Here is a 57,428-nt window from a genome sequence, read left to right on the forward strand (position 1 = left end):
TAGGGTTCCGCTCTGACAGCGGCTCACTTTTGAACAGCGCAAAAGTAAGCAAAACGCTCTTGCCCCACCACTCGGCACCTCGCTTAGGCTCGGTGTGCCCGTAATCCGCCAGTGATTTGGGGGGCCGCCGCCACGCGCCATCCATGGCGCGGGGCGGCTAAACCGGCATCCCTGCCGGTTTACCCCCCAAATCCCTGTCGAATTCCGGCCAGCGTGGTTTGACGGGGCGCTTGAGATCAAAAGCAGATCAAGAGCGGCTCGCTTCGCATCGTGGTTACCGTCTGCTGCTACAGCCTGCAAAGTTGTGTAGATACCGAGGCTGCGATGGCGGCGAATCAGTCAGTTTTTTCAGGGCTGGCACACCGCAATCGCAGGCAGGCCAGCTCCCACTTTTTTGCTCTGCGGCGCCTTCAAATTTTTCAATCATTCAAAAAGCTGAAAATTTATCTTGCGCACTAAACATTAGCGCTATACATTCATCTCACCAACTACTTAGCGCGCAAATGTTTAGCGCTAAAACACAGAGGAACGCCCCATGCAAACGCTCTACACCGCAGTAGCCACCGCCACTGGCGGCCGTGATGGTCGCGCCGTTTCCAGCGACAATATCCTCGACGTAAAACTGTCGACTCCAAAGGAGTTGGGCGGTGCCGGTGGCCAGGCCACTAACCCCGAGCAATTGTTTGCTGCCGGCTACTCTGCTTGCTTTATCGGCGCACTGAAATTTGTTGCAAGCCAGACCAAACGCAAGATCCCGGATGACGCATCGATCACCGCCCACGTGGGAATCGGCCAGATCCCTGGCGGCTTCGGCCTGGATATCGACCTGCATATCAGCCTGCCGGGTCTGGCCCAGGATGATGCGCAAAGCTTGGTCGATGCCGCGCACCAAGTCTGCCCTTACTCCAACGCCACCCGTGGCAACGTGGATGTGCGCTTGCATGTAACGGTCTGATAAACAGACGCCCACGAAAAAGCCCGACTCAAGGTCGGGCTTTTTTTCGTATCGCCGGGGCCAGAATTACTTCTTGGCGCGACCTTTGTACGAACCACCTTCACGGGTGTCGATCTCGATCAGGTCGTCGATTTCGATGAAATCGGCCACTTGCAGTTCGGTACCGTTGCTCAGCTTGGCAGGCTTCATCACCTTGCCGGAAGTATCGCCGCGAGCGGAGCCTTCGGTGTAAGCAACCTTACGCACGATGGTGGTCGGCAGCTCTACGGAAACCAGGCGCTCTTCGAAGAAGATAGCTTCGCAGACGTCTTCCATGCCTTCTTCAATGAATGGCAGAACGGCTTCGATATCTTCAGCGTTCAGCTCGTACATGGTGTAGTCAGTGGTGTCCATGAACGTGTAGGTGTCGCCGCTGATGAAGGACAGGGTCGCTTCTTTGCGGTCGAGGATTACATCGTCCAGTTTGTCATCGGCGCTGTAGACGATCTCGGTCTTGTAACCGGTCAGCAGGTTCTTCAGCTTGGTCTTCATGATTGCGCTGTTACGACCAGACTTGGTGAACTCAGCTTTCTGAACCAGCCAAGGGTCGTTTTCGAGACGGATCACTGTACCGGGTTTCAGTTCTTTACCAGTTTTCATTGCGTATATCCGAAATTTGGATGGGATTGACAAAAATCAAGGTGGCGTATCATATCCAACTTTCATAAAACTGTACCAGCGCCGTCGCAAGATCGGCCTGCAAGCCTTGTTCCAGACACCAGTTCTGCGCGTGCTGGCTGACCTCCGGCCAATGTTCCAGCAGCATTTTCCAGGACTGTGCCATATCGCCATCAGCGTTCCAGGCTTGCCAGAGCGTAACGACGGCAGCCTTGGCGGCCGGCGAAAGTGAGGCGGTGTACAGCTCCAGGAAGGCGTCGAGCTTGTCCAAGTGGATGTCTTCGTCCTGGCGGTAGATGTGCCACAGCAATGGCCTGCCCGCCCACTGGGCACGCACGAATGAGTCCTCGCCACGCACGGCGTTGAATTCGCAGCACCACAGCAAATGGTCATATTGCTCCTGACGCACGAATGCAATGACCTGTACGGTCAGCGCGCCGCGCACCTGGATGTCGCCTGCGGACAAGCTGTTCACGCCTAGCCAGCGTTGCACATCCCCCAGAATGCGCCCTTCCGGCACCAGCAAGTGCGTCCCACGCCCATCGGCTGCCAATACGTCCAGCCAGCCGGCCAAGCCGTCATTCTCATAGGCAAACAGCGACATCAAACGCGCTCCGGCCGTCGGAGCAACGCCCAGGCTTTGCAGGAACTGTCGCTGCGCGACGTCATCCTGCTGAAATGCCTGGCGGCGCTCCAACAAGCCAGCTTCACGCAGCAGGCCGCCGGTGCCAGGGCGAAAACCGGGGAAGAAAAAGTATTTCTGCACGCCCTTGTACTTCACCGAAGGCAAGCGATGACAGCCCACCACCCAGTCTTCGGCGCTGAGGTAATCGAGGTTCATCCACAATGGCGCACGCTCACACTCGGCCATGCGGTCCATGTATTCAGGCGGTAGCTGGCAGGCGAACGCGGCAATCACCACATCGGCCGGGTGTGCGCCTGGCCATTCGGCCGGCCAGTGGCGCACTTGCACGCCCTCTTGCCATTGCTGGCCCACCTGCACATCAATGTCCGGGCACATGCGTTCGAAGGCGCGCAGGTCGTCGACCCACAAACGCACATCACAGCCATGCTCCACCACCAACTGCCGGGCCAGGCGCCAGGTCACGCCGATGTCGCCGTAGTTGTCGACGACACTGCAAAAAATATCCCAGCGGGCTTTCATTCCGGGCTCCATCGATCAAAGGTCTGATTGTCCGCATAAATGCGTGGATGCAGAAGGCTTGATCGCGATTATTCTGCACGGAGGCTGTGCGACAATCACCGCCATGCCGTCAAAGCCTGCCAGGAGGCCCTTATGTCTGACCGTCCGCTGTCGCTGTTCAAGCTCTGCATTGCGATTGCCGCAGGCGTGTGGCTGGGGTTTATCGCCATTGCGCTGACCACTTGGCTGGCGTCTCGCTACCTGTTCCCCCAGAGCCTGGCGCCGGTGGCCCAGGCGGTCCAGCAATTGGGCAAGCCGGCCACGTTTGATGAGTCGCAACCACCGAACCGGCTGTTCGAACAGTACCAGCAGAACCTGCGAAAACAGGAACAACAACAGGCCTTGGACCAGGCACGAAGCAACGCGCGCAATCTGTCCAACCCCAAATGCCAGTTCTGGCTGCAACAAGACCAGAACGCCCCCAATGAAAAGACGCGGGCCAATGTCCTGCAATTCTGCGATTGATGCCAAATACCGCCATGAATAAACACGCCGTGCTCCAGTTGATCCTGGAAAAACTCACCGTCGACCTCGACATCGTCCAACGCGCCGCGCAGACCGCCTACGAAACCGCGACCCACGAAGAAAACATTGCCGAAAACAAATACGACACCCTTGGCCTGGAGGCTTCCTACCTGGCCACCGGACAGGCCCGGCGAGTGGAGGAGATCAAGCAATCGCTGATGCTGTGCCAGCAACTGCAACTACGTGCGTACGATGATCAACGCGGGATAGAGATCGGCACGCTGGTAGGCCTGGAAGACGAGGACGGTCGTCAGCAATGGCTGTTCCTGGCGCCGGATGCAGCGGGTTTGAAAGTGGATGTGGTCGGGCAACCGGTGACCGTCATCACGCCGCGCTCGCCCTTGGGCAAAGGCCTGTTGGGCAAGCGTATCGATGAAGAAGTGGAGATTTTGGTGGCCGGCGCTCGGCAGTACTTTACGGTGACCGAGGCCAGATAACCTACAGCCCCTGTAGGAGCGAGCTCGCTCGCGAAGAAACGCAAGGGCGCCGCATACAACCTGGCACCCCACGATCTTCGCGAGCAAGCTCGCTCCTACAGGGTAATCGTGTCAGTGGACGGGCAATTCGACGCCGTCGAACAGCTCTTCCAGCTCTTGCTTGTTGTGGCACTGGATCGCCTTGGCCATCACTTCGCGGGTCAGGTGCGGCGCGAATTTCTCGATGAAGTCGCACATGAAACCGCGCAGGAAAGTACCGCGGCGGAAACCGATCTTGGTCACGCTGGACTCGAACAATTCGCTGGCATCCAGCACCACCAGGTCTTTGTCCAGGTTGGTGTCGACCGCCATCTTGGCAACGATCCCAACGCCCAGGCCGAGGCGCACATAGGTCTTGATCACGTCGGCATCGGCAGCGGTGAACACCACCTTGGGCGTGAGGCCGCGATGGCTGAAGGCTTCGTCGAGCTTGGAACGGCCGGTAAAGCCGAACACATAGGTCACGATCGGGTATTCAGCCAAGGCTTCCAGGGTCAGCTTCGGCAGCTTGGCCAACGGGTGCCCCTGAGGCACAACCACGCAACGGTTCCAGCGGTAGCAGGGCATCATCACCAGGTCGCCGAACAATTCCAGGGCCTCGGTGGCGATGGCAAAATCGACGGTGCCGTCAGCGGCCATCTCGGCAATCTGCATCGGCGAACCCTGGTGCATGTGCAGCGCCACGTCCGGGTATTGCTTGATGAAATCGCGGATCACCGGCGGCAGTGCATAACGTGCCTGAGTGTGAGTGGTGGCGATCGACAAGGTGCCTTTCTTCTCGTTGGAGAATTCCTGGGCAATCTGCTTGATGCTTTCGACTTTACGCAGGATCTCGCCGGCGGTGGTGATGATGCGCTCGCCAGCCGGAGTGACGCGGGTCAGGTGTTTGCCACTGCGTGCGAAAACTTCGACGCCCAACTCGTCTTCGAGCAGGCGGATCTGCTTGCTGATACCAGGCTGCGAGGTGTAGAGGCTTTGAGCGGTAGCGGAAACGTTGAGGTCGTGGTGCGCCACTTCCCAGATGTAGCGCAGTTGTTGAAGCTTCATATCAATCCCTCAAAGCAGATAGACGCCACGGGTATCAGCGACGGTATATAACTATATTAAAGGTTTGGCGGATAAATCTAGAACTTTTTTATCGTTTTTACCGATCAACTGTCGTCACTGCGCCGACGCTGCAACGACGGCACCAGGTAAACCGGCACCGGGGACAACTGCAACACCCGTGCGGCGGTACGTCCAAGGGGGACGGCCACGCCGGTTGCCTGGCTATGACTGCCGACGACCAGCAAGTCGACGGACAGTTTGCGCAATTGGTCGAGAATCACCTCGCAAGGGTCCCCCTGGATCACCTTGACCGAGCGAATCCATTGCAGGTCCTGCTCCCCCTCCCCCCACTCCTCTCGAAAGCTGTCCAGCACGCGTTGTTCAATCGTCGCCATCACCGTGCTCAGCCCCTTGCTCTGCCATTCGCTCAAGGCGGCCTCATCAAGGTAGCTCTGCAACACCGATTCGGCGAACAAGCCGATGGGTTCGACCACGTGAATCACATACAGCTCGGCCTTGAACGTTCGCGCCAGCGCCAGTGCATGTTGCATCACATAGGGCGCATACAGACCGAGGTCCGTGGCAAACAGCATCGAACGAATCATAGAACCTCCTGGACTGCCAGGATGGCGGGGATTGAATGAGCTTAGCAGCTAGCGCTCGGTCTGGATTCTCAACTCATTGGGGCTTCCAGCCAGACGGCCTGGTAGAAAGGACATCGCCAGCACCCGCTTGTCACCCAACCCCTTCGCCATAGTGGCTCCCCCCAATCAGCGGTTGTGCCGATCAATAAAACTCAAGGCCTGGTAAAGCGCCTGCATGCGTGGCAGTTCGCAACCGGCCGCTTTGGCAGCGGCCAAGGGACGGGCGTAGATGGCCGCCAGTTCCAACGGCCGCTTGTGCAGGTGGTCGTGGTACATGCTGGGCAGGTAGTCGTCCATGGTTTCGGTCATGGCGAACATCTGCCCGGCGTAGCTGGCAGCAATTTCATGCCCGCACGCATGCGCGCCCTGCACCACCTCGGCCATCAGCGCCTGGATCAACTCGCGGCTGGACTCATCGGCCATCATGGCCGTGGTGCCTGTGCCCAGCAACACCGAGAGGCCGTTGAACGGCACGTTCCAGACCAGCTTGTGCCAACGCGCCAGATGCACATTGGCCATGGCCTGGGACTCGATACCGGCTTGATGAAACAGCCCGGCGCCGGCTTCGACAATCGCCTGTTGCCGCGCCTCATCGTTGGCCGCCGTGCCACTGTGATAGCCCAGGTTGACCCGGCCCAACGCCTGATGCTCGACCACACCGGGGGCCGAGCGGTGCACACCGATGTAGCACAGGCCGCCCAACAGATGCAGCGACGGCGGCAGGTGTTCACGCAGGCTGTCTTCCACATCGAGGCCGTTTTGCAGGAGCACCACTTTGGCGTCCGGCGCCGCCACCTGGGCGATGGTCGGCGCCAGGTCCACATTGCCGGTGGACTTGGTGCCCACCAATAGCCAGTCGCACGGCGGCATGTCGGCGGCGCTGGCATAGGCCTGCACCGGATGCAGGCGCAGTTGCCCATGCACCGTACTGTTGACGTGCAAGCCATGCTTGCTCACTGCGGCGTATTCGCTGCGCAACAGGAAATGCACGTCGAAGCCGGCACGCGCCAGCATCAGTCCGTAGTAACCACCAATGGCACCGGTGCCGATAATGCCAATGCGTGGCGACGGGGCTGCAACTGCTGTCATGGCAAATCCTCTGGTGTTCGGGTTAGCGCCTGGTTTACGCATTCGGCGAGGTCGGACGCTGTAAGACGTGTCTGTAATTGCCCAAGGAATTGACCCTCGCACACCAGGAACAACGCCGGCAAATGAAAGATCTGGTAGCGTTGCACCGCACCGCCGTTGTGCCCGGCATCCACCCAGCACACGCGGTCCACCGGCAATTGCCAGCCGGGCAATTGCTGGCGTGCCCAGCGGCAACTGGCACAACCGACACTGGTGAACACTACCAGCGAAATACCTGGCAATCCCAGCAATTGCTGGTCAATATCCAGGTCGGTCAATTCCAGTTCCTTCACTATACTGCTGCCATTGCCGTCAACTGGACGGCGCTCGGAGTCCGTGTACATGGGTCGTTTTTTACCTCACCCTGATGATGTCGCTGTCGAGTTGATCCAACGTCCCTCTCCCGCCCTTCCCCGCCAACGCCTGCACACTATCGGCCGTGGCGGCATCGCCTGCAATTGGCCGCGTGCCTGGCGCGCCGGCACGGCGGTTGACCTGCATATACCTTCCCTGGGGCCCAGCGCCCGTTATCCGGGCTATGTTGCCTGGTGCCGCAAGGTCGAACAGGGCTATCGCATCGGTATCTGCTTTACCGATGAACACGCCTTGTTCGGTGCGCGGATGGGCGAGCAAGTGTGCCAGATCGAGCGTTACTGCCGCCTGCACGACGATGCCGAGCCAACGCCTGCACAATTGGAAGCCATGGCCCGCGATTGGGTGTCGCGCCATGCCGGCGAGTTCTCCCATGAGGCGGTTGTGCAGCCAGCGCTGGATTAAACCGGGCTTTGCCCATTGTCGCGGGCCCGTGTTACGCGCTAAGGTTCCTCCCCCCTGCATTCAAATCATGCTGTGCCCGCCGCACGGGGATAGCTGGCGGCCGGCACCCGTGACCCTGGCGAGTAACACGATGGCTGATTTACCGATCAATGACCTTAACGTTGAATCCAACGAGACCCTGATCACCCCCGATCAGCTCAAGCGCGAAATCCCCCTGAGCGACGCTGCCCTGCAGACCGTCACCAAGGGCCGCGAAGTCATCCGTGACATTCTCGACGGCACCGACCACCGCCTCTTCGTGGTGATCGGGCCCTGCTCTATCCACGACCTCAAGGCCGCCCACGAATATGCCGAGCGCCTCAAGGTGCTGGCGGCTGAAGTGTCCGACACCTTGTACCTGGTCATGCGCGTGTATTTCGAGAAGCCGCGTACCACCGTCGGCTGGAAAGGCTTGATCAACGACCCGTACCTGGACGACTCCTTCAAGATCCAGGACGGCTTGCACATCGGTCGCAAGCTGCTGCTGGACCTGGCTGAAATGGGCCTGCCCACTGCCACCGAAGCCCTCGACCCGATCTCCCCGCAATACCTGCAGGACCTGATCAGCTGGTCGGCCATCGGCGCACGCACCACCGAATCCCAGACCCACCGCGAAATGGCGTCCGGCCTGTCCTCGGCCGTAGGCTTCAAGAACGGCACCGACGGCGGCCTGACCGTGGCGATCAATGCGCTGCAATCGGTCTCCAGCCCTCACCGTTTCCTGGGCATCAACCAGGAAGGCGGCGTGTCCATCGTGACCACCAAGGGCAACGCCTACGGTCACGTGGTGCTGCGTGGCGGCAATGGCAAGCCCAACTATGATTCGGTCAGCGTCGCCCTGTGCGAACAGGCGCTGAACAAGGCCAAGATCAAGCCAAACATCATGGTCGACTGCAGCCACGCCAACTCCAACAAAGACCCGGCGTTGCAGCCGTTGGTGATGGAGAACGTTGCCAACCAGATCCTGGAAGGTAACCAGTCGATCATCGGCTTGATGGTAGAGAGCCATTTGAACTGGGGTTGCCAGGCGATTCCAAAAGACCTGGCCGACTTGCAGTACGGCGTGTCGATCACCGACGCCTGTATCGACTGGTCCGCCACCGAAACCACCCTGCGCAGCATGCATGCCAAACTCAAGGACGTGTTGCCCCAGCGCAAACGCACCTGAGCCTGTACCTGTTTCGCGCACACAAAAACGCCGGGCTAAGCCCGGCGTTTTTTATTGGCAACTGGTCAGTTACAGCTTCGCGGCATGGCGCTGGTGGCGCTCCATGTAGCGTTCGACATAGGAGCACGACGGGATCACCGTGTAGCCGGCCTCTTCGGCAAACTTCAAGGCTTCCTCGGTCAACGCAGCCGCGATGCCTCGCCCCCGCAGTGCGTTGGGCACGAAGGTGCGATAGATATCCAGGGTCTGCTTCCCGAGGTCCATGTAGGTCAGGTAGGCACGATGACCGTCCACATTGGTCTCGAACTGATGACCAGCCTGGTCATGGTGGATGGACAACGCCTCGCTCATCACTACTCCTCGCGGGTCTGAATTAACGACCCTACCTTACCGATGTTTTTCCGGCGAAGGAACATCTACGCCACCCCGTGCCGGTTTCGACAGCGAGAAAACCGTGAGCGCTCACAACCAGCACATAGGGAATAGTAGGCACCAATCCTGAAATTGCTCAAGGCGCACTCGTCATTCCCCGCCGCTGGTGGATATAGAAAGGGCCTCGATCAATCGGTGACCGATAGCCTGAACATTGCCGGCAGTTGAACCTTGAGACGAACTGGCGCTCTTAAAGTCACCTCTAGATGCGCAAAAGATGCCTGGCGCAGTAAAGCCAAGGGCAACCAAAGTGCCCCGCTTCGTTATATAAAATTTCATCTATTTACAAGGCTTAACACATGCGGGCCGGCCCTTTCAGCCTGGATCCAATGTTCGTCGAGGCGCAAAAAATTGGACGGTTTTCATACAAACCGTCAAAAGATTAGCCAAAATAGATTCGGCACAAGAATTTTTTTTGCTTCTTGCGCAACGTCAGTTTACTTACTACAAGTAATGGGTAGTATGTACGCCGGCTATTAGCTCACTCTGAGAAAGTAGCCATTAAATTGAAAGTCCTTGAAGGGGAACACGATGAACAACGTTCTGAAATTCTCTGCTCTGGCTCTGGCCGCAGTTCTGGCTACCGGTTGCAGCAGCGTCTCCAAAGAAACCGAAGCTCGTCTGACTGCAACTGAAGACGCAGCAGCTCGCTCCCAGGCCCGTGCAGACGAAGCCTACCGTAAAGCTGATGAAGCTCTGGCTGCTGCTCAAAAAGCACAACAGACTGCTGACGAAGCTAACGAGCGCGCTCTGCGCATGCTTGAAAAAGCAAGCCGCAAGTAATAATCCTTCGGGGTTGTTATCAAGCCGATCCATTTATGGGTCGGCTTTTTTTTGCCTTTGATTTGGCACGCGCCACCTGTAGGAGCGAGCTTGCTCGCGAAGATGGTCAACGATGACGCGGGCGTCCTGAATGACAGCGGCGCCCTCAGGTTTTTCGCGAGCAAGCTCGCTCCTACAGCAGGTCGGCCGGCGTACTTGAGGCCACAGGCGCCGCGCCTGGCACACCAATTTCGGTCGGCAAGCCATCCTCGGCGGCGACCACATCACGTACCTGGTCCCAGTTGACCCGCAGGTTATTGGACAGGTCTTCGCGCTTGAGCAACGCATTGATAACTGCGGTGTGCTTGTCGACCACCGATGGCGTACCGTCATCATTCAACGGCGTGTGGGCCTCAAGGTAGACCTTGCCACCACTGCTGCCGAACTTGTACGCGTCGTTGATGATGCGCACTGACGTGCCCACCGGCACCATGCCCGCCATTTCCAACACGTTGTTATTGAACATGCGGAAGCAACCGTGGCTGGTACGCGTGCCAATGCCAAACTTCATGTTGGAGCCGTGGATCAGGTAACCCGGCGTGCCCAGGGTGAACTTGAACGGCCCCAGTGGGTTATCGGGGCCGGCAGGCACCACGTTGGGCAGCGGATCACCGTTGGCGGCGTGCTCGGCCTTGATCGAGGCCGGTGGCGTCCAGGTCGGGTTGGGCGTCTTGGCGATGATACTGGTATGAGCAATCGGCGAGCCCCAGCCTTCTCGGCCAATACCCAGCGGGAAGGTATAGACGACGTTTTGGCCTTTTGGATAGTAGTAAAGCCGGTATTCCGCCAGGTTGATCACAATGCCTTCCCGCGGCCCGGGCGGCAGGATAAAGCGTGTGGGCAGCACAATCTCGGTGCCCGCTCCCGGCAACCAGGCATCAACACCCGGGTTGGCCGCGACCATTTCCGAATAGCCCAGGTCGTAGGTAGTACCCAGGTCGGCAAAGGTGTCTTCGTACTTGGCCTTGATCACTTGGACCTGGCCGACAATGTCCTCACCGGGCGGTGGCAAGGGCAACTGCAAGGCCGCCGCCGAACCCGCCGCACAAAGCGCAGCAAGAGACAGGCAGCAGGTGACGACGGAAAGGCGCGACAACATCCGGAAAATCCTTCGCAAGACGACGGGTAGGGAAAAATTGATTGTATACGGCTTCGCAGCGCCAAGCTTCAAGCTGTTTATAGCTCGAAGCGCAGCTCCGGCCAGATCGGCGGCGTGCCGCGCTTTTGCGATTCGAGAATCGCCCGGCATAAAGGACAGAGTCGCTGGTCTTGGAAAATCGAGCGGTTGACCGATGACCAGCGTGGCTGTGCCGGCAATAAAGTGCCGCAGAGCGTGCGATCAATGGAGCCGCCCAGTTCCAATTGACGCGCCACCAAATGCACCCGCACTTCCTGGCAGGCGAACAGGTCCAGCTGCTCGTCCGGCTCGATCAGTTGGTAGTTAAACAGGGACCAGGCAGGGCGCGACATCGAGGGCTCCAAATCGGGGGGGCGCCACCTTAGCCGAAAGCCTGCCGGTAGAAAAGCGTCATAACAGCGGTTTTAGCGTTGGCCAGACATTTTCCAGCAACTTGTCCTGAGCGGCGACTGACGGATGCAGCCCGTCAGCCTGCATCAACTCCGGATGGCCGCCGACGCCTTCGAGGAAAAACGGCACCAACGGCACCTTTTTTTCCTCTGCGACATCACCGAACACCTTGGCAAAGGCTTCGACATAGCGCTTGCCGTAATTGGGCGGAATCTGCATCCCCAGCAGCAGCACCTTGGCACCACCGGCCTTGGACTGGTCAATCATCGACGCAAGATTTTGTTTCAATTGCGCGGGCGGCTGGCCGCGCAAGCCATCGTTGCCACCCAACTCGATCACCACTACATCCGGTTTATGCGCCGCAAGCGCCGCCGGCAGCCGCGCGAGGCCCCCTGCACTGGTGTCGCCACTGATGGAAGCATTGACGACTTTATCGTCAAAACCCTCCTGCTTGAGCCGTTGCTCCAGCAACGCGACCCACCCCTTGCGGGTATCCAGGCCGAAACCGGCACTGATACTATCGCCAACGATCAGGACTGTACCCGCCGCTGCGTTCTGGGCCATGCACATCAAGGCCAGGCCAGCACTCAAAAACCACACTCGCATCGGATTCTCCATGGGCGCAAGCATTCTCACCGCGCGAAACCTTAGCAAAGTGGTTCCCAGCGCGGAAGGTGAACTGACTATCCTGCACGAACTGAGCCTGGAACTGAACAAGGGCGATAGCCTGGCTATCGTCGGCAGCTCCGGTTCCGGCAAATCCACCCTACTGGGCCTGCTGGCCGGCCTCGACCTGCCCAGCAGCGGCGAAGTCACCCTGGCCGGGCAAGCCCTGAGCACCCTCGACGAAGACCAGCGCGCACGCATCCGTGCCGAGCATGTGGGCTTCGTATTCCAATCTTTCCAGTTGCTCGACAGCTTGAACGCGCTGGAAAACGTGATGCTGCCGCTGGAGCTGGACGGTCGCCAGGACGCCCGCGAGCGCGCCAAACACCTGCTGGAGCGCGTAGGCCTGGGCCAACGCCTGACCCACTCGCCTCGCCAGTTGTCCGGTGGCGAACAACAACGGGTGGCGATCGCCCGCGCGTTTGCCGCCGAACCGGACGTGCTGTTCGCCGACGAGCCCACCGGCAACCTCGACAGCCATACTGGCGAGCGCATCAGCGACCTGCTGTTCGAGTTGAATAAAGAGAGCGGCACGACCCTGGTACTGGTCACCCATGACGAGCGCCTGGCCCATCGTTGCCGACGCCTGATCCGCCTTGAAGCCGGCCTGATGGTCGCGCCCCTGGAGCCTTGATGGCACGTTTGCCGCTGTTGCGTCTGTTCAGCCTTGCCATGCGTCAGTTACTGCGCGATGCCCGCGCCGGTGAATTGCGCGTGTTGTTCTTTGCCCTGCTGGTGGCCGTGGCCGCCAGCACCGCCATCGGCTACTTTGGTGCACGTCTCAACGGCGCCATGCTGCTGCGTGCCACCGAGTTCCTCGGCGCCGACCTGGTGCTCGAAGGCAGCTCGCCGGCCCGTCCCGAGCAAATCAAATCAGGGACCGAACTGGGCCTGGATCACGCTCGCATCGTGGAGTTCTCCAGCGTTATCGCCACCGACAATGGCATCCAGCTTTCCAGCATCAAAGCGGTCAACGAGCAGTACCCGTTGCGTGGCGAGCTTAAAAGCAGCACCGAGCCCTTCGGCGCTGAAGTTCCGGGCGGTGGCCCAAAACCCGGCGAAGCCTGGGTGGAAGCACGATTGCTGACGGCGCTGGACCTGAAAGTCGGCGACAGCATTGATGTCGGCATGAAGACCCTGCGCTTGGCGCGCATCCTGACCTATGAGCCCGACCGCGCCGGCAACTTCTACAGCCTCACGCCCAGGGTCATGATCAACCTGGCGGACCTGGACGCCACCGGTGTCGTGCAGCCAGGCAGCCGGGTGAGCTACCGCGAACTATGGCGTGCGCCGCAAGGCAGCACTGCGCTGCAAACCTATCGCGACCTGGTCAAACCGGGCCTGGCCGCCAACCAGCGCCTGCAGGACTCCCGCGATGGCAACCAGCAAATCGGCGGCGCGCTGGGCAAGGCCGAACGCTACCTGAACATGGCCAGCCTGGTGGCCGTGCTGCTGGCTGGCGTGGCCGTGGCGCTGTCGGCCAACCGCTTCGCCAGCCGACGTTTCGATGCCAGCGCGTTGTTGCGGTGCCTGGGCCTGTCGCGCCGTGAAGCGATGTTGTTGTTCACCCTGCAACTGAGTGTGCTGGGCTTGCTGGCAAGCCTGGCCGGCGCCCTGCTCGGCTGGCTGGCGCAGTTTGGCCTGTTCTATTTCCTGCACGACCTGCTGCCCGCCGACGTACCGCCGGGCGGGCTGCTGCCGGCCGTCGCCGGGATCGGTACCGGGCTGGTCGCCCTCGCCGGCTTCGCCCTGCCGCCGCTGGCCGCACTGGGCCGGGTACCGCCGCTGCGGGTGTTGCGCCGCGATTTGCTGCCTATTCCTTCAAGCACTTGGATGGTCTACGGCGCGGCACTGTTTGCCTTGGGCCTGATCATGTGGCGCCTGAGCCTGGACCTGGTATTGACCTTCGCGTTACTCGGCGGCGGTGTGGTGGCTGCGTTGCTCCTGGGTGGCTTGCTGTTGCTGTTGTTACAAAGCCTGCGGCGGTTATTGGCTCGCGCCTCCCTGCCCTGGCGCCTGGGCCTGGGCCAGTTGTTGCGTCACCCGTTGGCGGCGGCAGGCCAGTCCCTGGCGTTTGGCTTGATCCTGCTCTCCATGGGGTTGATCGCGCTGTTGCGAGGCGAATTGCTCGACACTTGGCAAAACCAGTTGCCCAAGGATGCGCCCAACTACTTCGCCCTGAATATCCTGCCGGCCGACAAGGACGCCTTTGGCACCCGCCTGCTGGACGTCCAGGCGCAAGCGGCGCCGCTTTACCCGGTGGTGCCAGGGCGCTTGATCAGCATCAATGGCGAACCGGTGCAGGAGATTGTCAGCAAGGACTCCAGCGGCGACCGTGCCACTCAACGCGACCTGAGCCTGACCTGGGCAGCCGACTTGCCAGCGGGTAACGTCCTGACGGCAGGTAGCTGGTGGTCGGCGCAACCCACTGATGGGGTTCCTGGCGTGTCGGTGGAAGCCAAAGTGGCCGAGAGCCTGAAGCTCAAGCTCAACGACCATCTGGTGTTCACCATCGGAGGGGAAAACCGTGAGGCGCGGGTCACCAGCCTGCGGACCATCAACTGGGATAACTTCCAGCCCAACTTCTTCATGATTTTCCAACCGGGCACCCTGAAAGATCTGCCCGCGACCTACCTCACCAGCTTCTATCTGGCTCCCGGCCATGACCAACAGATCGTCGACCTGTCACGGGCCTTCCCGGCGGTCACTATCCTGCAGGTCGAGGCCCTGCTGGAGCAGTTGCGCAGCATCCTTGCCCAAGTGACCTTGGCCGTCGAATACGTGCTGTTGTTTGTACTCGCGGCGGGCATGGCGGTGTTGTTCTCTGGCCTGCAGGCCACCCTGGATGAACGAATCCGCCAGGGTGCATTGCTGCGCGCCCTAGGTGCCGAGCGTAAGTTGCTGGTCAAGGCCCGCCGCATCGAATTCGGCCTGTTGGGGGCGGTCAGCGGCTTGTTGGCGGCACTGGGCACCGAACTGGTGACCTGGGTGCTGTACCGCTATGCCTTTGACCTGGCGTGGCATCCCCACCCGTGGCTGTTGCTGCTGCCCGTGATCGGTGCTTTGTTGATTGGCGCTGCCGGAGTGTTCGGCACGCGCCGTGCGCTGAATGCCAGCCCGCTGACCGTATTGCGCGAAGGCTGAAACCCGGATGGCACGTACCCAGCCAAGGTACGAGCCATCAGGCGGGCTTCACATATTCGATCTTGGTGATCCACCAGCACACCTCTCCGCCGGGGGTCTGTACGACTGCTTCGTCATCCACCTCCTTGCGCAGCAGAGCCCGTGCCATGGGTGAGTCGATGGAGATGTAATCCATACGGTCGTAGATCTCGTCATAACCGACGATGCGAAAACGCTTGGTCTCGCCCTGTTCGTTTTCGATTTCGACCCATGCGCCGAAAAATACCTTTCCCTCCTGCTCGGGCATGTACTCCACCACCCGCATGTCTTCCAGGCGTTTGCGCAGGTAACGCACGCGCCGGTCTATCTCGCGCAAGAGCTTCTTGTTGTACTGGTAATCGGCGTTTTCACTGCGATCTCCCAGGGAGGCCGCCCAGGTCACTTTGCGCGTGGTATCCGGACGCTTTTCACGCCACAGGTAATCCAGCTCTTTTTTCAGCGCTTCATGACCTTCTTTGGTAATCAGCTTGGTACTCAAACGCTTGCATCCCCAGGCAATGTCCAATGGTGCCGTTATGCCAGGGCATCATGCCCAGGCAGCGGCTGGCTGGGACTGATGATAAATGAACCCTGGAAAGTATCCAGGCCGGCGCCCCATTACCTCACCCATGCCCCTCCAGCACTTGATCCAACTCAAGCAACGTGCCCTGCATACGCTGGCGCATACCCGACAACTGCAACATCATCATCGCCAGCTTTTCGGCCTTCTGGCTGACCTCCAAGCCCTGCTCCTGCAAATAGGCATGGCGCTGTTCAAGTTCACGGCCCTTCTCTTCCAGTTGGCTCTGCTGCTGTTGCAATCGCGCCTGCCACTGTTCGAGCATCTGTTCCTTCTCCAGTACTGCGCATTTTTTTTGCGTCAGTTCCTGGGCGACCTTGGCCAGGTTGCTCAGTGCGCTGTCCATTTCGAGCAAAGAGGTATGGTCCAGCTGAGCAGGCGGGTCCCAGGGTTCGGACTCCGGCTCAGGTGGGTCCAACCGCAGGTTGTCTGGCTCAAAGTGACTGGCATCTTGTTCAACCGGAACAGGCGACGCACTGCTCTCCACCTGCTCCTGCGGTATCGCGACCAGCGACCGCGCCGGTTCCTCAACGGTGTCTTCATCCATAGGCTGCGGCGCAGTCTTGGCTGAGCGCGGATTTCGCGGCGGCGCAACCATTTGCGACGAGAAGCGAATGGACGGCACGATCACTGCACTGCTTTCGATCGCAGGCAACGCAGGGGCTGACATGCCCAGGGTGATGACCTTCATGACCAGAGCCTTCTTGATGATCACCGAGTGGTGATCCTCTGGCCTGGCCGGCGGTAACCGGCAGCCTTTCAAATCAATGAAATGAAAGGGAACCTGGGGTTCGGCAATGGGCGTCGTCTTCGAGCCGGCTGCGGCTGCCATCGTCAAGATCTGTTTGAAGACTTGCATGGCTAATTGCAGGTCCTCTTTGGAATCAACGCCTCCCAGGAAATACCGTTCAATCTTTTTACGTAATGCGGCGACATAAACCCTGGAGTGGCCGGGCTCCGCCTCCTCATCCAGGCTGTACACCAGAAAGTTGGACGCCGTTTGCGTAACAGCAAACCCGCACAACAAGGCGCCGTTAACCGGCGTCCCCTCATCGTTGCGCTCAAGAACAAGAGTACGTAGAAGCATCATGGCAATCAGGCCTCATTACAAAAAAGAAAACTTTATATAAACATCCGATAAACATCCGAACATTAATAAGTATTCAAAACAAAACAATTGTTTCAGCGAATTATCGGAGCGAACGTAGGATTCTTCTTATTAAGCATACTTCGCGTTCCCAAGCCTTCATATTGAACGTACCCTTTTTAAAGCACTTCCCCCTACAGCCGGCCCCTCTCACACGCCCTGCAAAACTTATTCGGTAAAACCATGATCGAGATAAGCAACCTGACAAAACAGCTGGGCAAAACACGCGTAATCAGCAACGTGTCCTTCTGTGCCCAGCGCCAGGAGTGTGTGGGCCTGCTGGGAGAGAGCGGTGCAGGCAAAACCACACTATTGAGCTTGATCGCCGGGGCGATCAAGCCGACGGCCGGGCACATCACTATTCAAGGTTTCAATACCCATACCCATTCAACTCAAGCCAAAAAAGTCATTGGCTATCAACTTCAAGGCGGCCTCGACCATCACACGATGTCCGTCAAACACATGCTCAATTTCATTGCTGCCATTCGCGGTTTGAGCGGGCTGGAAAAACGCAGCCAGGTGGCGCAGGTCGCCGCACGCCTGGAACTGCTGCCCGTGCTCGACTGCGCCATCAGCGTACTTTCCCTCGGTTTGAAGCGCAGAGTGGCAATGGCCCAGGCGCTCCTGCATTCACCAAGCCTGCTGCTGCTCGATGAACCCACAGAAGGGCTCTGTCCTGATCAACGGCTCAAGTTCCGGGCACTCATTGAGTCCCTGAGCGAGGAAATGACCATCATCATCGCCTCCCGCCATTACCAGGAGCTGGCGGACATCTGCACCCGTGCCTTGGTTATGGCCGGTGGCCGCCTGGTGGCCGATGCCTCACTGCCCGACTTACAGCGCAGCTCCCGGCATTTCCAGGCCGTCACCCTCGCAGCAGACACCTCGCTGGACTTGCTCGCGCTGGCCGTATTGCCCGGCGTCGCCGGCATCGAAGAAGACCGACATGCACCCGGCAAGGTGACGGTCCTTGCCATGCCTGGGCATTCCATATTTCCCGCAATCAACGCGCTTATCACCCATCGCGGCTGGAACATCACGTCAATGAATCTGGAGCCGGGACGCCTGAACGATGTCGTTCACCACCTGAGCCAAGAGGTAACACCTTGAGACTGCTACCTGTCATTTTCAAACGACAACTCGCCAACTATGCCTGCGCGCCCAGCACCTATCTGAGCGTGGCGATTTTTCTCGCGCTATGCGCAGTGCTGGGACTGCATTCCAACCAATGGATGGAGCGCAACAGCAGCGATCTGCAGGCTTTTTTCGAGCTGCATCCCTGGCTCTATTTGGTGCTGGTCCCCCTGTTATCGACGCAGTTGTGGTCGGATGAATCCAACGCCAGCTTTTACGACACCCTGAAGGCCTTGCCTGTCACCTCAGTGGAACGAGTGATCGGAAAATTTATCGCAGCATGGACTGTCTGTGGCATTGCGCTGATGCTTAACTTCCCCTTGGTGATTGCCGTCAATTATCTGGGCACGCCTGACAATACCGTTATCGCTTCGCAGTTTCTGGCCAGTTGGTTGCTGGCGGGAAGTTATCTTTCCGTGGGTTGTTTCATCTGTGTACTTGCCAACCAACGCCTGCTGATTTTCTTTGTCACCCTCGGCTTGTTGCTGACCGCCAGTGGGCTTTCGTCAGTACTGGATGCACTTGAACAACAAGCACCCATATGGGTTATCGACAGTTTGATGTCCCTGGATCCCATTGCCCGCTTCAGCGCGATGGATAACGGCAGGCTTACACTCCATGACAGCCTGTACTTTATCAGCATGATCGTTGCTTTTCTGTTTGCAACCACCCTCACACTCAACTACAAAAGCAGTTGAGAAAAGGAAGACCACTGATGGGATCCGCTTTTCGTGCGGGTATGACACTTCTCGTCATATCACTGCTGTTTCTGGCACTCAATCTAGTCTGGGTACCCAAACTACCTACTGTCCAATGGGACTTTTCCCAAGAAAAAATCCATACGTTATCGCCAGCAACGCGGCAACTACTTGCCTCACTTGAAAGCCCACTGGATCTGTATTACTTCAATACCCTCAATGCGCCGCAAAAAAGCCAGGCATTAGAACGTTATGGCCGGCGCGTCGAAGACGTGCTCAAGGCGTTCGAAAAAGCGGCAAACGGCCTGATCAACTTACATATCATAAACCCCGCTCCCTTTTCTGAAGACGCCTACAAAGCCAGCTTGTTCGGGCTTGATGACACACAAGGATTTCTTGGTCTTATCGGCACCCGCGCTGGCCAAGGCGCCCAACGCATCGAAGCGTTCCGCCCTGAGCACGAGTCATTACTTGAATATGAGATCAGCCACCTGATCTATAAGTTGGGGCACCCTGAGCGTGCCACTGTCGGCCTGCTGTCGGGACTGTCGCTGGATAAACCGGCCAGCGAGTTGCTGGCGTTGATGCGCGAGCAATTCAATGTGGTGGAACTGGCGGCGAACATCGCTCAGGTACCGCCATCCATCGCGACATTGATGGTCATACAGCCGCACGCTTTACCTGAGCGGGCCTTATATGCCATTGAGCAATCGGTAATGAAAGGCACCCCGTTGATGATGTTCATCGACCCCGTGAGCGAGATAGGCGCTGACGCCGTGTCAGCGAACGCGAGAATGGAGGGGCTGCTGAACGCGTGGGGCATCCAGATGCCGGAGGACAAGCTGTTGATCGACAATCTTTATGCCTCATCAGCCACGCCCGGTCCGGGAATGCCCCGGGTACTGCACCCGGCCCGGTTACACCTGCCACGACAGGCCATGGCCACGAAGGATATCAGCACCTGGGGACTGGACAGTGTCATCGTCTCAAGCAGCGGTGCGCTTTCGCTAGCGCCCAAGAGCCGCTCACTGCTGACCCCGCTTCTACTGGGCTCAGGGCAATCGGCCCTGTTAGACGCAAAACGCTTTGCCTCAGCGACGACATTCGACTCGCTCATCGATGAAACGGCAACTTCAGGGCAGCGCCATGTAATCGCAGCGCGCATTGAGGGGCCCGCTTACTCAGCGTTTCCCGACGGTTTCAAGGGCCAGCCGCCCGGGCTGCAAAAAGCAGAACTGATTCAGATGGTTGTCGTGGCCGACACTGACCTGCTAGCGGACACTCTCAGCCAGGCACGACCCAACGGCAACGCGCAGTTTGTATTGAATGCATTGGATAACCTGGCGGCGCCCGACGCACTCAAACGCATTCGACCCCGTGTCATGCACCAACCGTTGCACAGGCTGGATCAGATGCGGGACCAAGCCGCACAGGCGTATCGGAAAAATTCGGTTGAGCTGGAGCGACGACTTGAGCAGACGGAGCAAGCGTGGCGAAGGTTGAATCCACTGCACACACGGCTTATCACCCAAGCGGTGGATACCAGTACCCAGTTGCAGGCACTCAACAAAGAGCGCCTGCAGTTGCCCATCGAGTTGCATGCACTCAAGGCGCAGGCCTACGCCCCGGTGCAGCGTTTCGAGCGACAGCTCAAAGGGCTGATAATCGTGCCCCTTCCGCTGCTGTTGTGCCTGATTGCCTGGTTACTTTTCCTACACCAGCGCCGGCGTCGTACCCCCGCGATCTTTCACTAATCGCTCACCGACGGGCAATCAGCCCTTGCCGGGCAATGCGCGTCAGTTGGTGGATCACCTCATGGGCGTTGCTGGCACTCGGTGCCTGAATCACTGCCAGATCGAAACTGTCGCTGGCAAAACGGGCCAGTGAATCGCCGTCTTCAACAAACTGGATCAGGAACGCCGAGGGCCGACCGGAACGACGTGGCCAGCCGTCCAGATAGCGCAGCAGTGTCGGCTGGTGCTTGCCGCCCAACAGGATTTTCGGATTGCGTTGCGTCAGGTCCGCGGTGATCGGGGCCAGGCGTATGAGGGGGCGTAGTGCATTCATCGTGTCGTGTCTCTGCCTCAAAAGTCTGCGGGCAGGTGAGAGGCAACACCGAACCAGCGCTTTAGCGGTATTTCGAGGAACGCCTAGCGTGAGCAAGCGTACTTCTGTCGGGCTGCATTGAGACCCAGTGGCGCCCCGCAATTAGCTGTTTAAATCGGCGCATGAGCAGCATCCTAGAGAAGCCGGTGGGGCAGTGTCAAGAATCCTGGGCAACGAAAAGGCCCGCATCAGCGGGCCTTTTGTGCAGCTTGCAAAACGATCAGTGAGTGATCGCGCGGTCGACAGACAATTTGCCCGCACCTTCCAGCAACACCGCCAGAGCGCCACCGAGCAACGCCAGTGCGAACTCATAACCGTTGTTGGCCATGAACAGCCCGTTGTGGATGTGTACAGAGAAAATCGCCACCAGCGTCAGGAAGGTCAGGCCCAATGCAGCAGGGCGAACCAGCAAACCGATGATCAGGGCCAGGCCGGCGAAGAACTCGGTACCGCCCGACAGCAGCGCCATCAGCGTACCCGGCGCCAGGCCGATGCTTTCCATCCATTGTGCGGTGCGCGCCAGGCCACCACCGCCAAACCAGCCGAAGAGTTTTTGCGAGCCGTGGGCAGCGAAGATGATGCCCACGAAGACGCGCAGAATAGTCAGGCCATAACCGGCGCGAGTGGACAGTACACGGGTAATCATTGGGCTCATGGGGTAAATCCTTTTCCAGGTAGGGGTTGGTTGGCCGCTATATTAATCAGTTTAAACAATGATAAAAGCCGAAATATTGCTTAATTAATATCTAACAATTCGATTATTTACGCGAGGCAATTTTGGCCGCTGTCGGCTCCAGGGACTCCCGCTCCCGATCGAACGCCAAATAATACTTGTTGACGCTATTAACATAGCTGACGCCGCCCATCCCTACCTGCTCCATGGCAATGCGTTCAACCTGGAAAAACCACTGATTGGGGTTAAGCCCACGGCGCTTGGCCTCGGTGCGCATGCCTTGCACTCGCTCCGGCCCCATGTTGTACGCTGCCAGCATAAAGGCCATGCGCTCGCGCTCATTGAGCTTGGGGCTGGCGAAAAACTTGCGACGGATCATCGCCAGGTAACGCGCCCCCGCTTGCACGTTATTGTCGAGCGTCTCGATATTGTTGACCCCCACCCGCTGGGCCGCCGACGGCGTGATCTGCATCAGGCCGGTGGGGCCGCCGCTGTTGCGCGCACCTGGGTCCAGGGAAGACTCCTTGAACGCCAACGCCGCCAGGTTCAGCCAGTCCATACCTTGCTCACGTGCATGTTTTTGCAAAACCGGACGCAGTTTTTCCAGGCGCTGGCGGTCAGCCCGCGCCAATGGGTTACGGACCTGGTAGAGGCGTCGATAGATACGCTGGAAAGCCACATCCTGGTCGGAAGGCGTGTGATAGGTCTTGAGAAACCGATCAATGCTGGCGCGCAGCATCGACGCGTCCTGGCGTACAAACCAGAACTCGTCGCCCGGTTCGCTGATCACTACCTGTTTGTCAAAGCGCAACTTGGGCAGGATTTTCGCCCAGCGTTGGGCAATCGGTTTTTCCACAATCGTCAGGTGAAAAATCCCGGCCTGCACCATCTCCAGGACATCTTCCACCGCCAGGCTGGGGTCAACCCATTCCACTTTCACCGGTGGGCGCTTGTGCAGAGCCAGTTTTTGATTGACCTGACTGATGGCATCCGCCGCCGCACTGCCGGTGGTCAGCGTCAGTGTGCGACCCGACAGTTGCTCCAACTTGGTAAAGCGTCGTTCACCCTTGACGCCCACCAGCCACAACGGCACATCGCTGACAATTGGGTCGCTGGCGCTGACCTTGCGCACGCCCTTCACGTCCAGCAACTCACCGGGCGCTACCAGGTCGCCTTCACCGCGGGCCAGCGCGCCGAGCAACTGATCCTTGGCCTTGGGGATGATCTTGAGGTTGATGGCCTGCCCATCACGGGCATGGCCGTTGAGGTACTGCTCGAAGGCGCGCAACCGATGGTATTCGACACCGATGGCCTGGCCCTGCACTTCACCGGAACTGTTGCGGCTCTGGTTGACCAAGACGCGCAGGGTGCGGCTGGAGCGAATTTGCGCGAGGTCGCGGACCTTGCCGGGTTTGGCCACTTGCAGCGGCCCATCCAGACGTGCGACCGCCGCCATGGGCAGCCATAACGTCAGGCACAACATAAGCAACGCCGAGGGTCGGATCATCCGCTCTCCGGAAAGAAAACTGGCCAGCGCCTGCGCGAATAACGCAGTGCTGGTGGTCAGAAACAGAGCGCTTTATGCGCTGGCAAGGCGTGCAACGGCGCCACGGTGGCAGGCAATCGGCCCACCACAATGTCGCTTGCGACGTTCAAAGACAGCGTTAACGCATTGTAGTTCTTGGTTTTTCTTATCAATCTACAGCTCTGATATGCTTTCCGGCCGCAGGCGGAGATAGCACCATGCAACTCATTGATATTGGCGTCAACCTGACCAACCCCAGTTTCGACGAGAGGCACACGGCCGTTCTCGAACGCGCCTACGCCGCTGGCGTGCAGCAATTGGTACTCACCGGCACCAGCGTCGAGGGCAGCGAACAGGCCCTGCAACTGTGTGTAAAACTCGACGAAAGCGGCCAGCGCCTGTTCAGCACTGCCGGCATTCACCCCCACTCTGCCAGCGACTGGAACAGCGACAGCGCCCAACGTCTGCGCGGCTTGCTGGGCGACAGCCGAGTGCGCGCCGTGGGTGAATGCGGGCTGGATTTCAACCGGGACTTCTCCCCTCGCCCCCAGCAGGAAAAAGTCCTCGAAGAACACCTGGCCCTGGCGGTCGAGCTGCAACTGCCGGTATTTCTCCATGAGCGCGATGCCAACCAGCGTCTGCTGGAGATCCTCAAGGACTACCGCGACCACCTGCCTGCCGCCGTGGTGCACTGCTTCACCGGTGAACAGGCCGCACTGTTCAGTTACCTGGACCTGGATTTGCACATTGGCATCACGGGTTGGATCTGCGACGAACGCCGTGGCACTCACCTGCATCCGCTGGTAAGGGAAATTCCCCGAGGCCGTCTGATGCTGGAAAGCGATGCGCCCTACCTGCTGCCACGCACCCTGCGCCCCAAGCCGAAAAATGGTCGCAATGAGCCGGCGTACCTGCCCGAAGTACTGCGCGAAGTGGCCTTGCACCGTAACGAAACAATGGAAGACCTGGCGCTGCACAGCACCGCCTGCGCCCGGCGCTTTTTCGGTTTGCCTGCCGTGGATTAATGCGGCGCATTGACCCACGTCAAAAGCGCTGTTCTGAATAGCGGCACAATAATGGCACCTTGCCAATGCTGTTTCCGCTATCAGAGAAAACCTTCCATGGGTGCCTGGCTTAGCAATATCTCGCTCAAATACAAATTCTGGGCCGTCAATGCGGTCGCCTTTATCACCACCCTGCTGCTGGTGCTGTACGCCGTACAGCTTGAACAACAGGCGCGCAGCCAGGCGTCGCAGGCATCGGCCCAGGCTCAGGGGCGCCTGCTCAGCGCCTGGCCAGCCGACAAAACCTTGCCCACGGGTGAGCACTGGCTCACCTTTGCCAAAGGCCAGATCCCCCAGGATCTGCCCGCCCTGAGCACTGCCAACGGCTGGACTGAACTCAACCCCATGCCGTTGTTCGGTGAAAACCCGCTGATCGGCGCCGAAGTGATCAGCCGGGCCGGCGGCCAGCAGGTCGCAGTCCTGGCCTACGCGCCGAGCCTGAGCCAAGTGTTCCGTGAACGCTTCACTCATTACGCCGTCGCGGTAGCCGTGCTGATGCTGGCCATGCTCGGCGCCTCGCAGTTGTTGATCCGCTTCCTGCTCAGCCAACTCAACACCCTCAAGGATGTGATGCTGCACGTTGAAAAAACCGGCGACCTCTCGGCGCGGGTGCCATTGGCCTGCAAGGATGAAGTCGGCCAGATGGCCAGTGCCTTCAACGCCATGCAAGCCGGCTACCAGCGGGTGGTCAATACCGTGGCCCGCACCGCCCGGCAACTGGACGACGGCGCCGCACGCCTGGCTAGCAGCATGAACGAGGTACAACACGGCATGCTCGGCCAGCAGAGCGAAACCGACCAGGCCGCCACCGCCATCAACGAAATGACCGCCACCGTCTACCACATCGCCCAGCACGCGGGCGCCACCCGTGACTTGTCCCAGTCCGCCGACACCCTCGCCGGCAGCGGCCAGGCAGTGGTCACCCGGGTGCAGCGCTCGATCGCCGGGCTGTCCAGTGGCGTACAGCAGACCGCCGAAATGATCCAGAAACTGGCCGAAGACAGCCAGAAAATCAACGGTGTGGTCAGTGTGATCCACAGCATCGCCGAACAGACCAACCTGCTTGCCCTCAACGCCGCCATCGAAGCCGCCCGCGCCGGGGAAATGGGCCGCGGTTTCGCGGTGGTCGCCGATGAAGTGCGCAACCTGGCCAAGCGCGTGCAAAGCTCCACCGACGAAATCACCCGCATGGTCTCGGCGCTGCAAGCCGGCACCCGCGACGCCGTGGACTTCATGCAGGAAAGCTCATTTAAGGCCGATGACTGCGTGCAGCAGGCCCAGGAAGCCGGCATCGCGCTGGCTGAAATCACCGGGGCCGTGGCACAGATGCGCGAAAGCAACACCCAGATTGCCGTGGCCGCCGAGCAACAAAGCCATGTCGCCGAAGAAATGAACCGCGCCGTGGTGAGCATTCGCGATGTGACCGAAAACACCGTACATCAAACCGTGGCGTCGGCGACCACCAGCAATGAACTGGCGACGCTGGCCGGGGAGTTGAGCAAGGCGATTGGGCAGTTGAAGTTGTAAGACTGTTCCAGCTGTAATCCGACTCCTACGACCAAGCCTCGATTTACCTGAGATTAAGACGAAACTTCCTCGCTCCTCTCGCGAATAACGCCGACTTCTTTTACCTGACAACCACTGCAAAGTCCCTCGCCTGATCAAACAGCGCGAGGGAGTGCAGATGGTGGTGTTCGTTAAAGCCCTGGTGGATGGGGCTGTCTCTTGATCTCGGTGCTGGCCAACCTGGTACTGGTGCCCCTAGATCCCGAAGCGCCGAAGGTTGAGCGCGTATTCGCGGATTTCCGCACCTGCCTGAATACCTTTGATAAGTGGACCGACAGCTTTTTAAGTGGTTCGACACTTAGCGTGGAGCAGGTATTCAAGGTGGGAGAACAGGTCGCACTGGTCGCGCCGGCTTCTTCCAAAAAACCCAGTCGTACGGTCGCTCAATGCAAAGCCCAAGGCGGGCTGACCTTGGTGCATCTGTTCGAAAGCACGCAGTTCGTGCCCATCGGCAACACGCCCGTGAGGCTGCAAGCCGTTGCACAAGACAGAAGCCCCATAGGTGCGCCACTGCATCGCACCATTGGCCCCAGCGGCATTCTTGAAGTCAACGACTGTACCCGCGACCAGACGTACGAAATCACCTTTTACCCCAACGTTTCCAAGGCTCACGTCCAGGCGCTGTATGCGTCCTATGAGTCTGTGATCGCCGGGCTGGAAGCGGATTTGCGCAAGGCCTGGGCCGAGCACTTCAAACCTCGATGGGCAGACTTTGCCAAAGCGCCCGCTTACAAGCGCAGTGCGTTACAGGGCATGGCCTTTGCTGCCGGGCTTGGCAGCGCGCTTTATAACCTGTGGGACAACATCACCGAGCTGTACGACCTACTCGCGAATCTCAAATCCAATAGCGAGAAGCTGCTGAAATACCTGTCCGAAGCTGAGCTGAAGGCGCTGCTCACGCTGGGCAAAGCCACGCTGGCCAAGGGTTTGCTGGTGCTCAGTGATGAGCCGCTGTTGTTTATCTACCTGTCGGCGCTGGTGGCCTGGGTACGCATGCTGCCGCCACCTGACATGTACGAACTGCTGGGTGAAATCACCGGCGAAGTCTTGATCAATCTGTTGCTGATCTGGGCCACGCGAGGCATTGGGGTCCAGCTGCGCCTGGGTGCTCAGGTGCTTAGTGGCGTCAAGTCGGGGCGTGCGCGGGCATTGTTGGAATTGCTGGCCAAGCAGGTGACAGGGCCTCGGCTGGAAGCTCATGTCGAGGTCGCCAAGCCGGTGTTGCTGAGCAGTGCGGCGACGCCGGTCAAGGCCGTGCCAGTGGTTCCATTGAAGGCCGGCGACACACTGGTTTCGAACCCGGTGCCGGTGGTTCGCAACAAGACCCGACAGACCGTGTTGGTCCGTCAGGAACACGTCGATGATCTGCCTGCCGTGGCGTCGAATCCGAAAGGGGATGCGACGGCGCCAGCGGACAAGACGGTCACCAACGGCTGCCCGGTGTCGATGGTCACCGGGGAAGAATTGCTCACCCTCACCGATGGCGCGCTGGACGGGGTTTTGCCGTTTGAGTGGACGCGGCTGTATCGCACCAGTGCGGTGGATGTGGATTGCGGGTTGGGGTTTGGCTGGAGTCATGCGCTGGCGCACAGGCTTTGTGTGTCGGGCGATTCGGTGGTGTGGACCGACCATGAGAACCGCTCGACTACCCTGCCCTTGCCCACATCTGCCCGACCCGCGATCACCAATAGCCTGGCGGAAGCAGCGATCTACTTGGGCTCGGCTCCTGATGAGTTAGTGCTGGCCCAGGCGTCGCGGTTCTATCACTTTCGCGATGGTGTGCTGGTCTCGATCAGCGATGCGTATGACAACCGGCTGCGCATTTGCCGTGATCCCTCCGGGCGGATTGAGCGGCTGGATAACGGTGCTGGCCGTTCGCTGCTTTTGCGTTATGAGCTGGATCGCATCGTGGCGGTGGACTACCAGGTGCATCGCGCCAAAGGGCGTGAGCCCTACGTGTGGGAGACCGAGCAGAACGTTGTTTCCTACGCCTATGACGAACACGGACGACTGGTCTGCGCGACCAATGCTGTCGGGGAAAGCGAGCGTTATCGGTATGACGATCAGCACGTCATTCTTGAACGCCAACTGGCCGGTGGGGCGAGTTTCTTCTGGGTGTGGGAACGATCTGGCAAAGCGGCGCGGTGTGTCCGGCATTGGGCGAGTTTTTCCCAGATGGACACGCGCTATGCCTGGGGGGATGACGGCCGTGTCACCGTGCATAACGCCGATGGCAGCCAGGAAGTGTATGTCCATGACCAGCGGGCGCGGTTGGTGCAGCGCATCGATCCGGACGGCGCGCAGCATTTCAAATCCTACGATGCCGAGGGGCGGCTGACCGTCGAACAGGATCCGCTGGGCGCGGTGACGGCGTATCAGTACGACGAAGCCGGACGCTTGGTGGCGTTGTTTCCGGGGGATGACGAGCCGACGTCTTACGAGCATGACAACGGCTTCGTAAGGGTTGTAAGGCGCGGTGAGGCGGTTTGGAAATATGAGCGCAATGACCAGGGTGACGTCATCCGCAAGATTGATCCGGATGGCAGCGCGATCGACTACAGCTACAACAAACACGGGCAACTGACGGGGGTTTGGTACCCGGACAGCAGTTGCCATCGGCTGGTGTGGAACGAGCGTGGGCAGTTGCTTGAGGAGCAATTGCCCCATGGTGGGATCAAGCGTTATCGCTATGACGACCTCGGAAGGCAAATCGCCCGTGAGGATGAGCACGGCGCGCAAACAGTCTATGAATGGGACAGCGTCGGTCGGCTGATTCGCCTCGTCTTGCCAGGCGGCGCCACACGCGAATTCAGCTACAACCCCTACGGCAAAATCATCGCCGAACGCGACGAACTCGGCCACGTCACCCGCTACGAATACGCAGACGGCCTGCACCTGATCAGCCGCCGTATCAACGCCGACGGCACCCAGGTCAAATACCGCTACGACAACGTTCGCTTACTGCTGACCGAAATCGAAAACGAAGTCGGCGAAACCTACCAGCTCGACTACCACCCCAATGGCCTGATCCAACAGGAAACCGGCTTCGACGGCCAACGCACCGCCTACGTCTACGACCTCAACGGCAACCTGCTGGAGAAAACCGAATACGGCGACGATGACAGTCAGCTCATCACCCGCTACCAGCGCGATTACGCCGGGCGACTCGTACGAAAAACCCTGCCCGATGCCAGCGTTGTCGACTACGCCTACGACCGCCAGGGCAACCTGCTCAGCGTCGAAGACGGTCACTGGGCACGGGCCTACGAATACGACCGCCAAAACCGCCTCACCGCCGAACACCAAGGCTGGGGCACCCTGCGCTACGGCTACGACGCCTGCGGGCAACTGAAAAACCTGTGCCTGCCAGACAACAACCGCATCACCTTCAACCACGACAAAGGCGGCCACCTCGCCACGGTCGAACTCAACGGTGAAGTACTCACCTTACATCTCTTCAACAGCGGCCGCGAACACCAGCGCCAGCAAGGCCAACTGCTCAGCCACTACCACTACGACGATCAACACCGCCTGCACGCCCACGCGGTGACCCAGCAACAGAACCACCTCTACCAACGCCAATACGACTACGACAAAGCCGGCAACCTCACCCGCCTGCTCGACACCCGCAAAGGCGAACACCGCTACCACTACGACCCCCTCGCCCGCCTGACCCGCGCCGACCACTCCCAAGACGTGCAGGAACGCTTCGGCCACAACCCCGCCGGCAACCTGCTGATGCAAGACCGCCCCGGCCCGGACATCGTCGCGGCCAACCGCCTGATGATCCAAGGCGACCGCCACTACGACTACGACGCCTTCGGCAACCTCATCCGCGAACGGCGCGGTAAAGGCCAGCAACTCGTTACGGAGTACCACTACGACTGCCAGCATCGGCTAATCAGCATCACAAAGCCGAACGGCGAAACCGCCAGTTATCGCTATGACCCATTTGGGCGGCGCATCAGCAAGACCGTGGAGGGCAAGACCACCGAGTTTTTCTGGCAAGGCGACAAGCTGATTGCCGAACACCATGCAGAGCGCCATCGCAGCTATCTCTACGAACCAGACAGCTTCCGCCCACTGGCACTATTGGAAGGTTTCGGCCCAAAAGAAACCAAGCCCTACCACTACCAACTCGACCACCTCGGCACCCCGCAGGAACTCACCAGCCCCGAGGGCGAAATCGTCTGGTCCGCCCACTACCGCGCCTACGGCCAGATCGCCCGGTTCGACGTGGGCGACATCGACAACCCGCTACGGTTTCAAGGGCAGTATTTCGATGCGGAAAGCGGGCTGCATTACAACCGCCATCGCTACTACAATCCGGATATTGGTCGCTACCTGACACCGGACCCGGTGAAGTTGGCGGGGGGGATCAATGGGTACCGGTATGTGCCCAACCCTACCGGGTGGGTTGATCCTCTAGGGTTGAGCGCAAATTGTCCTGGCTCAGGAAAGAAAAAACCGCTCTGCTCTTTGCCTGCAGAACCGGATATACCCGATGTCTCTCGTAAAGGGGCGTTCAGGCAAGCAAAAAGGGATGCCAATGTACCTATGACTCAAAACCCCGATGTGATGACACACCCTAGCTCAGGAAGAACGACACAGTACAAAATAGAAAAAATGACTGATTTGAATGATGACAATATATTGGATGAAAGCGGTATAACCATAAACTCAAGGGTTTATCAATTCACGAGAGCAGATGGCTCTAAGGTTCTAATTCAGGGCCATTCTGCCGGGCATAAATTCGGCAGACCAGACGGCATAGGTGACCAAAAAGCGCATTTCAATTTGCGACCAATAGACAAGCCTCGAAACGGAACCGTAGACGGCGGCAAGGACCATTACAACTTTAGGAGAAGTCGATGAAATACTGGAACGAACTTGATCATAATATTTTTTTTGAAAAAATTTTTAGCACGCCTGTAGAAATCAGCAAAATTGCTCTTTTTTCTTTGCAAATAGAAAATGATCGACCTTCTGTGGGGTTAGGATTCGACATACCCGAATTCCCAGATACTTTGCCAAAAAAATGGGAAGGGAAAGGCTATAACACCTGCAGAATGGGCATCGATTGTCATGGCATTCGCGAATTAAAAATACACAACATCCCCATTAGAGAGGTGTTTCTTGTTGATATCACCAAGCAAAATGATCTTTTTCATTTCCAAGCAAAGAATGAAAACTCTCTAATTGAATTCAAGGCTAAATTCATTTCACTTTGCGATCCGAATGTATACATAAATGGTCCAGACGATTATTTTTTCTAGATAGAACAAAAATCGCGTAATTACTATGACCCCCATAGCCAGCCCCAATTCGCCACCCTGCCCACCTCAACCTAGACTCTGTTCAAGTTGTTTCAACGGACAGAGGATTCACCACCATGGGCAAACGTCACCCCAATCTCCCCGCCTGGCAATGGCGTCAGTACCCACAGAACCATCAGCACCCAACCAACCTGGCGTTGCACCTGATTGCCGTGCCGCTGTTTATCGTCGGTTTTCTGCTGATCGTTTCGGGCGTGTTCAGCCTCAGCCTGGCCAGCTTCGCGGTCGGCGTGATTGGCATTGTCGCGGGCCTGGCGTTGCAGCGTCATGGCCATAGCCTGGAGGCCCAGGCCAGTGAGCCGTTCAGCGATCGTAAAGATGCGGTGCAGCGCCTGGTGGTCGAGCAGTTCGTGACTTTCCCGCGCTTTGTGCTCAGCGGTGGCTGGTGGCGCGCCTGGCGGCAGCGGCACCACCACTGACCGGCAGGTTCAGGCGAACACCACCACAGTCTGACGGCTAAGGGCGATCAACTCGCCGGTCGGGCTCCACAAGGCAGCGGCAGCGTGGCCGTAGCCGTCGCGGGCGTGCTCGATGTTGACGTGGTACTGGCACCAGTCGAGGGTGGTCAGGTCTTGCAGCGGCTGGATGAACTCGATGGTCCAAGTCAAGGTACTGCCCGGCGCGGGCTTTTTGAGGTGTGGCAGTAGCGCCGGTGGCCAGGCGTCGACCAGGGCGAGGATATGCGCCTCGGTCAGTGGTTCTTCTTTTACATCTCCGCGCAACCGTACCCAACCGCCCATCTCGCGGGATTTATTGCCGGTAAACGGCAGGCCACCCACACTCCAGCGCATTGCCAGATGGCTCATGAATTCGGGGGTAACACCCTTGATATAGGGCAGCTCCTGGCACTCATCCCAGTGTTTGAATACCGGTGGCGGCTCACTCGCCACATCAATCTCGGAGGGGCGAGAGGCGCCAAAACTGGCCTGGACCAGGGTCGCCACTTCACCGTTCTGCACCACGCGCCCCAGCAACTGGCTGACCGCCTTGCCTTCGCGCAGCACTTCGACCTGGTAACTGGCGGGCACATCCGGCGTTACCGGGCCGACAAAGGTGACTGCCAGGGAGCGCAGCGGTCGATCCGCCGGCACCTGGGCACGCAGCGCCTCGTATTGCAAGGCAGCGACCAGGCCGCCAAAGGTGGCCCGGCCCTGGGCCCATTCGGCAGGAATGGTGACATCCAGAGGATTGCTACGGGCAGCATCGAGCAAATCACTAAAGCGCATGGCGACCTCACATCAAGTAAATCGTGGAGGAATCTTAACCATCGAATTCGGCAGGCACAGCGCCCATTCCGGCCAAAAACCGGACCGGTTTAAAAACACTCGGCGCTAAGTTTATCCAGCACGCGGTCGGCCTTGCCTTGCGCCTTGAGCATGGTGCGCTGCCATACCGCTACGCAGGGTTGCAGGTCCGGCTCGTGACCGGCCTGGGCCAGCCACTGCCAACAGTCATGCCAATCACCCAGGGCGCTCTGGGCTTTTTTCAAGTGCGACAGGGCGTTGGCGGGTAATTTGTCCAGCTCCGGATACGCCTCGGCGGCATAGCGCACACGCTTGATCAGCAACCGCAGCCGGTGGCGATCATGATCGGGATCCTTCAGGGCCTCATCGAGTCTCTGCCATTGCTTGGCCAGGCGTTTCTGGATGCGCGGGCGCAAGCCCTTGAGCAGTTTCTGGTGCTGGGACGCGCGGATAAACCGTGGGAATGCATCCAGGATCAGCAGCAAGTGCGCCAGCTCCGGGCTTTGCGCCACCTGGCGATAGGCCTCGGGCTGCAGACGCAGGCGCCGATCAGCCGCGTCGTGATAACCGTGCTGATGCAAATACGCCGCCAGCACCTCTCGGTCGCGTAGCGGCGTAGTCAGTTGGCCAACCGTGCTGGCGGCCAATTCAAGCTGTTCGACACCGGGCAGCCCGCGCAAAGGCCGCAACAGGCTGCGCAGGCGGCGTACCGTGGTGCGCAAATCATGCAGGGCTTCATCGTCAGTGACGGCGGCGAGGCGAGCCTGGCAGCTCAGTAACCCTACTTCCAGGCCAATGACCTGAGCGACTAACTGATTGACCAACGCTGACATCCTGCCCTCACTTTCCGATGAAAAATCCTACCCGCCGCTGGTTCATCGCCCGGCGCGAGACTCACGAATGTAGAACCGCGCCTTTTCGGCCTTGTTGGAGCAGCCCTCGAACGCTTCGAACTGCTGCTGAGTCTTGGCGCCAGTCAACAGCGACAAAGCCTTGGAGTAGCTGACAGTGCCGGCAAAACCTTCGGCCTTGGCCAGGTCCAGTTCTTTCCAGGCGGCGTCCAATTGCGAGCCGCAGCTGTCGCGATACGCGGTTTTCCCAGCACAGCCAGCCAAGGCCAACACGATCACAGGCAAACAGATCCAGGCTTTCATTGATGACACCTCAAATATACAAATTCAGTCGTAGCCTGTAGACGTTGCCTACAGGGAAAAGTGCCTTGTCCTTAGCCTGAAATCAGTAGTACCTATTGCCAGAGCATACCCGAGCCTGATCGCCAGCCTGGAAAAATATTGCGCGCTGTCAGCAAGGATTGAAGCAGGCCCCTTGATGGGTGCATTGTGGGCCCCTGTTTTGCGAAGGATCTGGCCATGAAGAAACGTGTTGCCTTAGTGCTGGGCTCCGGTGGGGCCAGGGGCTACGCCCATATCGGGGTGATCGAAGAAATCGAACGACGCGGCTATGACATCGCCTGTATCGCCGGCTGTTCCATGGGCGCCGTGGTGGGTGGGATCTACGCCGCCGGCAAGCTCGACGAGTACCGCAACTGGATTGAAAGCCTGGACTACCTCGACGTACTGCGCTTGGTGGATGTGAGCTTTCGCCTGGGGGCGATTCGTGGTGAAAAGGTGTTCGGGCAAATCCGCAAGATTGTCGGCGACATCAATATCGAGGAGTTGCGCATCCCCTACACCGCCGTCGCCACCGACCTCACCAACCAACAGGAGATCTGGTTCCAGGAAGGCTGCCTGCACCAGGCCATGCGCGCCTCGGCGGCGATCCCTAGCCTGTTCACACCGGTGATGCAGGGCAACCGCATGCTGGTGGACGGCGGCCTGCTCAACCCGCTGCCCATCGTGCCGGTGGTGTCGAGCCATTGTGACTTGATCATTGCGGTCAACCTCAATGCCACCAACCAGAAGCACTACCAATTGCCGGTGATCCAGCGCCCGCCCGCGTTCAAGAGCCGCTTCAACAGCCTGGCCAAGTCCCTGGGCTCGCACCTGCCGTTTCGCCGCAAGCAGGCCGAGCAGTTGATGAAACTGGAACAAGAAGCCTTGCAGGCCCAGGCCGCCGAGATCAACCCGTGGCTGGAGTCTGCCGAACCCGAAGCCCAACAACCTGCCGCGGCGCCGGAGAAAGCCGGCGCACCGAAGTCGGCGACCGGCTCGTTCATCATCGACAACGTCGGGCCTGCATCGCTGCTGGACCTGATCAACCAGAGTTTCGAGGTGATGCAAACCTCCTTGGCGCAATACAAGATCGCTGGATACCCGCCGGATGTGCTGATCAACGTGCCGAAGCGGGTGTGCCGGTTTTTCGAGTTCTATAAAGCGCCGGAGTTGATCGCGTTGGGGCGGGAGATTGCCAGTGATACGTTGGATCGGTATGAGAGTGAGCAGAGTTGAGCGTGGGGTTGTTGCTGATGGCCTCTTCGCGAGCAAGCCCGCTCCCACATTTTGACCTGTGAATACATTCAAAGTGTGGGAGCGGGCTTGCTCGCGAAAGGGCCGGCCCAGACAGCGATAAACTCAAGCACTCAGCAACCGATACCCCACCCCCGCCTCAGTCACGATAAACCGCGGCTGGGTCGGGTCATCTGCCAGCTTCTGGCGCAGGTGCCCCACCACGATACGCAGGTAGTGGCTGTCCTCGGTATGGGTTGGGCCCCAGATGTCCTTGAGCAATTGCTGCTGGGTAATCACCCGCCCCGGATGCCGGGCCAGTTGCGCCAGCACTGCGTACTCCTTGCGGGTCAGCGCCACCTCGGCACCGTCCAGCAGTACGCGGCGATAGGCCAGGTCTACGGTCAGCGGGCCAAAACTCAAGGCGGCTTCCTGGGCCTCGCCCGCTGGTGCCTGGCGCAACAGCGCACGCACGCGGGCAAGAAACTCCTGGATGCCGAACGGTTTGGTCACGTAGTCATTGGCGCCACCGTCGAGGGCCTCGACCTTCTGACCTTCGCTGGCCCGCACCGACAGCACCAGCACCGGCACCGTGGACCATTCGCGAAACTCGCGCAGCACCTGTTGGCCGTCCATGTCGGGCAGGCCCAGGTCGAGCACCAGTAAATCCGGTTTGCTCAAGGCCGCTTGGGCCAGGCCTTCGTTGCCGGTGCCGGCTTCGATCACCTTATAGCCTTGGGAAGCCAGGCTGATGCGCAGGAATTTGCGGATCTGGGGTTCGTCATCAATGACAAGAATCGTCGCGGTCTGGCTCATGGTGTCTCATCAAAACCCATTAAAAAATCCCCCCCTGTAGGAGCGAGCTTGCTCGCGAAAAACTTCTAGGCACCGCGTGCATTCAGGGCGCCATCATTATCGTTAACGACCTTCGCGAGCAAGCTCGCTCCTACAGGGTTATTCCAAGGCAGGTTGTGTCGGCAATGGAAGAAACAAGGTGATGCAGGTGCCCCGCCCGTCAATGCCATCGGCCACGCTGATATGCCCACCGTGCGCGCCGACCATGCCCTGGCAGATCGCCAACCCGAGGCCGGTGCCCTGCCCGCCTCGATCACCGCGGGCGGCGGTGTAGAACATGTCGAAGATCTTCGCACGCTCCTCCTCGGGAATCCCTGGCCCTTCATCCGCCACGGCAAAAAACAATTGCTCATCCTGCACGCCCGCGCGCAACTGCAAGCGGCCCTGGGGCGGCGAAAACCGTGCGGCGTTTTCCAGCACGTTGACCAAGGCCTGCTCGATCAACGCCGCATGCACATACAACAAAGGCAGTTCCGGCGGCACATCGGTGCTCACTTGCAACGGCGCCAGCACGGCGCGCAATCGCCCAAGGGCACTGCCGACGATGTCGCCGGGCGACACCCAATCGCGCGCCAGTTTCAGCGCACCGTGGCCCAGGCGTGTCATGTCCAGCAGGTTCTGGATATAGCGGTCGAGGCGCTCGGCTTCATCGCGAGTGCCTTCGAGCAGTTCGCGGCGATCCTCCAGCGGGATGGCTTCACCGAGGGCCAGCAGGCTGTCGATGCTGCCGCGCATGGACGTCAACGGCGTGCGCAAATCGTGGGACACCGAGGCAAGCAAAGCGCTGCGCAGTTGTTCGGTTTCGCCGTGCAGGCGCGCCGATTCCAACTCTTGTCCCAATTGTGCCCGCGCCAGCGCCTGGGCCAGCGGTTGGCTCAACGCCGTGAGCAAGCGCCGACGTTGCCCGCTCAATTCCAGGCCAGGCTTGGCACTGACACCCAGCAAACCCAAGGGCCCCTCTTCACCCGACAGCGGCCACCACCACCAACGCCCCAACGGCAAGGTGCCGGTGCCCATGCCGGCCGGCTGATCATGCTGCCAGGCCCAATCGGCGGCGGCGCGTTCGGCTTCGGTGAGGGTCAACGGGCCACCGGTCTCGACCTTCCAGCCGCCCTGGCCGTCGCGATTGACCAGGCACAAGTCGAGGTCGTTCCAACCTTGCAGATGGTGGGCGGCGGCGCTGATGACGGCTTGGCGGTCGGTGGCGGCGGTGAGCTTGCGCGACAGGTCGAGCAGCTCGCTGGTTTCTTCCTGGGTATCGCGCAACGCCTGCAACTGGCGGCGCTGGCGTGCGGCGAGGTTGCCGGTCAACGCCGCCATCAACAGAAAGAACAATAGGGTCAGCACGTCTTCTTCGCGCTGGATGGCGAAGGAAAAATTCGGCGGGATAAACAGAAAATCGTAAGTCAGAAACGACAGCGCCGCACACACCAGGGACGGCCCCAGGCTACTGCGCACCGCCACCAACAGCACGGCGGCGAGAAACACCAACGAGATGTTCGGCAGCGCCAGGGCACTTGATACGGCCCAGGCCACTGCGGCAGCGGCGAGGGTCGCCACCACCGCCAAGGCGTAATCGAACCACACCAAACCGCGCACATCGGGCAGACGTGGCGGTGCAGGCATGTCATCGCTGTCGAGGACGTTGATTTCCAAACCGCGGGCATTGCGTAACAGGCGTGCGGCCAAGCCGCCACCGAACAGGCGCCGCCGCCAGCGCATCCGCGACTGCCCCACCAGCACCAGGCTGGCGCGGCGTTCGGCGGCATGCTGGATCAGGGTCTTGGCCACTTCCCCAGCGCGCAGCAACACCACTTCGCCGCCCAACCGCTCTGCCAGTTGCTGGGCGTTTTGCAGGCGCAGGCGCGATTGCTCATCCCGCGCACGGCCGTTGTCGATGTGCACCAGGCTCCAAGGCAAATGCCGACGCTGGGCCACGCGGCTGGCATGACGCACCAGGCGTTCAGCTTGGGCATCGCCATCCACCCCGACCAGCAAGCGCCCGCGCACCGCCGGCGCGGCCTGGCCGAGTTGGCGGTAGCCCTGGGCCAGGTCGTCATCGACATGGGCGGCGGCGGTTTGCATAGCCAGCTCGCGCAGGGCCATGAGGTTGGTCTGGGTGAAAAACGCATCGATGGCCGCACGCGCCTGCTCGGGCACATACACCTTGCCGTCACGCAGGCGCTCGAGCAGCTCGCGAGACGGCAGGTCGATCAGCAGCAGTTCGTCGGCCTCTTGCAGCACCCAGTCCGGCAGGGTTTCGCGCACGTGCACGCCGGTGATGCCGCGCACTTGGTCGTTGAGGCTTTCCAGGTGCTGGACGTTGACCGTGGTGAACACGTTGATGCCGGCTGCGAGCAGTTCCTGGATGTCTTGCCAGCGTTTTTCATGCCGGCTGCCGGGGGCATTGCTATGGGCCAGCTCGTCCACCAGCACCAGCTTTGGCTTGGCGGCGAGCAGGCCGTCGAGGTCCATTTCTTCGAGCATCACGCCACGGTATTCGCTGCGCAACAACGGTTGTTGCGGCAGGCCGCTGAGCAAGGCTTCGGTTTCGGCGCGGCCGTGGGTTTCGACCACCCCGGCGATCAGGCGCACGCCCTGGCGCAGTTGGGTATGGGCGGCCTGGAGCATGGCGTAGGTCTTGCCCACACCGGGCGCAGCGCCGAGGAAGACTTTGAGCCGGCCACGGCCGTCCCGGGGCAGATCGGCTAACAGGGCATCGGCGCGGCCGGCGTCGCTCATGCTGTGGTCCTTCGATAATTCAATGATGTAGGAGCGAGCTTGCTCGCGAAAAACTCAAGAGCGCCGCGTTTAGGCTGGACGTTCGCGTCATCGTTAACGACCTTCGCGAGCAAGCTCGCTCCTACCGGGGGGTCAGAGTTTTTCCAGGGCCATGTTCAGGGCCAGTACGTTTACTACGGGCGGGCCTACCAGAGGGCTTTGGATGTGCTCATCCAGCAACCGCTGCAAGGTCGACACTGGCACATTTCGCGCCGCCGCTACTCGCGCCAGTTGATAGGCAATCGCCTGCGGTGGCAAGTGTGGATCAAGGCCACTGCCGGAGGTGGTCAGCGAGGCCAGTGGCACCGGGCCCTGGCCAGGCACTGACTGTTTGCCGGCATCCTCGATTATGCGGGTCGCCAAGGCCGGATTGCTGGGGCCCAGGTTACTGGCACTGCTGGACACGGTGGCAAATGCACCGGCTGAAGGGCGTGGGTGAAACCAGCTATCGCCGGTAAAGTCCTGGGCGATCAGACTGGAGCCGCGCACCTTGCCGCTGGCGTCGCGTACCAGGCTGCCGTTGGCTTGGTCGGGAAAGGCGACTTGCGCCACGCCGGTGACTACCAGCGGGTAGGCCACGCCGGTGATCAGGGTCATGAGTACCAGCAGGCTCAGGGCTGGGCGGATGATGTTTGTCATAGTCAAATCCTCAATAAATCGGCCAGGTCAAACCAGGTGCAGCGCGGTCAGCAGCATGTCGATGGCCTTGATGCCCACGAAGGGCACCAACAGCCCGCCCAGCCCGTAGATCAGCAGATTGCGCCGCAGCAATGCCGCCGCACTCGCCGCCTGTACGCGCACGCCGCGCAGGGCCAGCGGAATCAGCACCACGATAATCAGCGCGTTGAACACGATGGCCGAGAGGATCGCGCTCTGCGGGCTCTGCAAGTGCATGATGTTGAGCACGCCCAGTTGCGGGTAGATCGAGGCGAACAGCGCCGGCAGGATCGCGAAGTACTTGGCCACGTCATTGGCGATGGAGAAGGTCGTCAGCGCGCCACGGGTCACCAGCAGTTCCTTGCCGATCTGCACCACGTCCAGCAGCTTGGTCGGATCGCTGTCGAGGTCGACCATGTTGGCGGCTTCGCGCGCGGCCTGGGTGCCGTCGTTCATCGCCATGCCGACGTCAGCCTGGGCCAGCGCCGGAGCGTCGTTGGCGCCGTCGCCACACATGGCGACCAGGCGACCATCGTTCTGCTCATGGCGAATACGCGCGAGTTTCTTCTCTGGCGTGGCTTCGGCCAGCACGTCGTCCACCCCCGCTTCAGCGGCAATCGCGGCGGCGGTCCGCGGGTTGTCGCCGGTGACCATCACGGTGCGGATGCCCAACTTGCGCAACTCGGCAAAACGCTCGCGGATACCGGGCTTGACCACGTCCTTGAGATGAATTGCCCCCAGCAACTTGCCATCGGCGCACACCAGCAAGGGCGTGCCGCCGCTTTGGGCGATCTTGTCGATTTCCCGCGACAGCGCCGGCAACAGGTCGCTGCGTTGCTGGCCAATAAACGCCAGCAGCGAGTCCACCGCGCCTTTACGGAACACACGGCCCTGGTAGTCGACACCGGACAAACGGGTCTCGGCGCTGAAAGGGACAGCGGTCAACGCGTCCAGGCTCGGCTCGGCCTGGGGGTGCAAGGCGCGCAGGTATTCAACGATGGACTTGCCTTCCGCCGTGTCATCGGCCAAGGACGCCAGCAGCGCGCCTTCGGCCAATTCGCGGCCGCTGACGCCAGGCGCCGCGACCACAGCCGAGCAACGACGGTTGCCGAAGGTGATGGTGCCGGTCTTGTCCAGCAACAGCACATGCACATCCCCCGCCGCTTCCACGGCGCGGCCAGACTTGGCGATCACGTTGAGACGCACCAGGCGGTCCATGCCGGCAATGCCAATGGCCGATAACAAGCCGCCAATGGTGGTAGGAATCAGCGTCACCAGCAGCGCGACCAGGAACACCAAAGGCAAACTGCCATTGGCGAAGTGGGCGAACGGCTGCAGGGTCACGACCACCAGCAGGAAGATCAGGGTCAGGCCGATCAGCAGGATATCCAGCGCGACTTCGTTGGGGGTTTTCTGGCGTTTGGCGCCTTCCACCAGCGCGATCATGCGGTCCAGGGTGGACTCGCCCGGGTTGGCGGTGATGCGGATGAGCAGCCAGTCCGACACCAGCCGCGTGTTGCCGGTGACGGCCGAACGGTCGCCGCCGGACTCGCGGATCACCGGGGCGGATTCGCCGGTAATCGCCGCTTCGTTGACCGCCGCAATCCCTTCGACGACCTCGCCGTCACCGGGGATCATCTCCCCGGCGGCAACACGTACCACATCGCCCTTGCGCAGGCTGGTGGCCGGTATCATTTTGAAGCTGCCGTCAGCCTCCTGGCGACGCGCGCTCAAGCCTTCGCTGCCGGCCTTGAGGCTATCGGCACGGGCCTTGCCACGCCCCTCGGCCAAGGCTTCGGCGAAGTTGGCAAACAGCACGGTGAACCACAGCCACACGGCGATTTGCACGGCGACAAACGTTGGAACGGTGGTATCGGGCACAAAGCACAGCACGGTGGTGAGGATGGCGGTCAGTTCGACTACCAGCATCACCGGCGAGCGTTGCAGTTGGCGTGGGTCCAGCTTGACGAAGGCCTGGACCAGCGCTGGGCGCCACAAGGCCGAGATAGCGGTTTTGGCAGGCTCCTGGGGTTTGACCGGGGCCGCGTTTTTTGCAGGCATATTCATTTTCATATCCCTTAACTAGAAGCCCATGCTCAGGTGTTCAGCGATGGGGCCCAACGCCAGCGTCGGCAGGAAAGTCAGGCCGCCCACCAGCAAAATGGTCACGGTCAACAGGGTGACGAACAGCGCGCCATGGGTGGGGAAGCTATTCTGGCCAATCGGTGCGGCTTTCTTCATCGCCAGGCTGCCGGCCAGGGCCAGAACCGGGAGGATGTAGCCAAAGCGGCCGATCAACATGCCCAGGCCCAGCATCAGATTATGGAACGGGGTGTTGGCGCCGAGGCCGGCAAACGCCGAACCGTTGTTGGCACTGGCCGAGGTGTAGGCGTAGAGCAACTGACTGAAGCCGTGTGGGCCAGGGTTACTGATAGCACCCGCCGGGCCGGGCAAGCTGGCGGCAATGGCACCCAACACCAGCACGCCGACCGGCATCACCAGCAGGGTCACCACCAGCAATTGCACTTCCTTGGCCTGGAGTTTCTTGCCCAAGTATTCCGGGGTGCGGCCGATCATCAGGCCGGCGAGGAACACTGCGATCAACACGTTGAGCAACATGCCGTACATGCCGGCACCGACACCGCCGAAGATCACTTCGCCGACCATCATGTTCACCAGTGCCACCATCCCACTCAGGGGGCTGAGGCTGTCCTGCATGCCATTGACCGAACCGTTGGAGGCCGCGGTGGTGGTCACCGACCACAGCACGGTGCCGGTGGTGCCGAAGCGTGTTTCCTTGCCCTCCAGCGGTGCGGTTTGCTCCACCGCCGGGTTGTTCAAGGTTGGGTTGGGCTGGTATTCGGACCACAGCGACGTCGCGCCGCCGATCAGGAACAGCGCCAGCATGCACGCGAGGATCGCCCGGCTCTGGCGCAGGTCCTTGACGTAATGGCCGAAGGTAAACACCAGTGCCACCGGGATCAGAATGATCGAGGCCACTTCAAACAAGTTGGCCCAGGCGGTCGGGTCTTCGAACGGATGCGCCGAGTTCACGCCGAAGAAGCCACCGCCGTTGGTGCCCAATTGCTTGATCGCAATCTGGCTGGCGGCCGGCCCCAGGGGAATCACCTGGTCCACGCCCTGCAGGGTGATAGCATCCACATAGTGGGCGAAGGTTTGCGGCACGCCCTGCCATACCAAAAACAGCGCGAGCACCAGGCACAACGGCAGCAGGCCGTAGAGGGTGGCGCGGGTCATGTCGACCCAGAAGTTGCCCAGGGTCTGGGCAGATTTGCGCCCTATCCCACGGCATAAAGCGACCAGGACCGCGAGACCGGTCGCCGCACTGATGAAGTTCTGCACCGTGAGGCCGGCCATCTGGCTCAGGTAACTCAAGGACGCCTCGCCGCTGTAGTTCTGCCAGTTGGTATTGGTCATGAAACTGACGGCAGTGTTGAACGCCAGGGTCCATTCCTGGCCGGGCAATTTCTGCGGGTTCAGTGGCAGGGAGCCCTGGAATAACAGGATCGAGAACAACAACAAGAAGCCCGCCAGGTTGAACGCGAGCAAGGCCAGCATGTATTTCTGCCAGCTCTGCTCTTGCTGCGCATCCACGCCCGAGAGGCGGTAACAGGCCTTTTCAACAGGCCCCAATACGGGCGTGAGCCAGGTGCGCTGGCCTTCCATCACCTTGTAGTAGAACCGCCCCAGAAACGGTGCCGGTACCAGTACCACGGCGAAGAAGGCGATGATCAGCCAATAGTCATAACTGTGCATAGCCCGCTCCTAGTTCCGATCCGCGCGTAACAGCGCAACCAGCAGATAAATGAACAGCGCCACGGCCAATAGCAGTGACACCCCGTCCAGAACGCTCATGGAAGTCTCCCCTTCGTGCGGCGATTGCCGCGTGTGGGGGCATTGTCCGCAGGAGCGGTGTAAAGGAACGAGAGCGAGGGGCTGGGTGGGGCGTAAAGATGGCGTAAAGAGTGGGTTTATGCGGGGTTTACAGGGAGATATGCAGTGGCTGGGAGGGCCTCATCGCGGCATAGGTATCTACACAACTTTGGTGTGACGCTGGACTGGTGGCGAGGGAGCTTGCTCCCGTGGCGGACTGACGGCCGGCGCCTATCTCCCTGACGCCCCAGGATCCAAATGTGGGAGCTGGCTTGCCTGCGAAGACGGCCTGACAGTCAACACAGTTGGATGGTGTACATATCCATTCCTGCGGTAACGGCCACCTAGGGTTCCGCTCTGACAGCGGCTCACTTTTGAAAAGAGCCCAAAAGTAAGCAAAAGGCTCTTGCCCCACCACTCGGCACCTCGCTTAGGCTCGGTGTGCCCGTAATCCGCCAGTGATTTGGGGGGCCGCCTGAGATCAAGATCACAAGCAGATCAAGAGCAAGATCAAGAGCGGCTCCCACATTCGACTGCGTTCTTTTCAGTTAACACTCGGTCAAGTGTGGGAGCGGGCTTGCCCGCGAATGCGCCCGCCAAGTCACCACCGCACTCATGTGGTGCAACTCATGCCACATTCAAACGCCAAACCGTCCCCCCGGCGACATAGGCACTGCTTTACGACATAGTTCTGAGGCTTGGCATAGCCACTGCAACACCTTGAATCATTCCAAACGGTTCAGGGAGCGCAGCAAAATGAACACACAACTCAAACCCACCTTGGGCACCTTGCATCTATGGGGCATCGCCGTGGGGCTGGTGATCTCCGGCGAATATTTCGGCTGGAGCTATGGCTGGGGCGTCGCCGGTACCCTGGGCTTTCTGGTGACCTCGTTGATGGTCGCCGCGATGTACACCTGCTTTATCTTCAGCTTCACCGAGTTGACCACCGCGATTCCCCATGCCGGAGGCCCCTTTGCCTACAGCCGTCGCGCCTTTGGTGAAAAAGGCGGCTTGATTGCCGGCCTGGCCACCTTGATCGAATTCGTCTTTGCCCCGCCCGCGATTGCCCTGGCCATTGGTGCGTACCTGAACGTGCAATTCCCGGCACTCGACCCCAAGCACGCCGCTGTCGGCGCCTATATCGTGTTCATGGGCCTGAATATCCTCGGGGTGAAACTCGCCGCCACCTTTGAGCTGGTGGTGTGCGTACTCGCCGTCGCCGAACTGCTGGTGTTCATGGGCGTAGTCGCCCCGGCTTTCAGCTTCAGCCACTTCGCCCTCAACGGCTGGGCCGGTTCCGACACCTTCGGTGCCCCGGCGATTGCCGGGATGTTTGCCGCCATCCCCTTCGCCATCTGGTTCTTCCTCGCCATCGAAGGCGCCGCCATGGCCGCCGAAGAAGCCAAGGACCCCAAGCGCACGATTCCAAAAGCCTACATCAGCGGCATCCTCACCCTGGTGATCCTGGCCATGGGCGTGATGTTCTTCGCCGGTGGCGTAGGCGACTGGCGCACCTTATCGAACATCAACGACCCACTGCCCCAGGCGATGAAAACCGTGGTGGGCGACAGCTCCGGCTGGTTGCACATGCTGGTATGGATTGGCCTGTTTGGTCTGGTGGCGAGCTTTCACGGCATCATCCTCGGCTACTCGCGCCAGTTCTTCGCCCTGGCCCGTGCCGGTTACCTGCCGTCCTTCCTGGCCAAACTCTCACGCTTCCAGACGCCGCACCGGGCCATCCTCGCCGGCGGCGTGGTGGGCATCGCCGCCATCTACAGCGACGGCCTGATCAACCTGGGCGGCATGACCCTGACCGCCGCGATGATCACCATGGCGGTGTTCGGCGCCATCGTCATGTACATCATGAGCATGCTCAGCCTGTTCAAACTGCGTAAGACCGAACCACTGCTGGAACGCACCTTCCGCGCGCCAGGCTACCCCATCGTGCCCGGTATCGCATTGGTACTGGCGCTGGTGTGCCTGGTGGCAATGGCCTGGTTCAATGCCCTGATCGGGCTGATCTTCCTGGGCTTCATGGCGGTGGGTTTCATCTACTTCCAGATGACCGCACAAGACCGCGTCGATGCGCCGGCGGATGCAATGTTGACCGGACAATAGCGCCTATGAGGCAGAACGGGCCTACACTGAACTACTCAGAAAGCCCGTCACTCAAAGCAGTGATTACCGTGGGAAAATTCTCCCACGACCCTCTGCCTCAAGGAGCGTCTTATGCCGTGGTATGCATGGTTGATTATGGTAGTAGCGATCGGATCGATCGTCGGTGGCCTGATGATGCTGCGTGACAGCGCCAACAAGGTGGAACTCACCGACGAACAACGTAAACGCGTAGCCGAGCGCAATGCCCAGGCAGATGCCAAGGATGCGCAGGATCGCTGAATATTGGGTTACTCCCAATCCGCCCTGGCAATATGCAAGCCGTGCTGCCCTTTGTAGGCAGCACGTTCCGGTTGGCTCCAGCCATTGAGCAAGTCATCCTCCAGCCTATATATCTCAACCCCCAACGGCCGACACACCGTCAACGGGTCCTGCGCCTCCGGCCCCCACATCGGCAACGACAAATCCCCGCCCGGGCACGTCGACAATGCACACAGCAAATCAATCTCGGCAAAGAACTCCAGGTAATCACCCTTCTGCGCCGGACAGGCTTTCATAAAGTACATGTCATCGTGATTGAGCCCGGTGCACTGAAAAATATTCAACACGTCATGCACATCGAATTCCGTCAGCCCATGGGGCAATACCGCACGGGTCAGGTTCGAGTGGCAATGGTGGTGAAAGTCCTCCCCAGTGAGCATACGGTTCACATAGGGGTCGCAGCGCGTGCCCAACAAATCATGCAAACGCCCACCGTGTTCATCGATGCCGTAGCTGGCCAGGCTGTCATCGGTGATCGTGACCAAGGGCCTTAGAAAAGGCAGGTTCGACCACAACCGATCATGGGTGCTGACATGGGCGCCTTGAAGCTGCCGGGTGCGCGCGGCCCACAAGCGTTCGCGTGGGTCGTTGGCGTTCCAGACATTAAAGTCCCCCACCTGCGGTCCCACCGGCGTGGTCACCCGAAACACATGCCCGGCCGGCACCTTCCACGCCCTCCCCGTTCGAATCGGCACCTCGAACTGTTCGATCAACGTACGCTGGCCTTTCTGATCACGAATACGCTCATAAAACGCCTTATCCACCTGCAACGCCGAACCTTTGCTGACCTGGTACGCGGCGGGATAGTCTTTGTACATGGGGCAATCCTCCATCATGGGTGATCAAACAGGGCGAGGGAAAGGTGTTCCGAGTCATCCAGGTACAGACTCATCGCCTCGCTGGCGGCCTGGGTTTGGTTGTGGGTTAGCAGTGTGTATATCTCATGGTCACGCTCCAGCCAGGGTGACTGAAACCGCTGCTCATCCGGCGCGGCGCAGAACGCCAGACGCAGCTGGGCTATTACCTGGGCGAAGAACTCGTCGAACAACGGGCTGCCCATCAACGCGACGATCTGTTGGTGAAACATCAGACTGTGAGTGGCCACGGCTCGCCAATCTTCCCGCTCCCGCGCCAGGGTGGTGGCGTCGATGGCGTTTTGCATACGTGTCGATTGAGCGTCCGTCAGCGGGCCGCTTTGGGCTATGGCCTGCAATTCCAGGGTGCGGCGGACTACGAAGAGGTCGCGTACTTCTGCTCGCTCCAGGCGCCGAACCATGACGCCCTTGTTGCGGACATAGCGAGTAAGGCCCTCCTGGCCTAGACGATGTAGCGCCTCGCGAATCGTATTGCGGGACGCGCTGTAGACCTTGACCAGGTCCACCTCGATCAGCGGCATGCCTGGTAACAAGCGGCCACCGATGATGTCGGCGCGTAGTTCCAGGGCGATCTGGTCGGCTAAAGATAGGGTGAGTGGCATCGTTACCTCGAGATTGTTGAACAATCACTGAGGAAGAGGTAACCACGTTTCGTGCCAATGCTGCGTCAGTGAGGAAATCGCAAGGTCCATTAGTTAAAGGAAAGGCCGGTGTATGACCGGCCTTCCGCGCTGTTTTCACGCCCTTAATTAATAACCAGCCTGTCGCGATTCTTTTCCAGCAATGCCTTGCCGATGCCTTTCACTTCCAGTAACTCATCCACCGCCGTGAACGGGCCGTTGCTCTCGCGATAGGCGATGATTGCCTTCGCCTTGGAAGCACCAATGCCGAACAGATCACGGCGCAGGGTTTCGGCGTCGGCGGCGTTAAGGTTGACCTTGGTGGATTGCTCGGTCTTGGTCATTTGGGTGGAGATAGGGGTTGGGGGTTCCGGCTTGATGGACGGCGCAGCGGTGGTGGCGACGGAGAGGCTGGTGAGGAAAGCGAAGATGAGGGATGAGAGGTAGAGGTTTTGCATTGGTGACGCTCCATGACATCGGTATGAGAGAAAAGCAGCTTTTCCGAAGCTGCTTTTCTAACTTAGGTGATGTTTGGGAGGTGTCAAAAATGGGTGAGTAACAGGGTGTTATTCACGGTTCCAGGCGGCGTTGTTGGTAGATCCAGTCAACGATTTCGCCATCGGGGGCATACCCACTTACCGTCTCGCGTAAAAGCTGACGAACACGATCGTAATCGTCCTTTTCTACAGCCGCGAGTAACTCGGTCAGCTTATCCTTGAGCACATCCCAAGCCAGATAGTCTTCGTTGGCACTCATGATCATGGGGTGCTGGGTGGCAACGACGTTATCACCTATCAGCAACTCCTCGTAAAGTTTTTCCCCTGGGCGCAGGCCAGAGAACTCGATAGCAATATCACCGTGGGGATTCTTGTCAGAGCGAACACTTAAGCCAGAGAGATGAATCATCTTTTCGGCTAGCTCGACAATTTTCACCGGCTCCCCCATATCCAACACGAACACATCCCCCCCTAGGCCCATAGAACCCGCCTGGATCACCAATTGTGCCGCTTCGGGGATAGTCATGAAGTAACGAGTGATCTTGGGATGAGTTACCGTCAGAGGCCCCCCAGATTTGATTTGCTTATGAAAAAGCGGAATCACAGATCCAGATGAACCCAGTACATTTCCGAAGCGAACCATAGTGAAGCGGGTCTTGTTGACACGGGAAACATTCGACTTATCGCCGAACAATATAGGAGCCAATTCACGACTGAGGGCTTGGAGAGTCAACTCTGCAAGACGTTTAGTGCTCCCCATAACATTAGTTGGGCGCACAGCCTTGTCAGTAGAGATCAGGACGAAGTTAGCAACACCCGCCTGCAGCGCTGCTTGCGCCGTATTTAGAGTACCGATGACGTTATTCAACACGCCCTCTGCAATGTTGTGCTCGACCATCGGTACATGCTTATAAGCTGCTGCGTGATAGACCGTGTCCACACCCCATGTATTCATGACATCCAGTAACTTATTCTGGTTGCGTACTGATCCAAGGATAGGCAGCAACCTGACCGGCAACGACTCACGGATGATGCGTTGTTCAAGCTCAGACAAAATGCTGTAAAGGTTAAATTCACTGTGTTCGAATAACAGTAACGTAGTAGGACGTAGTGCAAGAATCTGACGACATAGCTCAGAGCCTATAGAGCCACCAGCACCAGTCACCAAAACGCTTTGCCCTTTAATGCAGTGCTCCAACAGTTCCCCTTGTGCGGGCACTGAATCACGTCCCAGCAAATCAGCGATATCAACTTCCTGGATGTCATCCACTTTCACACGACCGCTGGCGAGATCCATGAAGCCCGGAACACTGCGTACATGCAGCGGATAGCCTTCAAGAAAACCAAGGATTTCACGTCGCCTACCTCGATTAGAGGACGGTATTGCAAGCAGAATTTCCTGGGCGCCAGTGGCATCAATCATTCGCTGAATATGGCGAGGTTTGTACACCTGCAATCCTGAAATCACTCGATCTGAAATGCTGTCATCATCATCTATGAACGCTACGGGACGCATGACACGCCCCATACGCAGGGCCGCTACTAACTGATTACCGGCAGCGCCGGCGCCATAGATTGCAACACGCGGCAAGCCGTCTTCACGGTTGGTAAACGGTACATGCTGGGCTGCAGCAAACCAATCCCCCAAAAAGTACTGACGCATAGCCAACCGTAGGCCACCAACCATGATCAAGCTCAGCCACCAATAGTTGAAGATGATTGAGCGCGGCACCACGTTTTGATGATTGCTATACCAATAGACCACCACCCCCAGAATCACGGATGAAAGGCTGACCGCCTTGATGATTGCGATCAGCGCGTCATTACCAAAATAGCGCATGACCGCCCGGTACATGCCGAAGCGGATGAAAAGCGGTATGGCGACGATTGGTGCGCTCAGGAACAACCAGCGATGCAGTGCTATAGGGTTGATCATGTCATCCACCCCTAAGCGAACGAGGAATGCCATCCACAGTGCAAACCACACAAGAAGAACGTCCGCAACAACCTGCAGGATGCGCTTGCGGCGACGGGGTAGGCCCAGCAAATATGATCGTATTGTATTCATGAACCCTTTAAACACCTTTGTTGCTCCTGGCGCTACTGCTTTGTCACATTTAAACACTTCAGAGCATTAATGACCGCGTAAATCTACTCACGAAAAATCAGGTAGCCCTCTCCAGCTCACCTGCCTTGTATTTGACTGCCAGAATTACCAGCGGGACGTACGCTATGAAAACCCCAAGCAACCCGTTCAGTCCCAACAATACAACGCAAAGTGCAAGGGGGAGCAGCCAGAAGACATTGATCACTAACACCGAGAGAGTGACGGGCAAATGGCTACCTACTTGGCGTGAGGCGAACTGATAGGCATGACTGCGATGGGCTTCGTACACTTTATCTCCCCGCATCAAGCGACGAATGAGCGTAAATGTCGCATCGACAATAAAAACGCCAAGCAAGATAAGCCACACCCACAGCAAATCAGGGCTGTGCCAGGCAGCTTGTAGGGAGAGCACACCAAGGATTACACCGAGAAAACCGCTACCGGCATCCCCCATGAATATTCGGGCGGGCGGGAAATTCCAGTAGAGAAAACCCAGTACCGCCATGCTCAATAGCAGCGGAGCCCAGATAAGCGCTTGATCCCCATTCAGCCAATAGATCAGGCAGGCCCCGAGGCAGACGCATATCGCTTCAACGCTGGCCAGGCCATCAATTCCATCCATGAAGTTGTATAGATTCAACATCCACACCAGATAAAAAGCAGCGGCGATATGCCCGAGCCAACCAAGGTCGATGACCATTCCTGGCAGCACTACCCCTGGCAAGCCTCCCAACCAAAACAGGGCCCACATCGCGGCACTGAAATGCCCTAGCAACCGCCAACGGGCAGCGATATGACCGTGGTCGTCAAGAAATCCGAGCACTGCAACTGCGGCCCCCGCCCCCAATAATGCCCATGTAAAGGAATGCGTTATTTCGTTGCCTACGAGCAGGAAAGGCAACGCAATTAGAAAGCTCAGCACAATAGCCACTCCTCCGCCTCGAGGAGTCGGGACTGAGTGCGAACTACGTGCGTTAGGCACGTCAATCAGACTACGGGCGAGTGCGTAGCGCCGTAAACACCACGTCAGGAAAAGAGCAAACGCCGCGACTGCAGGCGCAAGCCACAGTAAATGATTCATCAACAACTCCAATTACGGTCCCGAGAAGGGTCACTATTTACTTCAAGCTGCCCTGAAAACTTTCAGCTGTCTTGCGCAAGGCGGCGGTCACAGTGGAAGGTGGTGTCCACTCTAATAGCCGGCGAGTCTTAGCAATATCGACCTGCAGCGAACCACACAGCCGCTGGCCAATAGCCTTGCGTCCTATCAACGCAGCACCTAACTGCAAAAGAGCAGCGGGCACAGGTATCAATCGGGCTGGTTTACCCAGTGCAATCCCCATGCGCGTCAACAAATCGGTAGTCGACATGTCATCACCATCACTGGCCAAAAATATTTGATTAGCTGCTGCGGGGTGATCTAAGCAAACCACAATCAGATCAATCAAATTGTCGAGCGAGACTAGGCTTCGCTGATTGCGTATAGCTCCCAAAGGTAAAACAATGCCTTTGTTAAGCCAGTTCATCATGCTGCGAAAGTTGGCTTTCACTCCCGGGCCGTAAACGAGAACAGGGCGAATGATAACGACGTCCATCCCGGTTTTTTTTGCCAGTATCTTTAGCTGTTCTTCGGCTTCCTTTTTTGAAACGCCATACGGGTCGCAAGGGGCTGGCACATCGTCTGCAGTATAGGGAGCACCAGGCTGGGTTGCTTCTCCGTTCACCTTGATTGAACTGATAAAAATGAAACGTTTTACTCCGGCGTGCGCTGCTCGCTGTGCCAGCTTCAGCGTTCCGTCTACGTTGACCATACGATACTCAGTCAGCGGATCACTCGAAGCATCAGACATTACATGAACACGGGCTGCGCAATGAACCAACACATCGACCCCTTCGAGGGCCAGCAACGATTCTGTGGCTAGATAATCAGCACTAACGCGCACAGGGACGGCATTGGCAGGGAGCGTAACACCCTCTCGACGCACCAGTGCCAGCACCTGACAGTCGCCTGCGGATGCCAACCGATCAACAAGCGCGGCGCCCACAAAGCCGCTAGCGCCCGTAACAAAGACTGTCTTCCTCTGATTCAAACTATGCGCTCCAACTGCCCATACACATCCAAATGTTGTTCCACGATCTTTTCAATCGAAAAAGCACGCAAAGCCAGCTCACGGCCGGCCATGCCCATACGACTGCGCAGGGCGGGATCTTCGATCAGCACCTGCAATTGGTTGGCCAACGCCTGTGCATCACGTACGGGAACCAAAAAACCCGTTATGTCAGGGTCTATTGCGTCTCGACATCCGGGCACATCTGTAGTTACAACCGCACGACCACAGGCTGCGGCCTCCACCAGGACCTTGGGTAACCCCTCACGATAAGAGGGCAAAGTGACGATATTCGCTGCAGCAAACAGTGTAGCGATGTCATCGCGATAACCGAGTAACTCGATCACGCCATCCTCTCGCCACTGATCTATTTGCGCACGAGTCACGGTAGCCGGATTGCCTGGATCAATATCACCTATCAATTGAAACCGCGCCTTGACGCCGCGTGCAGTGAGTATTTTTGCCGCCTCAACGAACTCCTCGACACCTTTATCACGTAGCAATCTAGCTGCCAGGCATACCACAGGAAGTCCTTCAGGCTCCGGAATCGCTGTATAAAGTGACAAGTTGACGCCCGAACCACGAATCATCACGGCTTTAGATTCGTTAAGGCCGCTCATGCTTAACAGCAAATCACGATCATCGGGATTCTGAAAAATCGAGCGCAGGTTACGCTTTCCCAGAGCAAGACGGTAAAAAGTGCTGACTACTTTACGCGTAACAAGAGCCCTGAGTCCCCTTGAAAGAAACACAAAACCTAGCCCTGAAATAGCCGTAACAACACCCTTGACCGGCGCAAGACGAGCAGCGACTCCACCATACAAGACTGGCTTGATGGTTACTAAATGCAGTATGTCCGGCTTCAATCGCCAAAGTAGCTTCCAAATAGTGAACATAAGGCCAAGCTCGGCGAGAGGATTTCGACCACTACGTGACAGTGGCAATGAGTGAAACTCAAACCCTTCCGCAGCAATAGCCGCAACTGCCGGGCCTGGCATGCACGCCACATGAATCTTATAGCCCTTTGTCTGAGCGCCCTTGGCCACAGCCAGCCGATGAGAGAGAAAGAAACCCGGATCGTTGACGATGAACAGAAGAATTTTACTCATGCCTGTTCTTCCAGCCATGCCTGAAACATTAAAATGGTCCACAAATGAGACTGCCAGTTACCGCGCCCCTCGAGATGTTCCTGCCACATGTGCCTGATACGTTCAGGATGGAAGTATCCCTCCTGCCGTAGGCGTGCTTCGTTCAACAATGACTCAGCCCACTCCCTTAAAGGTCCGCGCAACCAAGCCCCCAGCGGAATACCAAAACCTTGCTTTGGCCTTTCGATCAGTTCCTGGGGAACATATCTATACAAAACTTCCCGCAGCAGCCACTTACCCTGACCGTTACGAATCTTCAAATCGAGCGGCATGCGCCAAGCCAGTTCGACGACTCGATGATCGAGCAGTGGCACACGCCCTTCAATACTTGCGGCCATGGCTGCACGGTCTAGCTTGACCATGATGTCATCCGACATATAGGTTTGGGCGTCCATGGCCATCATCCAATGCTCAAAGCTGTCAGTTTGTGGCCAGCGTGAAGGCTCGGTGAAAATGGTTTTCGGCTCTTCGCCATCAATCACGACGCTTGCAGGATCGGTCCAGTGACTGTTCAACTGAAGATAGAACTCATGGCCGTCCGCAAGCGTCAGAACATTAGCCAATTTATGTGCTTTCTCTCCCGGCGTACTGAGGTGTAGACGCTTGGGCAGTAGTGGCTTGGAGATACGAAACAGATGATCCCAGCTGGAGGGCGAAAGTGACCTTAAAAGCCCGGCGCTTGCTTGCCTGGCAAACGGAGGTAACTGTTGCATTTTCGACCAGACTTTCTTAGCGCTGAGATAGCGATTGTAACCACCGAAAAGCTCGTCTCCACCGTCACCGCTGAGCACAACCTTCAACTGCTTGCTAGCCAATTGGCTGACCAAAAAGGTAGGGATCTGCGAGCTATCGCTGAACGGCTCGCAATACATCGATGGCAGGCGTGGAATCACTGCTAACGCGTCCTCCGGACGAACATATAGCTCCGTATGCTGCGTACCCAGGTGCTGAGAGACGGCTTTGGCATGTACAGCTTCGTCGTAACCACCTTCGTCGAAACCGATAGTGAATGTACGAATCGGCTGAGCACTTTGCGCCTGCATTAGAGCTACTACCGCACTGCTATCAACACCACCGCTTAAAAACGCACCCAAAGGTACGTCAGCCAGCATTTGCTGGCCAATGCTGGAACGTAATTGTGCATCTAGCAAATCCGTCGCCTGAGAAGCAGTTCCCTCAAAGGGCTGGGCGATGCCCCTCGCAACGGCGTCGTTGAGACGCCAGTAAGATTGAGGAACTGCGATTTTTGCGGCGGGAAGATTGTTCAGCGTAAGGATTACGTAGTGACCCGGCTCAAGCTTCGCAATGCCCTTATAAATACTGTAAGGAGCTGGAATGCAATTATGACGAAGCAACAACGTGAGTGCATTACGATCCACTTCCCCAGTGAACTGTGGGAAAGCCTTGATCGCCTTCAGCTCGGAGCCTAAAAGCAGCGCGTCCCCTTGCCAGCCGTAATACAAAGGCTTTTCGCCCATCCGGTCACGCGCAAGTGTCAGCACTTGCTCTTGCCTGTCCCAAAGCGCGAAGGCAAACATGCCAACGGACGCCTGCAGGGTCTTTTCGACGCCCCAGCTTACAAGGCCTTCCAGCAGCACTTCGGTATCAGAATGACCTCGCCATGCCACCGGCGACAGCCCCTCATCCTCCAACTTCTGCTTTAGCTCACGGTGATTATAGATTTCGCCGTTAAAAACAATTACAAATCTTCCGCAACTGGAATGCATCGGTTGTCGACCCGCCTCGGACAGATCGACAATGGCCAAACGTCGATGCCCGAGCGCAAGCCCCACATTCTCATCGACCCAAACGCCACGATCATCAGGGCCACGGTGTGTGAGGGCGTCGTTCATCCGGTTGACGATTGCTGTCAAATCGCCAATACGGGACTGGAAAATTCCGCTGAAACCACACATCACTGAACATCCTGATTTAAGTAAAGCCGGTCATAAATTTCTTTGAATTTTGTCTCGGTACATTTCATCGTGAAATTTTCGACGATCCGAGTATAGGCACCCCGCCCCATCGCTGTACGCTCCGCATCAGTCTTTCCCACCACCTTCGCCAATGCTTCAGCCAATGCCTGAGGTTCGTGTACAGGTACGACAATTCCGTTTCCGCCAAGAAGAAAAGCTGCATCACCGGCATCGGTAGTTACACAAGGCAATGCCATGCTCATCGCCTCACCTAGTACATTGGGGAATCCCTCAGTAAACGAATGCAGGCAGAACATATCCATCGCCCTATAACATCCCGCCACGTCTTTGCGCTCCCCCAATAGTACAAACCGATCAGCATATCCGGTCGCAGCTATATCAGCCATTAGCGCAATATTGCCATGATCAACATCACGTCCAATCATTAAGAACTTAACGTATGGGAATCGAGCGGCAACGAGTCCTGCGGACTTAATGAAACCCGCGTGATCCTTGACTTCGTTGAAACGTCCGAGGCTACCGATAACAAAGTCATTCACCCCAATACCATGCGCTAATCGTATAACTTCACGCTCTTCGGATGAAGCTACCAGACGCTCAAGGTCGAACCCGTTGGGTATGACGATCATCTTTTTCGGGGAATAACCAACCGCGACATGCGTCGTTCGCGACGCTTCGGCAGCGCAAACAATAACGCTGGGCAAAATAGCAGAAAGCCAGGCGCACAGCCTGCGAATAACTATCGTTGCCTTACCTCCCCCCTTGCTGACATCAGTGGTTCTGATGCCCCAAATTAGCCCTTTTACGCCGACCCAGCGTGCGGCCAAACCGCCCAACAAATCAGCGTGATACATCCAGGTTTGAACCACATCAGGCTTAGTAGACTTTAAAAGACGCACCAGCTTGTTGAATGCGCTAAAAACATCCCAGGCGCCACACATGCCCAAAGTATCAACGGTGACGCCATGAGCACGCAGCAATGCGCCGACTTCGCCCAGATCCGTCAATGAAATAACACGGTGCTCGTATTCGGAGCTGGAGTTGAAAGACTCACAAAGTCGACGCAACATCAACTCAGCGCCGCCGATATTAAGGCCGACAATTACATGGGTAACTTTCATCAGCCCTGCTCCTCGAGCCAAGCCTGGAACATCAAAACGCCCCACAGCCTGCTCGAATAATCCGCATGTCCAGCAAGGTGCTGTGCCCAGATCTGGCGGATAGGCGCAGGGTGGAAAAAACCTTCCTGACGTAGCCGGCTTTCGCTCAAAAGATTTTCGGCCCACTCACGCAATGGGCCCCTCAGCCACGAAGCGATAGGAATGGAAAATCCTTTTTTTGGCCGCTCAATCAACTGCCGAGGAACATGCCGATAGAGCACCTCTCTTAATACCCACTTGCCTACGCCCTCACGAATTTTCATAGGCAAGGGAATACGCCAGGCCAATTCGACAATGCGGTGATCCAACAATGGAACACGTGTTTCAAGACTGTTGGCCATCGCGGCGCGATCAACTTTTACCAAGATATCGTCGACCATATAGGTTTGCGCATCCATCGCCATCATCCACTCTTCGTACCTGCCCGTAGTGGAAGGCCAGCTCGTGGGTGTATTCAACAGCGTTGCAGGCTCTTTTGCATCTATGACCGCGACCAGAGGATCCTTCCAGTGACTGATCATCTGACGATAAAAATCTTCTCGGGTGGGGGTATTCATAATATCCACCAGCTTCTCAACCCTGCCCCTCAAAGGCAGTAGTTTGAGTGAGCTCGCGGCCAATCGCCGCAAAGAAACCGGCACTTTACTGACGTGGTTCCACGCCTGCGGTGTGAATTGGTAGGGGTTGTAGCCACCGAACAGCTCGTCACCCGCGTCGCCGCTCAGAGCGACCGTGACTTGCTGTTTTGCAAGTTGGCTAACCAAGAACGTTGGAATCTGCGAACTATCGGCAAATGGCTCACAATAAATCGCTGGCAAGTGGGGGATAACATCCAGCGCGTCTTTCGGCTGAATGTATATTTCCGTGTGCTCGGTACCCAGGTGACGGGAGACAGCCAAGGCATGCTCCGCTTCATTAAAGCCTGCCTCACTGAAACCGATGGTGAAGGTTTTGATTGGCCGCCGACTTTGTTTCTGCATCAGGGCAACAATTAAACTGCTGTCGACGCCGCCGCTTAAAAACGCACCCAGGGGCACGTCGGATAGCATTTGCATCCCAACACTTTCAGCTAGCTGCAATTCAAGCGCGTCTACAATGGCAGTTTCACTGCCTACTAGCGGCTGATCCAAACCCCTCACAACAGCGTCATTGTACGACCAAAAATAAGCTGGCTTAACCGACTCTCTTTTTTGGCCCAAGGAAATACTGACATAGTGGCCAGGCATCAGTTTTTCTATACCTTCATATATACTGTACGGGGCCGGCACATAATTATGGCGAAGGTATAAAGCCAACGCATTTCTATCAACAGTTGATTTGAAGTCTGGATGTTGCTTAAGCGCTTTAAGCTCAGACCCGAAAACCAGAATGTCACCCAACCAGCCCCAATAAAGCGGCTTTTCACCCAGCCGATCACGAGCAAGGACGAGTTTATTGTCTACACGATCCCACAAAGCGATAGCAAACATACCCACGGTAGCTTGAAGCGTTTTCTCGACGCCCCAACTGTTGAAGCACGCTAAAAGAGTCTCCGTGTCGGAGCGGCCACGCCAAGCAGGAGCCTCGAATTGACTTTCGAGTGATTTGCGCAGCGTCTGATGATTATAAATTTCGCCGTTGAACGCGATCACATAACGCCCAT

At 58.5% G+C, this 57,428-nt stretch carries 53 protein-coding genes (1 of these 53 running past the window's edge); 19 read left to right on the forward strand and 34 right to left on the reverse strand.

Annotation, left to right across the window (positions count from 1 at the left end):
* Positions 1 to 535: 535 nt before the first annotated feature.
* Positions 536 to 955, forward strand: coding sequence for an organic hydroperoxide resistance protein (locus MF6394_RS09605; protein WP_010176159.1), 420 nt, complete (start codon positions 536 to 538; stop codon positions 953 to 955).
* Positions 956 to 1,021: 66 nt separating this feature from the next.
* Here MF6394_RS09605 and MF6394_RS09610 read toward each other — a convergent pair whose 3' ends face one another.
* Both MF6394_RS09610 and earP read right to left on the reverse strand, forming a co-directional pair.
* Entirely contained in the window at positions 1,022 to 1,594 is a 573-nt protein-coding gene (locus MF6394_RS09610; protein ID WP_003172723.1) for an elongation factor P, read from the reverse strand.
* Positions 1,595 to 1,643: 49 nt separating this feature from the next.
* Positions 1,644 to 2,777 carry an elongation factor P maturation arginine rhamnosyltransferase EarP gene (gene earP / locus MF6394_RS09615; RefSeq protein WP_078466570.1) on the reverse strand — a complete coding sequence of 378 codons (1,134 nt, stop codon included), beginning with the start codon at positions 2,775 to 2,777 and terminating at the stop codon, positions 1,644 to 1,646.
* Between the two features lie 132 nt (positions 2,778 to 2,909).
* Here earP and MF6394_RS09620 point away from each other — a divergent pair, with 132 nt between their 5' ends.
* Entirely contained in the window at positions 2,910 to 3,281 is a 372-nt protein-coding gene (locus tag MF6394_RS09620; RefSeq protein WP_069558439.1) for a hypothetical protein, read from the forward strand.
* Between the two features lie 14 nt (positions 3,282 to 3,295).
* Positions 3,296 to 3,778 (forward strand): GreA/GreB family elongation factor, encoded by a 483-nt coding sequence (locus MF6394_RS09625; protein ID WP_069558442.1) that lies wholly within the window; start codon positions 3,296 to 3,298, stop codon positions 3,776 to 3,778.
* A 111-nt stretch (positions 3,779 to 3,889) separates the two neighbouring features.
* Here the strand turns inward: MF6394_RS09625 and cysB are convergent, their stop codons facing one another.
* From cysB to MF6394_RS09645, 4 genes are all read right to left on the reverse strand, one after another.
* Positions 3,890 to 4,864, reverse strand: a complete 975-nt coding sequence (cysB, locus tag MF6394_RS09630; protein ID WP_003189876.1) for an HTH-type transcriptional regulator CysB — start codon at positions 4,862 to 4,864, stop codon at positions 3,890 to 3,892.
* A 104-nt stretch (positions 4,865 to 4,968) separates the two neighbouring features.
* Positions 4,969 to 5,469, reverse strand: a complete 501-nt coding sequence (locus MF6394_RS09635) for a universal stress protein (RefSeq protein ID WP_044274562.1) — start codon at positions 5,467 to 5,469, stop codon at positions 4,969 to 4,971.
* A 165-nt stretch (positions 5,470 to 5,634) separates the two neighbouring features.
* Positions 5,635 to 6,597 carry a putative 2-dehydropantoate 2-reductase gene (locus MF6394_RS09640; RefSeq protein WP_069558438.1) on the reverse strand — a complete coding sequence of 321 codons (963 nt, stop codon included), beginning with the start codon at positions 6,595 to 6,597 and terminating at the stop codon, positions 5,635 to 5,637.
* Positions 6,594 to 6,980: a thioredoxin gene (locus tag MF6394_RS09645; protein ID WP_044274564.1), complete on the reverse strand. Its 387-nt coding sequence runs from the start codon at positions 6,978 to 6,980 to the stop codon at positions 6,594 to 6,596. The genes MF6394_RS09640 and MF6394_RS09645 overlap by 4 nt, the downstream gene beginning before the upstream one ends.
* Between MF6394_RS09645 and MF6394_RS09650 the strand changes: the two genes are divergently transcribed.
* Positions 6,979 to 7,413: a PilZ domain-containing protein gene (locus MF6394_RS09650; RefSeq protein WP_044274565.1), complete on the forward strand. Its 435-nt coding sequence runs from the start codon at positions 6,979 to 6,981 to the stop codon at positions 7,411 to 7,413. The two genes, MF6394_RS09645 and MF6394_RS09650, sit on opposite strands and share 2 nt — an antisense overlap.
* A 130-nt stretch (positions 7,414 to 7,543) precedes the next feature.
* A complete protein-coding gene (locus MF6394_RS09655; RefSeq protein WP_003189871.1) occupies positions 7,544 to 8,620 on the forward strand; it encodes a 3-deoxy-7-phosphoheptulonate synthase in 1,077 nt (358 codons plus the stop codon).
* Positions 8,621 to 8,689: 69 nt separating this feature from the next.
* Here the strand turns inward: MF6394_RS09655 and MF6394_RS09660 are convergent, their stop codons facing one another.
* The gene (locus MF6394_RS09660) at positions 8,690 to 8,971 is read right to left on the reverse strand and encodes a GNAT family N-acetyltransferase (RefSeq protein ID WP_003189869.1); all 282 of its coding nucleotides are present in this window, start codon (positions 8,969 to 8,971) and stop codon (positions 8,690 to 8,692) included.
* Between the two features lie 612 nt (positions 8,972 to 9,583).
* On the opposite strand from MF6394_RS09660, the gene oprI reads away from it, so the two are divergent.
* Positions 9,584 to 9,835 carry an outer membrane lipoprotei OprI gene (gene oprI, locus MF6394_RS09665; protein WP_003172710.1) on the forward strand — a complete coding sequence of 84 codons (252 nt, stop codon included), beginning with the start codon at positions 9,584 to 9,586 and terminating at the stop codon, positions 9,833 to 9,835.
* Between the two features lie 172 nt (positions 9,836 to 10,007).
* On the opposite strand, the gene MF6394_RS09670 is transcribed toward oprI, so the two are convergent.
* From MF6394_RS09670 to MF6394_RS09680, 3 genes are all read right to left on the reverse strand, one after another.
* The gene (locus MF6394_RS09670) at positions 10,008 to 10,973 is read right to left on the reverse strand and encodes a L,D-transpeptidase family protein (protein WP_003189867.1); all 966 of its coding nucleotides are present in this window, start codon (positions 10,971 to 10,973) and stop codon (positions 10,008 to 10,010) included.
* A 77-nt stretch (positions 10,974 to 11,050) separates the two neighbouring features.
* Positions 11,051 to 11,344, reverse strand: coding sequence for a hypothetical protein (locus MF6394_RS09675; RefSeq protein WP_003189866.1), 294 nt, complete (start codon positions 11,342 to 11,344; stop codon positions 11,051 to 11,053).
* Between the two features lie 58 nt (positions 11,345 to 11,402).
* A complete protein-coding gene (locus MF6394_RS09680) occupies positions 11,403 to 12,008 on the reverse strand; it encodes an arylesterase (RefSeq protein WP_044274567.1) in 606 nt (201 codons plus the stop codon).
* 10 nt (positions 12,009 to 12,018) lie between these two features.
* On the opposite strand from MF6394_RS09680, the gene MF6394_RS09685 reads away from it, so the two are divergent.
* Together MF6394_RS09685 and MF6394_RS09690 are read left to right on the forward strand one after the other, a co-directional pair.
* Complete coding sequence (locus MF6394_RS09685; RefSeq protein WP_003189864.1) at positions 12,019 to 12,702, forward strand: ABC transporter ATP-binding protein; 684 nt, start codon at positions 12,019 to 12,021, stop codon at positions 12,700 to 12,702.
* Positions 12,702 to 15,212 carry an ABC transporter permease gene (locus tag MF6394_RS09690; RefSeq protein WP_044274568.1) on the forward strand — a complete coding sequence of 837 codons (2,511 nt, stop codon included), beginning with the start codon at positions 12,702 to 12,704 and terminating at the stop codon, positions 15,210 to 15,212. Before MF6394_RS09685 ends, MF6394_RS09690 begins: the two co-directional genes overlap by 1 nt.
* Before the next feature lie 37 nt (positions 15,213 to 15,249).
* Here MF6394_RS09690 and greB read toward each other — a convergent pair whose 3' ends face one another.
* The gene (gene greB / locus MF6394_RS09695; protein WP_034126726.1) at positions 15,250 to 15,729 is read right to left on the reverse strand and encodes a transcription elongation factor GreB; all 480 of its coding nucleotides are present in this window, start codon (positions 15,727 to 15,729) and stop codon (positions 15,250 to 15,252) included.
* Between the two features lie 124 nt (positions 15,730 to 15,853).
* Positions 15,854 to 16,900 carry a hypothetical protein gene (locus MF6394_RS09700; RefSeq protein WP_078466571.1) on the reverse strand — a complete coding sequence of 349 codons (1,047 nt, stop codon included), beginning with the start codon at positions 16,898 to 16,900 and terminating at the stop codon, positions 15,854 to 15,856.
* 240 nt (positions 16,901 to 17,140) lie between these two features.
* Between MF6394_RS09700 and MF6394_RS09705 the strand changes: the two genes are divergently transcribed.
* From MF6394_RS09705 to MF6394_RS09715, 3 genes are read left to right on the forward strand one after another with little or no spacing between them, the layout of a single operon-like run.
* Positions 17,141 to 18,067, forward strand: a complete 927-nt coding sequence (locus tag MF6394_RS09705; protein WP_078466572.1) for an ABC transporter ATP-binding protein — start codon at positions 17,141 to 17,143, stop codon at positions 18,065 to 18,067.
* Entirely contained in the window at positions 18,064 to 18,789 is a 726-nt protein-coding gene (locus MF6394_RS09710) for an ABC transporter permease (protein ID WP_044274571.1), read from the forward strand. Before MF6394_RS09705 ends, MF6394_RS09710 begins: the two co-directional genes overlap by 4 nt.
* A gap of 17 nt (positions 18,790 to 18,806) precedes the next feature.
* Entirely contained in the window at positions 18,807 to 20,543 is a 1,737-nt protein-coding gene (locus MF6394_RS09715) for a Gldg family protein (protein ID WP_078466573.1), read from the forward strand.
* 4 nt (positions 20,544 to 20,547) lie between these two features.
* Here MF6394_RS09715 and MF6394_RS09720 read toward each other — a convergent pair whose 3' ends face one another.
* The 3 genes from MF6394_RS09720 to MF6394_RS09730 all read right to left on the reverse strand — a co-directional run bounded on the left by MF6394_RS09720 (position 20,548) and on the right by MF6394_RS09730 (position 23,075).
* On the reverse strand, positions 20,548 to 20,856 hold the full coding sequence (locus MF6394_RS09720; RefSeq protein WP_003189853.1) for a hypothetical protein: 309 nt from the start codon (positions 20,854 to 20,856) through the stop codon (positions 20,548 to 20,550).
* 259 nt (positions 20,857 to 21,115) lie between these two features.
* Positions 21,116 to 21,550, reverse strand: coding sequence for a DoxX family protein (locus MF6394_RS09725; protein WP_078466574.1), 435 nt, complete (start codon positions 21,548 to 21,550; stop codon positions 21,116 to 21,118).
* 103 nt (positions 21,551 to 21,653) lie between these two features.
* On the reverse strand, positions 21,654 to 23,075 hold the full coding sequence (locus MF6394_RS09730; protein ID WP_044274574.1) for a transglycosylase SLT domain-containing protein: 1,422 nt from the start codon (positions 23,073 to 23,075) through the stop codon (positions 21,654 to 21,656).
* Positions 23,076 to 23,311: 236 nt separating this feature from the next.
* Between MF6394_RS09730 and MF6394_RS09735 the strand changes: the two genes are divergently transcribed.
* The 5 genes from MF6394_RS09735 (at position 23,312) to MF6394_RS09755 (ending at position 31,478) form a co-directional block, all read left to right on the forward strand.
* On the forward strand, positions 23,312 to 24,118 hold the full coding sequence (locus tag MF6394_RS09735) for a TatD family hydrolase (protein WP_078466575.1): 807 nt from the start codon (positions 23,312 to 23,314) through the stop codon (positions 24,116 to 24,118).
* A gap of 96 nt (positions 24,119 to 24,214) precedes the next feature.
* Entirely contained in the window at positions 24,215 to 25,684 is a 1,470-nt protein-coding gene (locus MF6394_RS09740; RefSeq protein ID WP_044274576.1) for a methyl-accepting chemotaxis protein, read from the forward strand.
* A 198-nt stretch (positions 25,685 to 25,882) separates the two neighbouring features.
* Entirely contained in the window at positions 25,883 to 30,598 is a 4,716-nt protein-coding gene (locus MF6394_RS09745) for an RHS repeat-associated core domain-containing protein (protein ID WP_078466576.1), read from the forward strand.
* The gene (locus tag MF6394_RS09750; protein ID WP_078466577.1) at positions 30,595 to 30,999 is read left to right on the forward strand and encodes an Imm50 family immunity protein; all 405 of its coding nucleotides are present in this window, start codon (positions 30,595 to 30,597) and stop codon (positions 30,997 to 30,999) included. The genes MF6394_RS09745 and MF6394_RS09750 overlap by 4 nt, the downstream gene beginning before the upstream one ends.
* 116 nt (positions 31,000 to 31,115) lie before the next feature.
* Entirely contained in the window at positions 31,116 to 31,478 is a 363-nt protein-coding gene (locus tag MF6394_RS09755; RefSeq protein ID WP_003189844.1) for an Mpo1-like protein, read from the forward strand.
* 9 nt (positions 31,479 to 31,487) lie between these two features.
* Here the strand turns inward: MF6394_RS09755 and MF6394_RS09760 are convergent, their stop codons facing one another.
* From MF6394_RS09760 to MF6394_RS09770, 3 genes are all read right to left on the reverse strand, one after another.
* Positions 31,488 to 32,285, reverse strand: a complete 798-nt coding sequence (locus tag MF6394_RS09760; RefSeq protein ID WP_078466578.1) for an acyl-CoA thioesterase — start codon at positions 32,283 to 32,285, stop codon at positions 31,488 to 31,490.
* Positions 32,286 to 32,374: 89 nt separating this feature from the next.
* Positions 32,375 to 33,136: a CHAD domain-containing protein gene (locus tag MF6394_RS09765; RefSeq protein WP_032892765.1), complete on the reverse strand. Its 762-nt coding sequence runs from the start codon at positions 33,134 to 33,136 to the stop codon at positions 32,375 to 32,377.
* Between the two features lie 42 nt (positions 33,137 to 33,178).
* Complete coding sequence (locus MF6394_RS09770) at positions 33,179 to 33,457, reverse strand: hypothetical protein (RefSeq protein WP_078466579.1); 279 nt, start codon at positions 33,455 to 33,457, stop codon at positions 33,179 to 33,181.
* Positions 33,458 to 33,673: 216 nt separating this feature from the next.
* Between MF6394_RS09770 and MF6394_RS09775 the strand changes: the two genes are divergently transcribed.
* Complete coding sequence (locus MF6394_RS09775; protein WP_003189836.1) at positions 33,674 to 34,711, forward strand: patatin-like phospholipase family protein; 1,038 nt, start codon at positions 33,674 to 33,676, stop codon at positions 34,709 to 34,711.
* 123 nt (positions 34,712 to 34,834) lie between these two features.
* Here the strand turns inward: MF6394_RS09775 and MF6394_RS09780 are convergent, their stop codons facing one another.
* The 6 genes from MF6394_RS09780 to kdpF all read right to left on the reverse strand — a co-directional run bounded on the left by MF6394_RS09780 (position 34,835) and on the right by kdpF (position 42,877).
* Positions 34,835 to 35,524, reverse strand: a complete 690-nt coding sequence (locus tag MF6394_RS09780) for a response regulator (RefSeq protein WP_044274219.1) — start codon at positions 35,522 to 35,524, stop codon at positions 34,835 to 34,837.
* Positions 35,525 to 35,662: 138 nt separating this feature from the next.
* A complete protein-coding gene (locus MF6394_RS09785; RefSeq protein ID WP_047710379.1) occupies positions 35,663 to 38,305 on the reverse strand; it encodes a sensor histidine kinase in 2,643 nt (880 codons plus the stop codon).
* A 132-nt stretch (positions 38,306 to 38,437) separates the two neighbouring features.
* The gene (gene kdpC, locus MF6394_RS09790) at positions 38,438 to 38,983 is read right to left on the reverse strand and encodes a potassium-transporting ATPase subunit KdpC (RefSeq protein WP_047710378.1); all 546 of its coding nucleotides are present in this window, start codon (positions 38,981 to 38,983) and stop codon (positions 38,438 to 38,440) included.
* A 27-nt stretch (positions 38,984 to 39,010) separates the two neighbouring features.
* A complete protein-coding gene (kdpB, locus tag MF6394_RS09795) occupies positions 39,011 to 41,068 on the reverse strand; it encodes a potassium-transporting ATPase subunit KdpB (protein WP_177345134.1) in 2,058 nt (685 codons plus the stop codon).
* Positions 41,069 to 41,083: 15 nt separating this feature from the next.
* On the reverse strand, positions 41,084 to 42,778 hold the full coding sequence (gene kdpA / locus MF6394_RS09800) for a potassium-transporting ATPase subunit KdpA (RefSeq protein ID WP_078466581.1): 1,695 nt from the start codon (positions 42,776 to 42,778) through the stop codon (positions 41,084 to 41,086).
* A gap of 9 nt (positions 42,779 to 42,787) precedes the next feature.
* Positions 42,788 to 42,877: a K(+)-transporting ATPase subunit F gene (gene kdpF / locus MF6394_RS09805; protein ID WP_003218754.1), complete on the reverse strand. Its 90-nt coding sequence runs from the start codon at positions 42,875 to 42,877 to the stop codon at positions 42,788 to 42,790.
* 774 nt (positions 42,878 to 43,651) lie between these two features.
* Here kdpF and eat point away from each other — a divergent pair.
* Together eat and MF6394_RS09815 are read left to right on the forward strand one after the other, a co-directional pair.
* Positions 43,652 to 45,016, forward strand: a complete 1,365-nt coding sequence (eat, locus tag MF6394_RS09810) for an ethanolamine permease (protein ID WP_047710375.1) — start codon at positions 43,652 to 43,654, stop codon at positions 45,014 to 45,016.
* Positions 45,017 to 45,127: 111 nt separating this feature from the next.
* Positions 45,128 to 45,295: a DUF2897 family protein gene (locus tag MF6394_RS09815; RefSeq protein ID WP_003172675.1), complete on the forward strand. Its 168-nt coding sequence runs from the start codon at positions 45,128 to 45,130 to the stop codon at positions 45,293 to 45,295.
* A gap of 8 nt (positions 45,296 to 45,303) precedes the next feature.
* Here MF6394_RS09815 and MF6394_RS09820 read toward each other — a convergent pair whose 3' ends face one another.
* The 10 genes from MF6394_RS09820 to asnB (MF6394_RS09865) all read right to left on the reverse strand — a co-directional run.
* Positions 45,304 to 46,152, reverse strand: coding sequence for an urea carboxylase-associated family protein (locus MF6394_RS09820; RefSeq protein ID WP_047710374.1), 849 nt, complete (start codon positions 46,150 to 46,152; stop codon positions 45,304 to 45,306).
* Between the two features lie 14 nt (positions 46,153 to 46,166).
* Positions 46,167 to 46,811, reverse strand: coding sequence for a GntR family transcriptional regulator (locus MF6394_RS09825; RefSeq protein WP_044272984.1), 645 nt, complete (start codon positions 46,809 to 46,811; stop codon positions 46,167 to 46,169).
* Positions 46,812 to 46,954: 143 nt separating this feature from the next.
* Positions 46,955 to 47,287: a ComEA family DNA-binding protein gene (locus tag MF6394_RS09830; protein ID WP_078466582.1), complete on the reverse strand. Its 333-nt coding sequence runs from the start codon at positions 47,285 to 47,287 to the stop codon at positions 46,955 to 46,957.
* Between the two features lie 112 nt (positions 47,288 to 47,399).
* Complete coding sequence (locus MF6394_RS09835) at positions 47,400 to 49,394, reverse strand: polysaccharide biosynthesis protein (protein WP_078466647.1); 1,995 nt, start codon at positions 49,392 to 49,394, stop codon at positions 47,400 to 47,402.
* Between the two features lie 97 nt (positions 49,395 to 49,491).
* On the reverse strand, positions 49,492 to 50,514 hold the full coding sequence (locus MF6394_RS09840) for an MraY family glycosyltransferase (RefSeq protein WP_078466583.1): 1,023 nt from the start codon (positions 50,512 to 50,514) through the stop codon (positions 49,492 to 49,494).
* Between the two features lie 37 nt (positions 50,515 to 50,551).
* Positions 50,552 to 51,523 (reverse strand): UDP-glucose 4-epimerase family protein, encoded by a 972-nt coding sequence (locus MF6394_RS09845; RefSeq protein WP_078466584.1) that lies wholly within the window; start codon positions 51,521 to 51,523, stop codon positions 50,552 to 50,554.
* Positions 51,520 to 52,650 carry a glycosyltransferase family 4 protein gene (locus tag MF6394_RS09850; protein ID WP_078466585.1) on the reverse strand — a complete coding sequence of 377 codons (1,131 nt, stop codon included), beginning with the start codon at positions 52,648 to 52,650 and terminating at the stop codon, positions 51,520 to 51,522. The genes MF6394_RS09845 and MF6394_RS09850 overlap by 4 nt, the downstream gene beginning before the upstream one ends.
* A complete protein-coding gene (asnB, locus tag MF6394_RS09855; protein ID WP_078466586.1) occupies positions 52,647 to 54,605 on the reverse strand; it encodes an asparagine synthase (glutamine-hydrolyzing) in 1,959 nt (652 codons plus the stop codon). The genes MF6394_RS09850 and asnB (MF6394_RS09855) overlap by 4 nt, the downstream gene beginning before the upstream one ends.
* Positions 54,605 to 55,747, reverse strand: a complete 1,143-nt coding sequence (locus MF6394_RS09860) for a glycosyltransferase family 4 protein (protein ID WP_078466587.1) — start codon at positions 55,745 to 55,747, stop codon at positions 54,605 to 54,607. Before MF6394_RS09860 ends, asnB (MF6394_RS09855) begins: the two co-directional genes overlap by 1 nt.
* On the reverse strand, positions 55,747 to 57,428 hold the 3' portion of the coding sequence (gene asnB, locus MF6394_RS09865; RefSeq protein WP_078466588.1) for an asparagine synthase (glutamine-hydrolyzing). It continues 202 nt past the right edge of the window; the window shows 1,682 of its 1,884 coding nt (coding positions 203-1,884); its start codon lies beyond the right edge, outside the window; it ends in the stop codon at positions 55,747 to 55,749. The genes MF6394_RS09860 and asnB (MF6394_RS09865) overlap by 1 nt, the downstream gene beginning before the upstream one ends.

This window comes from Pseudomonas sp. MF6394, from assembly GCF_002018845.1.
Taxonomy (GTDB): Bacteria; Pseudomonadota; Gammaproteobacteria; order Pseudomonadales; family Pseudomonadaceae; genus Aquipseudomonas; species Aquipseudomonas lactis.

Coding starts and splice junctions, on each gene's coding strand:
- MF6394_RS09605 (WP_010176159.1), top strand. CDS start 536: ATGCAAACGCTCTACACCGCAGTAGCCACCGCCACTGGCGGCCGTGAT.
- MF6394_RS09610 (WP_003172723.1), bottom strand. CDS start 1,594: ATGAAAACTGGTAAAGAACTGAAACCCGGTACAGTGATCCGTCTCGAA.
- earP (WP_078466570.1), bottom strand. CDS start 2,777: ATGAAAGCCCGCTGGGATATTTTTTGCAGTGTCGTCGACAACTACGGC.
- MF6394_RS09620 (WP_069558439.1), top strand. CDS start 2,910: ATGTCTGACCGTCCGCTGTCGCTGTTCAAGCTCTGCATTGCGATTGCC.
- MF6394_RS09625 (WP_069558442.1), top strand. CDS start 3,296: ATGAATAAACACGCCGTGCTCCAGTTGATCCTGGAAAAACTCACCGTC.
- cysB (WP_003189876.1), bottom strand. CDS start 4,864: ATGAAGCTTCAACAACTGCGCTACATCTGGGAAGTGGCGCACCACGAC.
- MF6394_RS09635 (WP_044274562.1), bottom strand. CDS start 5,469: ATGATTCGTTCGATGCTGTTTGCCACGGACCTCGGTCTGTATGCGCCC.
- MF6394_RS09640 (WP_069558438.1), bottom strand. CDS start 6,597: ATGACAGCAGTTGCAGCCCCGTCGCCACGCATTGGCATTATCGGCACC.
- MF6394_RS09650 (WP_044274565.1), top strand. CDS start 6,979: ATGGGTCGTTTTTTACCTCACCCTGATGATGTCGCTGTCGAGTTGATC.
- MF6394_RS09645 (WP_044274564.1), bottom strand. CDS start 6,980: ATGTACACGGACTCCGAGCGCCGTCCAGTTGACGGCAATGGCAGCAGT.
- MF6394_RS09655 (WP_003189871.1), top strand. CDS start 7,544: ATGGCTGATTTACCGATCAATGACCTTAACGTTGAATCCAACGAGACC.
- MF6394_RS09660 (WP_003189869.1), bottom strand. CDS start 8,971: ATGAGCGAGGCGTTGTCCATCCACCATGACCAGGCTGGTCATCAGTTC.
- oprI (WP_003172710.1), top strand. CDS start 9,584: ATGAACAACGTTCTGAAATTCTCTGCTCTGGCTCTGGCCGCAGTTCTG.
- MF6394_RS09670 (WP_003189867.1), bottom strand. CDS start 10,973: ATGTTGTCGCGCCTTTCCGTCGTCACCTGCTGCCTGTCTCTTGCTGCG.
- MF6394_RS09675 (WP_003189866.1), bottom strand. CDS start 11,344: ATGTCGCGCCCTGCCTGGTCCCTGTTTAACTACCAACTGATCGAGCCG.
- MF6394_RS09680 (WP_044274567.1), bottom strand. CDS start 12,008: ATGCGAGTGTGGTTTTTGAGTGCTGGCCTGGCCTTGATGTGCATGGCC.
- MF6394_RS09685 (WP_003189864.1), top strand. CDS start 12,019: ATGGGCGCAAGCATTCTCACCGCGCGAAACCTTAGCAAAGTGGTTCCC.
- MF6394_RS09690 (WP_044274568.1), top strand. CDS start 12,702: ATGGCACGTTTGCCGCTGTTGCGTCTGTTCAGCCTTGCCATGCGTCAG.
- MF6394_RS09700 (WP_078466571.1), bottom strand. CDS start 16,900: ATGATGCTTCTACGTACTCTTGTTCTTGAGCGCAACGATGAGGGGACG.
- MF6394_RS09705 (WP_078466572.1), top strand. CDS start 17,141: ATGATCGAGATAAGCAACCTGACAAAACAGCTGGGCAAAACACGCGTA.
- MF6394_RS09715 (WP_078466573.1), top strand. CDS start 18,807: ATGGGATCCGCTTTTCGTGCGGGTATGACACTTCTCGTCATATCACTG.
- MF6394_RS09720 (WP_003189853.1), bottom strand. CDS start 20,856: ATGAATGCACTACGCCCCCTCATACGCCTGGCCCCGATCACCGCGGAC.
- MF6394_RS09725 (WP_078466574.1), bottom strand. CDS start 21,550: ATGAGCCCAATGATTACCCGTGTACTGTCCACTCGCGCCGGTTATGGC.
- MF6394_RS09730 (WP_044274574.1), bottom strand. CDS start 23,075: ATGATCCGACCCTCGGCGTTGCTTATGTTGTGCCTGACGTTATGGCTG.
- MF6394_RS09735 (WP_078466575.1), top strand. CDS start 23,312: ATGCAACTCATTGATATTGGCGTCAACCTGACCAACCCCAGTTTCGAC.
- MF6394_RS09740 (WP_044274576.1), top strand. CDS start 24,215: ATGGGTGCCTGGCTTAGCAATATCTCGCTCAAATACAAATTCTGGGCC.
- MF6394_RS09750 (WP_078466577.1), top strand. CDS start 30,595: ATGAAATACTGGAACGAACTTGATCATAATATTTTTTTTGAAAAAATT.
- MF6394_RS09755 (WP_003189844.1), top strand. CDS start 31,116: ATGGGCAAACGTCACCCCAATCTCCCCGCCTGGCAATGGCGTCAGTAC.
- MF6394_RS09760 (WP_078466578.1), bottom strand. CDS start 32,285: ATGCGCTTTAGTGATTTGCTCGATGCTGCCCGTAGCAATCCTCTGGAT.
- MF6394_RS09765 (WP_032892765.1), bottom strand. CDS start 33,136: ATGTCAGCGTTGGTCAATCAGTTAGTCGCTCAGGTCATTGGCCTGGAA.
- MF6394_RS09770 (WP_078466579.1), bottom strand. CDS start 33,457: ATGAAAGCCTGGATCTGTTTGCCTGTGATCGTGTTGGCCTTGGCTGGC.
- MF6394_RS09775 (WP_003189836.1), top strand. CDS start 33,674: ATGAAGAAACGTGTTGCCTTAGTGCTGGGCTCCGGTGGGGCCAGGGGC.
- MF6394_RS09780 (WP_044274219.1), bottom strand. CDS start 35,524: ATGAGCCAGACCGCGACGATTCTTGTCATTGATGACGAACCCCAGATC.
- MF6394_RS09785 (WP_047710379.1), bottom strand. CDS start 38,305: ATGAGCGACGCCGGCCGCGCCGATGCCCTGTTAGCCGATCTGCCCCGG.
- kdpC (WP_047710378.1), bottom strand. CDS start 38,983: ATGACAAACATCATCCGCCCAGCCCTGAGCCTGCTGGTACTCATGACC.
- kdpB (WP_177345134.1), bottom strand. CDS start 41,068: ATGAATATGCCTGCAAAAAACGCGGCCCCGGTCAAACCCCAGGAGCCT.
- kdpA (WP_078466581.1), bottom strand. CDS start 42,778: ATGCACAGTTATGACTATTGGCTGATCATCGCCTTCTTCGCCGTGGTA.
- kdpF (WP_003218754.1), bottom strand. CDS start 42,877: ATGAGCGTTCTGGACGGGGTGTCACTGCTATTGGCCGTGGCGCTGTTC.
- eat (WP_047710375.1), top strand. CDS start 43,652: ATGAACACACAACTCAAACCCACCTTGGGCACCTTGCATCTATGGGGC.
- MF6394_RS09815 (WP_003172675.1), top strand. CDS start 45,128: ATGCCGTGGTATGCATGGTTGATTATGGTAGTAGCGATCGGATCGATC.
- MF6394_RS09820 (WP_047710374.1), bottom strand. CDS start 46,152: ATGTACAAAGACTATCCCGCCGCGTACCAGGTCAGCAAAGGTTCGGCG.
- MF6394_RS09825 (WP_044272984.1), bottom strand. CDS start 46,811: ATGCCACTCACCCTATCTTTAGCCGACCAGATCGCCCTGGAACTACGC.
- MF6394_RS09830 (WP_078466582.1), bottom strand. CDS start 47,287: ATGCAAAACCTCTACCTCTCATCCCTCATCTTCGCTTTCCTCACCAGC.
- MF6394_RS09835 (WP_078466647.1), bottom strand. CDS start 49,394: ATGAATACAATACGATCATATTTGCTGGGCCTACCCCGTCGCCGCAAG.
- MF6394_RS09840 (WP_078466583.1), bottom strand. CDS start 50,514: ATGAATCATTTACTGTGGCTTGCGCCTGCAGTCGCGGCGTTTGCTCTT.
- MF6394_RS09850 (WP_078466585.1), bottom strand. CDS start 52,650: ATGAGTAAAATTCTTCTGTTCATCGTCAACGATCCGGGTTTCTTTCTC.
- asnB (WP_078466586.1), bottom strand. CDS start 54,605: ATGTGTGGTTTCAGCGGAATTTTCCAGTCCCGTATTGGCGATTTGACA.
- MF6394_RS09860 (WP_078466587.1), bottom strand. CDS start 55,747: ATGAAAGTTACCCATGTAATTGTCGGCCTTAATATCGGCGGCGCTGAG.